Annotated in this window: 58 protein-coding genes (2 of these 58 running past the window's edge); 37 read left to right on the forward strand and 21 right to left on the reverse strand. The window is 69.3% G+C overall.

What is annotated here, in order from left to right; genetic code table 11:
• Positions 1-244, forward strand: the final stretch of a protein-coding gene (locus LR394_RS23895) for a GntR family transcriptional regulator (RefSeq protein WP_231446042.1). Its footprint begins 407 nt before the window's first position; only the last 244 of its 651 coding nucleotides appear in the window; its start codon lies beyond the left edge, outside the window; it ends in the stop codon at positions 242-244.
• Positions 245-250: 6 nt separating this feature from the next.
• Here the strand turns inward: LR394_RS23895 and LR394_RS23900 are convergent, their stop codons facing one another.
• The 5 genes from LR394_RS23900 to LR394_RS23920 form a co-directional block, all read right to left on the reverse strand.
• Positions 251-1,600, reverse strand: coding sequence for a RidA family protein (locus LR394_RS23900; protein WP_231446049.1), 1,350 nt, complete (start codon positions 1,598-1,600; stop codon positions 251-253).
• Between the two features lie 15 nt (positions 1,601-1,615).
• On the reverse strand, positions 1,616-2,404 hold the full coding sequence (locus LR394_RS23905; RefSeq protein WP_231446058.1) for an SDR family NAD(P)-dependent oxidoreductase: 789 nt from the start codon (positions 2,402-2,404) through the stop codon (positions 1,616-1,618).
• A 124-nt stretch (positions 2,405-2,528) separates the two neighbouring features.
• Positions 2,529-2,816 (reverse strand): hypothetical protein, encoded by a 288-nt coding sequence (locus LR394_RS23910; protein WP_231446060.1) that lies wholly within the window; start codon positions 2,814-2,816, stop codon positions 2,529-2,531.
• Positions 2,813-3,889 (reverse strand): class I SAM-dependent methyltransferase, encoded by a 1,077-nt coding sequence (locus tag LR394_RS23915; protein WP_231446066.1) that lies wholly within the window; start codon positions 3,887-3,889, stop codon positions 2,813-2,815. The genes LR394_RS23910 and LR394_RS23915 overlap by 4 nt, the downstream gene beginning before the upstream one ends.
• A gap of 40 nt (positions 3,890-3,929) precedes the next feature.
• Positions 3,930-4,583 (reverse strand): GntR family transcriptional regulator, encoded by a 654-nt coding sequence (locus LR394_RS23920; RefSeq protein ID WP_231446068.1) that lies wholly within the window; start codon positions 4,581-4,583, stop codon positions 3,930-3,932.
• A 272-nt stretch (positions 4,584-4,855) separates the two neighbouring features.
• Here LR394_RS23920 and LR394_RS23925 point away from each other — a divergent pair, with 272 nt between their 5' ends.
• Entirely contained in the window at positions 4,856-6,007 is a 1,152-nt protein-coding gene (locus LR394_RS23925) for an MFS transporter (protein ID WP_231446070.1), read from the forward strand.
• Here LR394_RS23925 and LR394_RS23930 read toward each other — a convergent pair.
• From LR394_RS23930 to LR394_RS23970, 9 genes are read right to left on the reverse strand one after another with little or no spacing between them, the layout of a single operon-like run.
• The gene (locus LR394_RS23930) at positions 5,999-7,402 is read right to left on the reverse strand and encodes an MFS transporter (RefSeq protein WP_231446077.1); all 1,404 of its coding nucleotides are present in this window, start codon (positions 7,400-7,402) and stop codon (positions 5,999-6,001) included. The two genes, LR394_RS23925 and LR394_RS23930, sit on opposite strands and share 9 nt — an antisense overlap.
• A complete protein-coding gene (locus LR394_RS23935; RefSeq protein ID WP_231446086.1) occupies positions 7,393-8,331 on the reverse strand; it encodes a polysaccharide deacetylase family protein in 939 nt (312 codons plus the stop codon). The genes LR394_RS23930 and LR394_RS23935 overlap by 10 nt, the downstream gene beginning before the upstream one ends.
• The gene (locus LR394_RS23940; protein WP_231446088.1) at positions 8,328-9,236 is read right to left on the reverse strand and encodes a polysaccharide deacetylase family protein; all 909 of its coding nucleotides are present in this window, start codon (positions 9,234-9,236) and stop codon (positions 8,328-8,330) included. Before LR394_RS23940 ends, LR394_RS23935 begins: the two co-directional genes overlap by 4 nt.
• Positions 9,233-9,865: a cysteine hydrolase family protein gene (locus LR394_RS23945; protein WP_231446089.1), complete on the reverse strand. Its 633-nt coding sequence runs from the start codon at positions 9,863-9,865 to the stop codon at positions 9,233-9,235. Before LR394_RS23945 ends, LR394_RS23940 begins: the two co-directional genes overlap by 4 nt.
• On the reverse strand, positions 9,865-10,500 hold the full coding sequence (locus tag LR394_RS23950) for an isochorismatase family protein (RefSeq protein ID WP_231446095.1): 636 nt from the start codon (positions 10,498-10,500) through the stop codon (positions 9,865-9,867). Before LR394_RS23950 ends, LR394_RS23945 begins: the two co-directional genes overlap by 1 nt.
• On the reverse strand, positions 10,497-10,793 hold the full coding sequence (locus LR394_RS23955; RefSeq protein WP_231446096.1) for a Dabb family protein: 297 nt from the start codon (positions 10,791-10,793) through the stop codon (positions 10,497-10,499). Before LR394_RS23955 ends, LR394_RS23950 begins: the two co-directional genes overlap by 4 nt.
• 14 nt (positions 10,794-10,807) lie before the next feature.
• Positions 10,808-11,551 carry a maleate cis-trans isomerase family protein gene (locus LR394_RS23960; RefSeq protein ID WP_231446097.1) on the reverse strand — a complete coding sequence of 248 codons (744 nt, stop codon included), beginning with the start codon at positions 11,549-11,551 and terminating at the stop codon, positions 10,808-10,810.
• Positions 11,548-13,602 carry an FAD-dependent oxidoreductase gene (locus LR394_RS23965; RefSeq protein ID WP_231446098.1) on the reverse strand — a complete coding sequence of 685 codons (2,055 nt, stop codon included), beginning with the start codon at positions 13,600-13,602 and terminating at the stop codon, positions 11,548-11,550. Before LR394_RS23965 ends, LR394_RS23960 begins: the two co-directional genes overlap by 4 nt.
• The gene (locus LR394_RS23970) at positions 13,599-15,308 is read right to left on the reverse strand and encodes a carbon-nitrogen hydrolase family protein (protein ID WP_231446099.1); all 1,710 of its coding nucleotides are present in this window, start codon (positions 15,306-15,308) and stop codon (positions 13,599-13,601) included. Before LR394_RS23970 ends, LR394_RS23965 begins: the two co-directional genes overlap by 4 nt.
• Before the next feature lie 197 nt (positions 15,309-15,505).
• On the opposite strand from LR394_RS23970, the gene LR394_RS23975 reads away from it, so the two are divergent.
• From LR394_RS23975 to LR394_RS24040, 14 genes are all read left to right on the forward strand, one after another.
• On the forward strand, positions 15,506-16,306 hold the full coding sequence (locus tag LR394_RS23975; protein WP_231446100.1) for an IclR family transcriptional regulator: 801 nt from the start codon (positions 15,506-15,508) through the stop codon (positions 16,304-16,306).
• A gap of 217 nt (positions 16,307-16,523) precedes the next feature.
• Positions 16,524-17,573, forward strand: a complete 1,050-nt coding sequence (locus LR394_RS23980) for a class I SAM-dependent methyltransferase (RefSeq protein ID WP_231446102.1) — start codon at positions 16,524-16,526, stop codon at positions 17,571-17,573.
• A 14-nt stretch (positions 17,574-17,587) separates the two neighbouring features.
• On the forward strand, positions 17,588-17,875 hold the full coding sequence (locus tag LR394_RS23985) for a hypothetical protein (RefSeq protein ID WP_231446104.1): 288 nt from the start codon (positions 17,588-17,590) through the stop codon (positions 17,873-17,875).
• Positions 17,876-17,918: 43 nt separating this feature from the next.
• On the forward strand, positions 17,919-19,475 hold the full coding sequence (locus LR394_RS23990; protein WP_231446105.1) for an ABC transporter substrate-binding protein: 1,557 nt from the start codon (positions 17,919-17,921) through the stop codon (positions 19,473-19,475).
• A gap of 2 nt (positions 19,476-19,477) precedes the next feature.
• Positions 19,478-20,542, forward strand: coding sequence for a class I SAM-dependent methyltransferase (locus tag LR394_RS43155; protein WP_231446108.1), 1,065 nt, complete (start codon positions 19,478-19,480; stop codon positions 20,540-20,542).
• Entirely contained in the window at positions 20,539-21,561 is a 1,023-nt protein-coding gene (locus LR394_RS24000; RefSeq protein ID WP_231446110.1) for an ABC transporter ATP-binding protein, read from the forward strand. Before LR394_RS43155 ends, LR394_RS24000 begins: the two co-directional genes overlap by 4 nt.
• Positions 21,558-22,565, forward strand: coding sequence for an ABC transporter ATP-binding protein (locus LR394_RS24005; protein ID WP_231446112.1), 1,008 nt, complete (start codon positions 21,558-21,560; stop codon positions 22,563-22,565). Before LR394_RS24000 ends, LR394_RS24005 begins: the two co-directional genes overlap by 4 nt.
• Positions 22,562-22,813, forward strand: coding sequence for a hypothetical protein (locus LR394_RS24010; protein ID WP_231446114.1), 252 nt, complete (start codon positions 22,562-22,564; stop codon positions 22,811-22,813). The genes LR394_RS24005 and LR394_RS24010 overlap by 4 nt, the downstream gene beginning before the upstream one ends.
• Positions 22,810-23,730 carry an ABC transporter permease gene (locus LR394_RS24015; protein WP_231446116.1) on the forward strand — a complete coding sequence of 307 codons (921 nt, stop codon included), beginning with the start codon at positions 22,810-22,812 and terminating at the stop codon, positions 23,728-23,730. Before LR394_RS24010 ends, LR394_RS24015 begins: the two co-directional genes overlap by 4 nt.
• Entirely contained in the window at positions 23,730-24,638 is a 909-nt protein-coding gene (locus tag LR394_RS24020) for an ABC transporter permease (protein WP_231446118.1), read from the forward strand. The genes LR394_RS24015 and LR394_RS24020 overlap by 1 nt, the downstream gene beginning before the upstream one ends.
• On the forward strand, positions 24,635-25,336 hold the full coding sequence (locus tag LR394_RS24025; RefSeq protein WP_231446119.1) for an alpha/beta fold hydrolase: 702 nt from the start codon (positions 24,635-24,637) through the stop codon (positions 25,334-25,336). Before LR394_RS24020 ends, LR394_RS24025 begins: the two co-directional genes overlap by 4 nt.
• Positions 25,327-25,812, forward strand: coding sequence for a (2Fe-2S)-binding protein (locus tag LR394_RS24030; protein WP_407937116.1), 486 nt, complete (start codon positions 25,327-25,329; stop codon positions 25,810-25,812). The genes LR394_RS24025 and LR394_RS24030 overlap by 10 nt, the downstream gene beginning before the upstream one ends.
• Positions 25,812-26,798 carry an FAD binding domain-containing protein gene (locus LR394_RS24035; RefSeq protein WP_231446121.1) on the forward strand — a complete coding sequence of 329 codons (987 nt, stop codon included), beginning with the start codon at positions 25,812-25,814 and terminating at the stop codon, positions 26,796-26,798. The genes LR394_RS24030 and LR394_RS24035 overlap by 1 nt, the downstream gene beginning before the upstream one ends.
• Positions 26,791-28,950 carry a xanthine dehydrogenase family protein molybdopterin-binding subunit gene (locus LR394_RS24040; RefSeq protein ID WP_231446124.1) on the forward strand — a complete coding sequence of 720 codons (2,160 nt, stop codon included), beginning with the start codon at positions 26,791-26,793 and terminating at the stop codon, positions 28,948-28,950. Before LR394_RS24035 ends, LR394_RS24040 begins: the two co-directional genes overlap by 8 nt.
• A 236-nt stretch (positions 28,951-29,186) precedes the next feature.
• Here the strand turns inward: LR394_RS24040 and LR394_RS24045 are convergent, their stop codons facing one another.
• Positions 29,187-30,365 carry an FG-GAP repeat domain-containing protein gene (locus LR394_RS24045; RefSeq protein WP_231446126.1) on the reverse strand — a complete coding sequence of 393 codons (1,179 nt, stop codon included), beginning with the start codon at positions 30,363-30,365 and terminating at the stop codon, positions 29,187-29,189.
• A 143-nt stretch (positions 30,366-30,508) separates the two neighbouring features.
• Here LR394_RS24045 and LR394_RS24050 point away from each other — a divergent pair, with 143 nt between their 5' ends.
• Complete coding sequence (locus LR394_RS24050) at positions 30,509-30,769, forward strand: hypothetical protein (RefSeq protein WP_231446128.1); 261 nt, start codon at positions 30,509-30,511, stop codon at positions 30,767-30,769.
• A gap of 315 nt (positions 30,770-31,084) precedes the next feature.
• Here the strand turns inward: LR394_RS24050 and LR394_RS24055 are convergent, their stop codons facing one another.
• Together LR394_RS24055 and LR394_RS24060 are read right to left on the reverse strand one after the other, a co-directional pair.
• Positions 31,085-31,309: a hypothetical protein gene (locus LR394_RS24055; RefSeq protein WP_231446130.1), complete on the reverse strand. Its 225-nt coding sequence runs from the start codon at positions 31,307-31,309 to the stop codon at positions 31,085-31,087.
• A gap of 84 nt (positions 31,310-31,393) precedes the next feature.
• Entirely contained in the window at positions 31,394-32,248 is an 855-nt protein-coding gene (locus LR394_RS24060) for a DUF6924 domain-containing protein (RefSeq protein WP_231446132.1), read from the reverse strand.
• Positions 32,249-32,350: 102 nt separating this feature from the next.
• Here LR394_RS24060 and LR394_RS24065 point away from each other — a divergent pair, with 102 nt between their 5' ends.
• The 6 genes from LR394_RS24065 to LR394_RS24090 all read left to right on the forward strand — a co-directional run bounded on the left by LR394_RS24065 (position 32,351) and on the right by LR394_RS24090 (position 37,167).
• Positions 32,351-33,205 carry a helix-turn-helix domain-containing protein gene (locus tag LR394_RS24065; RefSeq protein ID WP_407937117.1) on the forward strand — a complete coding sequence of 285 codons (855 nt, stop codon included), beginning with the start codon at positions 32,351-32,353 and terminating at the stop codon, positions 33,203-33,205.
• Positions 33,206-33,272: 67 nt separating this feature from the next.
• A complete protein-coding gene (locus LR394_RS24070; RefSeq protein ID WP_231446135.1) occupies positions 33,273-34,214 on the forward strand; it encodes an NADP-dependent oxidoreductase in 942 nt (313 codons plus the stop codon).
• Between the two features lie 345 nt (positions 34,215-34,559).
• On the forward strand, positions 34,560-34,847 hold the full coding sequence (locus LR394_RS24075) for a hypothetical protein (RefSeq protein ID WP_231446137.1): 288 nt from the start codon (positions 34,560-34,562) through the stop codon (positions 34,845-34,847).
• 270 nt (positions 34,848-35,117) lie between these two features.
• Positions 35,118-35,717: a TetR/AcrR family transcriptional regulator gene (locus LR394_RS24080; protein WP_231446140.1), complete on the forward strand. Its 600-nt coding sequence runs from the start codon at positions 35,118-35,120 to the stop codon at positions 35,715-35,717.
• Between the two features lie 21 nt (positions 35,718-35,738).
• The gene (locus LR394_RS24085) at positions 35,739-36,461 is read left to right on the forward strand and encodes a CPBP family intramembrane glutamic endopeptidase (protein WP_231446142.1); all 723 of its coding nucleotides are present in this window, start codon (positions 35,739-35,741) and stop codon (positions 36,459-36,461) included.
• A 37-nt stretch (positions 36,462-36,498) separates the two neighbouring features.
• On the forward strand, positions 36,499-37,167 hold the full coding sequence (locus LR394_RS24090; protein WP_231446145.1) for a Type 1 glutamine amidotransferase-like domain-containing protein: 669 nt from the start codon (positions 36,499-36,501) through the stop codon (positions 37,165-37,167).
• A gap of 14 nt (positions 37,168-37,181) precedes the next feature.
• On the opposite strand, the gene LR394_RS24095 is transcribed toward LR394_RS24090, so the two are convergent.
• Positions 37,182-37,343 carry a hypothetical protein gene (locus tag LR394_RS24095; RefSeq protein ID WP_231446147.1) on the reverse strand — a complete coding sequence of 54 codons (162 nt, stop codon included), beginning with the start codon at positions 37,341-37,343 and terminating at the stop codon, positions 37,182-37,184.
• A 156-nt stretch (positions 37,344-37,499) separates the two neighbouring features.
• On the opposite strand from LR394_RS24095, the gene LR394_RS24100 reads away from it, so the two are divergent.
• Genes LR394_RS24100 through LR394_RS24125 form a run of 6 tightly spaced genes read left to right on the forward strand, consistent with a single transcriptional unit; the run spans position 37,500 to position 43,166 of the window.
• The gene (locus tag LR394_RS24100; RefSeq protein ID WP_231446150.1) at positions 37,500-38,489 is read left to right on the forward strand and encodes a Bug family tripartite tricarboxylate transporter substrate binding protein; all 990 of its coding nucleotides are present in this window, start codon (positions 37,500-37,502) and stop codon (positions 38,487-38,489) included.
• Positions 38,486-39,001 carry a tripartite tricarboxylate transporter TctB family protein gene (locus LR394_RS24105; RefSeq protein WP_231446153.1) on the forward strand — a complete coding sequence of 172 codons (516 nt, stop codon included), beginning with the start codon at positions 38,486-38,488 and terminating at the stop codon, positions 38,999-39,001. The genes LR394_RS24100 and LR394_RS24105 overlap by 4 nt, the downstream gene beginning before the upstream one ends.
• A gap of 1 nt (position 39,002) precedes the next feature.
• Positions 39,003-40,508: a tripartite tricarboxylate transporter permease gene (locus tag LR394_RS24110; protein ID WP_231446155.1), complete on the forward strand. Its 1,506-nt coding sequence runs from the start codon at positions 39,003-39,005 to the stop codon at positions 40,506-40,508.
• Positions 40,505-41,707 (forward strand): CaiB/BaiF CoA transferase family protein, encoded by a 1,203-nt coding sequence (locus LR394_RS24115; RefSeq protein WP_231446165.1) that lies wholly within the window; start codon positions 40,505-40,507, stop codon positions 41,705-41,707. Before LR394_RS24110 ends, LR394_RS24115 begins: the two co-directional genes overlap by 4 nt.
• On the forward strand, positions 41,704-42,498 hold the full coding sequence (locus tag LR394_RS24120; protein WP_231446167.1) for a citryl-CoA lyase: 795 nt from the start codon (positions 41,704-41,706) through the stop codon (positions 42,496-42,498). The genes LR394_RS24115 and LR394_RS24120 overlap by 4 nt, the downstream gene beginning before the upstream one ends.
• Before the next feature lie 5 nt (positions 42,499-42,503).
• Complete coding sequence (locus LR394_RS24125) at positions 42,504-43,166, forward strand: IclR family transcriptional regulator (RefSeq protein ID WP_231446375.1); 663 nt, start codon at positions 42,504-42,506, stop codon at positions 43,164-43,166.
• Positions 43,167-43,174: 8 nt separating this feature from the next.
• Here the strand turns inward: LR394_RS24125 and LR394_RS24130 are convergent, their stop codons facing one another.
• A complete protein-coding gene (locus tag LR394_RS24130; RefSeq protein WP_231446169.1) occupies positions 43,175-44,407 on the reverse strand; it encodes a multidrug effflux MFS transporter in 1,233 nt (410 codons plus the stop codon).
• 190 nt (positions 44,408-44,597) lie between these two features.
• Between LR394_RS24130 and LR394_RS24135 the strand changes: the two genes are divergently transcribed.
• From LR394_RS24135 to LR394_RS24150, 4 genes are read left to right on the forward strand one after another with little or no spacing between them, the layout of a single operon-like run.
• Positions 44,598-46,055, forward strand: coding sequence for an aldehyde dehydrogenase (locus LR394_RS24135; RefSeq protein WP_231446172.1), 1,458 nt, complete (start codon positions 44,598-44,600; stop codon positions 46,053-46,055).
• Entirely contained in the window at positions 46,052-46,831 is a 780-nt protein-coding gene (locus LR394_RS24140; RefSeq protein ID WP_231446174.1) for a crotonase/enoyl-CoA hydratase family protein, read from the forward strand. The genes LR394_RS24135 and LR394_RS24140 overlap by 4 nt, the downstream gene beginning before the upstream one ends.
• A gap of 32 nt (positions 46,832-46,863) precedes the next feature.
• Complete coding sequence (locus LR394_RS24145) at positions 46,864-47,979, forward strand: thiolase family protein (protein WP_407937118.1); 1,116 nt, start codon at positions 46,864-46,866, stop codon at positions 47,977-47,979.
• Positions 47,976-48,326 (forward strand): Zn-ribbon domain-containing OB-fold protein, encoded by a 351-nt coding sequence (locus tag LR394_RS24150; RefSeq protein ID WP_231446178.1) that lies wholly within the window; start codon positions 47,976-47,978, stop codon positions 48,324-48,326. The genes LR394_RS24145 and LR394_RS24150 overlap by 4 nt, the downstream gene beginning before the upstream one ends.
• Here LR394_RS24150 and LR394_RS24155 read toward each other — a convergent pair.
• Positions 48,319-48,981, reverse strand: coding sequence for a TetR/AcrR family transcriptional regulator (locus LR394_RS24155; RefSeq protein ID WP_231446180.1), 663 nt, complete (start codon positions 48,979-48,981; stop codon positions 48,319-48,321). The two genes, LR394_RS24150 and LR394_RS24155, sit on opposite strands and share 8 nt — an antisense overlap.
• A gap of 8 nt (positions 48,982-48,989) precedes the next feature.
• Positions 48,990-49,904 carry an enoyl-CoA hydratase-related protein gene (locus LR394_RS24160; protein ID WP_231446181.1) on the reverse strand — a complete coding sequence of 305 codons (915 nt, stop codon included), beginning with the start codon at positions 49,902-49,904 and terminating at the stop codon, positions 48,990-48,992.
• A 222-nt stretch (positions 49,905-50,126) separates the two neighbouring features.
• On the opposite strand from LR394_RS24160, the gene LR394_RS24165 reads away from it, so the two are divergent.
• The 4 genes in view from LR394_RS24165 to LR394_RS24180 are tightly spaced (at most 46 nt apart) and all read left to right on the forward strand, a layout consistent with a single transcriptional unit that may run on beyond the window.
• Positions 50,127-51,596, forward strand: a complete 1,470-nt coding sequence (locus LR394_RS24165) for an aldehyde dehydrogenase (protein WP_231446183.1) — start codon at positions 50,127-50,129, stop codon at positions 51,594-51,596.
• Positions 51,597-51,611: 15 nt separating this feature from the next.
• Positions 51,612-53,795, forward strand: a complete 2,184-nt coding sequence (locus LR394_RS24170) for a CaiB/BaiF CoA-transferase family protein (protein WP_231446185.1) — start codon at positions 51,612-51,614, stop codon at positions 53,793-53,795.
• Positions 53,792-55,036 carry a cytochrome P450 gene (locus LR394_RS24175; protein ID WP_231446187.1) on the forward strand — a complete coding sequence of 415 codons (1,245 nt, stop codon included), beginning with the start codon at positions 53,792-53,794 and terminating at the stop codon, positions 55,034-55,036. Before LR394_RS24170 ends, LR394_RS24175 begins: the two co-directional genes overlap by 4 nt.
• A 46-nt stretch (positions 55,037-55,082) precedes the next feature.
• A protein-coding gene (locus tag LR394_RS24180; RefSeq protein ID WP_231446190.1) for an SDR family NAD(P)-dependent oxidoreductase crosses the window boundary here: on the forward strand, positions 55,083-55,887 show its 5' portion. 53 nt of this gene lie beyond the right edge of the window; only the first 805 of its 858 coding nucleotides appear in the window; the start codon lies at positions 55,083-55,085; its stop codon lies off the right edge, out of view.

The following is a 55,887-nucleotide window of genomic DNA, read 5'->3' on the forward strand; positions in this document are numbered from 1 at the left end:
GGCGCTGGCCCTTCCCGCCGGGCGTCCCCGGGTCTACCGGCTGCTGTCGGACCTGCTGAACCTGACGGCGGTGCAGATCCGCGGGGACATCGACAGCTGGGACGGGCGCCGGGCGCAGGCCCTGGCCGAGCACGACCGTCTGCTGCAGGCGGTCCGGGCCGGTCAGGCGCAGACCGCGGCCGCGGTCCTGACCGAGCACACCTCCGCCCCGATCCGGAACCTGGAGGGTGTGCTCGGTCAGTAAGTGGCCCTACATGGCCACGATCAGGTCCACGCTGATGTCGCAGGCCGGGATCTCGTGCGAGCGGGGTGGAGCCTCGAAGAACCCGCTGGCGGGCCTGCCGTTGGTGAACGGGTCGCCCCAGGTCTGCAGGAAGACCGGCAGGTCGACGAAGTCGGTGAGGAAGCCGTCCACCTTGACCGTGTTCTCGATCGAGGTGCCGGCCGCCTCACAGATCGCCGCCACGTTCTCGTGGATGCGCCGGACCTGCTCGGCAATGTGCCGGCGGGCCTGTGGCAGACCGTCGCGCAGGGCGACTGCGCGGGCGGACAGCCCGTTCTCGTCGCGGCCCAGCTGGGTGGACAGGAACAGCAGCGGCCCGGAGCGAACGGCCTGCACAGTGTGGCCGAGGGGCGTCAGAGCCCGGTCGGTGTGGATGATCTCGCGGTCGCCGCCGTGTTCCGGGCGGGCCACGGTCACGAAGATCTCGACGTTGCCGTGCTTGACCCCGCCGATGCCGGAGACCGGGACGATCGCCCGGGCCGGTGGGCTGTCCGGCCACTGCTGGGCCCAGACCTCTTCCACGGCAGGCAGGTTCCGGATGCCCTCGGGAGTCAGGTACAGCACCACCTTGACCACGTCGGACCAGGCCGCCCCGGCCGCCTCCATGGTGATCCGGATCTGGCGCAGCGTCTCCTCGGTCTCGGCGGCGACCTGGTTGCCGTACCAGATGTGCTGCGGAACGCGGGCGTTCGGGTGCAGGCCGGTCTCGAAGTCGGTGGCGATGAAACCGGCGCTGAACACCCACGGCCCGGCCTCGACCCCGACGGAGTAGCCGCCGAGCGGGCTGTGCACGTCATGGGCGTAGGCGCGTTTGGTGATCCCGGCGTCCTCGAGCAGGGAGACCAGCTGGACCTCGATGTCCGAGGCCGGGCTGATCAGCCGGTCCATCGGCATCAGGCAACTGGCCGGGCGGTCGGACAGCAGGAACTCGTTGCGGCCCTGGATGTAGGCGTGGGCCACGCGCCGCCAGTCCTCCCAGAACAGGCCGTACGGGTCCCGCAGCGTGGGGTGGCGCTCGACCTCACCGTGGTAGGTGGGCTGCCACTGGTTGATCGACACTCCGCCCTCGAGGCTGGAACCCGCTGCTTTCAGGGCGGTCTCGAGGCGGCGGTAGGCCTCGCGGACCTGAAGCTTGACCGGGTGGCCGGAGGAGTACGGCAGGCCCGGAGCGGTCGCGGCGGCCGGTACCAGCCCGCCGTTGGTGAAGTCCGCCCCACTCATCGAGGCGGTGAAGGCGAACGGGCCGGCGGTGACCACGGAGCTGCTGGGGTACCAGTCCGGGAAGTCCGCGCCATCGACGTCGAAAACCTTGCGCATGTGAGGGAACTCCTTCTAGAGCGACTGGCCGCCGTCGACGAACAGGGTGGTACCGAGCAGGAGTTCGTTGTGCGGGCTGAGCAGGAACGCCACCGGCAGGGTGAACTCCTCGGGCTCCATGAGGCGACCGCCCGGGATCGTGGCCACGACACCGGCGGCGAAGTCCGGGTTCTCGAACAGGGAACGGTTGACGTCGGTCACCGTCGCGGCGGGAGCCATCGCGTTGACCCGGATACCCTGCGGTGCCCACTCCTTGGCCAGGGTCTCGACCATGTTGCCGATCGCGGCCTTGCTGGCGTTGTAGGCGACCCAGTCGGTGAAACCGCGCTTGGCGAAGCTGGAACTGGTGAAGACCACCGAACCGCCGCGCTGCATGCGTCGGGCCGCGCTGCGGGCGCTGAGGAAGGCCCCGGTCACGTTGGTGTCCAGGACGTTGCGGAAGGCGTCGGCGGGGTGCTCGAGAGCGGGCGCGACGTGCGCGATGCCGGCATTGGCGACGACCGCGTCGATGCCGCCGAACTCGGCCACAGCGGCCTCCATCACGGCCTCGACCTGCTCCTCGTCGGCCACGTCGGCCGACTTGGCCTGCAAGGTCAGGCCCTCGGCGGCGGCGGTCTTGGCCAGCTGCGCCAACGGCTCGGCGCGGCGGCCGACGCCGATGACCTTCATGCCGGTGCGGGCCAGGCCGAGGGCCACGTCGGCGCCGATTCCGCTCGAGGCGCCGGTGACGACCACGGTGCGGCCGGTCAGTCCGAGCGCAGAGCCAAGGGCAGGGAGCTGGTCACGGGGTACCGAAGAGCTCATGGGTGCTTACCTTTCAATGATGGACGCTTGACCTGGCGGCGGCGGACGGCTTGCGGTTCGGGGGTCCGGCGCTCGCGCCGGTGCGACACGACCGCCGTAGAGCGAACCCGTTCCGGGGAGGGCTTCAGCGCTCGACGCTGAGGGGTGCGCCCAGGACCCGCTGGATCAGCCGCTGGCGTTCCCGGTGCAGGCGCTCGTTCAGGTCCGTTCCCGGGGTGTGCTCGTCGACGGATTCCGGCTTCAGCGAACCGGTCTCGGTGAGGACCTGCTCCAGCACCATCACCCGGTCCCGCAGCACCCACAGTTCCTCGGTCAGGCCCACGACCATGCGGGCCAGTTCGTCGGGCGTGGCCTTGCTCAGGTAAGCGGGGGCCGGGTCGTCGGTGGTGGGGTACTTGCTGGTGGCGCTCACGCCGAGACTCCTTCGTTCAGCGGCTTCACGCCACGGGTGACCCAGGGGTAGGAGGTGCCGAACTCGGTGACGTCCTGAAAACCGGCGGCGGCGACCAGCCCGGGGCGGTCGGCCAGCAGAGAGCCTCGCCAGAACGGCTCGGCCCGGTTCTCCGTCTCCCAGTCCAGGACCACGCAGCGGAACAGCGAGGACTGGTTCTTGTAGGGGGCCACGTCGCCGATCAGGACCTCACCGCCGGGCTTGCAGACCCGGAACGCCTCGGCGAGGATCTGCCGGGCCGCCGGCTGCGGCACCTCGTGCAGCAGGATGAACGCGGTGACCAGGTCGAAGCTGTCGTCCTCGAAGGGCAGGTCCTCACAGGCAGCCTGGCGCAGATCCCAGGCGAAGCCGTGACGGGCGGCCACCAGCTTGGCGTGTTCCAGTTCGGTGCGGCCCAGGTCGACACCGGTGATCCGGGCGTCGGGGTAGACGTTCTGCAGGCTGATCGCGTAGCGGCCGGTGCCGATGCCCAGTTCGAGGATGCTGTCGTAGCGATCCCGGAGACCGGCCTCGGCGGTCTGGGTACGGGCATCGGTGAACTTCTCGTTCGGTCGCACCGCGCCCACGCCGCCGGTGGCGAAGATCAGATCGTAGACGTAGTCGTGGATCATGAAGCCCATCCGGTCATGACCCTCCCAGCCTCCGGGGGCGAGGTGGAAGTCCGTCTCGGACCAGTAGGCTGGGACCTTCACCGTGCTGTCGAGGGTGACGGTGCCGCCCTCGGCCGCAGTCGCGTCGTACTCCGCGGTGATCGCCTCGACGCCGTCGTCGTAGGCGAACTGCGCGGCCTCGAACTGCCGTTCGGCGACCAGCCGGGTGTAGAAGCGGTCCCAGCCGTAGGCCGCGGAACCGTTCTCGAGCAGTTTCGTCGCGGTGCGGATCCGCTCGTGCACCTCGCCGGGCAGGTCCTTGCCCTCGACCAGGCCGTCGAAGTCCTTCTCGGCTGCGGCCTGCAGCTCCAGTCCGCTCCACCTGGCTACGTCGGCCAGGAAGTTGAAGTCGGCGCGGCCACGTTGCTTGAGACCCGTTGCCATCAGGCGTCCTCTCTTTTTGTCGTGTCGTCGTTGGTGGCGCTCAGGCGCCGAGCCGGGACTCGAGATTGCGCATGGGCGCCCGGGTATGGCCGTCCAAGATGCGCTGGGCCACGTCGAGTGCGCCCAGCCGGATCGCCGCCAGCAGGTTGTCGTGCTCGGCCAGGGCCTCCTCACGGCGCCCGGCCCAGTGCTCGATGTCCCCGCGAACCTGGACCGCGGTGACGTTGAGCAGGTCGGTGAGCAGTTGCAGGACCCGGGGCCGGCCCGCGGGCTCGGCGAGGGCCAGATGGAAGTCGCGGTTCAGGAGCGCCCAGTGCACCGCGCTGCGGGTGGTACGCATCTCGGACTGCGCGGCCGCCGCCCGATCCAGCGCCTGCGGAGTCATCCTCGCCACCGCGTAACTCAGGTTGTCCCGTTCCAGCAGCAGTTGCAGCTGGTAGAGCTCCAGCTGCTCGGCCGGGCTCAGGGCGCGAACCACGGCTCCCCGATGAGAGTCGATCTGCAGGAGGCCCTCGGCGGCCAGGGTGCGCAGCGCCTCGCGGGTGGGGGTGGTGGAGACCCCCAGCTCCTCGGACAGATCCATCTGCCGCAGCCGGGCCCCGACCGGCAGCTCGCCGCTCAGGATGCGCTCGCGCAGGATCTGCGCGACCCGTGACTGGGTGGTGAGCGATCCGAGAGCCGTTGTGCTGCTCACGATCCCGGACCGGGGGTGGGACGGCGCAGCCGCTGCGGGTGGCTTGTCATACGACCTCCGTCTCGATGGGATAGATGCATAATGCACAATGCACAGACGCGGAACAAGACTCCGCTGCTCCACCTCCCGGAAAGATGTCGAGGTGATTTCCCCACGTGAGCACCGTTTTCCCGCCTCCCGGCGGCCCTGAACTCCCACATCGTGGGAAAACTGGCTCCTGTGAACCGGAAAGCTTTAACCAGAACGAAACAGCCGGCGCGAAGCTGCCCGGTGTGATCCGCGTGATGGCCGTCTCGGCCGGGCTGATCGGCGCCAACGTCCACTACGCCCAACCTCTCATCCCGGTGATCGCGATCTCCGTGGGCGTGGGAACGGACACCACCGGAATGCTGCCCGCCCTCAGCCAGATCGGATTCGCCATCGGACTTCTCGCCGTCCTGCCGCTGGGCGATCTCCTGGAGCGCCGACGGCTGATCACCACCACGGTCTGGCTCGCCGTAGGAGCCTTGGCCCTGATGGCGCTGGCACCGAATGTGCCGCTGCTGATGACCGCCGCGTTCCTGGTCGGCCTGTTCAGCATTGCCCCGCAACTGCTCTCACCCTTCGCTGCTGATCTGGCCCCGCCGGGACGCCAGGGGCAGGCTTCCGGTCTGGTCATCTCCGGGATCCTGTTCGGAGTGCTGTTCAGCAAGCTGGTGGCCGGGGCGGTGGCAGCCACGGCCGGCTGGCGCTGGCTGTACGTAGGCGCAGCCCTCACCCTGATCGTCCTGGGCATCGTTCTGCAGCGCACGCTTCCGCTCAGCCGGCCCGCAGACCCACCCCGCTACTCAGTCCTGATGCGCTCGCTCGGTGAGCTGGTCGTCCATCATCCACGTCTGAGGCTGCACGCCGTTCTCGGCGCGGCGAGTTCGGCCCTGTTCATGATCTTCTGGTCCACGTACGCAGTGCACCTGGCCGAGCGTTTCGGGTACGGACCGTTCCTGGCCGGTCTTTTCGGCCTCGCGGGTATCGCCGGCAGCCTGCTGGCACCGCTGGCCGGCCGGGCCATCGATCGCGGACGGTTCACCCCCGTCCTCTCGGCGGCCATGGCAGCGATCTTCGTTGCGTTCGCCGTGCTGCTCGCGGGCGGAGGGTCGTGGTGGGCCATCGTCGTGGGGGCAGTGCTTTTGGACGCTGGTGTGGGAGTCAGTCACGCGGCCAACCAGGCCGCGGCGTTGCGTTTGGATCCCGCCCGGCGAAGCCGGGTCAACAGCGTCTACATGTTCGGGTACTTCATGGGGGGCGCGCTGGGAACGGCGGTAGCGGGCGGGGTATCGGGGCAGTGGGGATGGTCGGGAGTGTGCTCGCTGGGACTGGTCCTGACCGCCTGCACGAGCATCCTGGTGGCTGCGTCCCGGTATCCACGGGGGAGCGGCTCATCGTGACTGGCGTCGGCGTCTCAGCTGCGCCGGCAGCCCCGCGATCAGCAGCATCAGGCCGATCAGCACCAGGCACAGGCCAATGTTCCGGATCGCCGCGTCCATCGCGGCCGCTGCGGCATCGCGGTCCGTGGGGACCAGATGGGTCAGCAGGACCGCTGAGACAGCCGCGCCGACGTACTGCGAGGTGCGGTACAGGCCACTGGCGCTGCCGCTGGCCTCGGCGGGGGCAGCCGCGTGCAGGGTGAGCTGGTTGCCGAGGTTGTTGAATCCGGTCGGCAGCCCGAGCAGGACGTTGGCCAGAACCAGCAGGGCCAGCGGGCTTTCCACGCCGGTGGTGAATGCCAGCACCAGGCCGGCGACGACCAGAGCGGCGTTGCCCACGACCAGCAGCCGCACCGGGCCCAGGCGCGCGGACAGCCGGGTGGCCAGGAAGGTCGAGACCACGCCGACACCGAAGATCGGCAGCATGAGTAGCCCCGCGGCGTCCGCGTCGAGGTCCCGGCCCACCTGCAGCCACTGCGGAATCCCGTAGAACACCGTGTAGAAGGCGACGAACGTCACCATCCCGCGCAGGCAGGTCAGGAGGATCTGGGGGTGGGCGGCCAGCAGGCCCAGATCGAGAAAAGGCGTGGCGCAGCGGCGTTCGCGCCAGATCAGCAGGACCGCCAGGACCAGGCAGATGGCGATGGACCCAGCGGCCCGGGTGTCGAGCCCCTCGTCGAGGGACAGCAGCACGGTCATCGCCAGCGACAGGGTGAGCACGAACAGCACGGCGCCGGGCACGTCGATGGCCCGCAACGAACGCGTGGCCGCGCGGGGCGGGTCGGCCGGTACACAGCGCCACACCCAGAAGAGGCAGTTCGCCACCAGGGGCAGGTTGATCCAGAAGATGCCCGGCCAGCCGGAAGCGACCACGATGAGGCCGCCCAGTGTGGGAGCCAGGGCGGCGCTCGTCTGACCGCACAGGGCGATCACCCCGATGGCCCCGGACACTCCTGCGCTGTGCCGGTCGGCCTCGCGCCGGATGATCGCCATGGCGGCCGGGAACTGCAGCGAGGTACCCAGGCCGAGCAGTACCCGGTCGGCCACCAGCCAGCCTGCTGAGGGGGCGAACGGGCCGAGCACGGAAGCGATCACGACCAGAGCCAGGCCGGACACGAAGATCCGGCGGGGCCCGAAGAGGTCAGCCAGCCGGCCGCCGGTCGGGGACCCCACGGCCGAGGCGATGTACAGACCACTGATCAGCCACGGGATGGCCGCGGAGCTGCCGTAGTGCTCGGCGATCGGGATCAGCGCGACCGCGATCACCGCCGAGTTCAGCCCCTGCAGCACCGTTCCGCTGCCCAGCGCCCAAGCCAGGGATCTGGGCAGCGCAGGGGCGGCGGTGCTCACGGCCACGAATGCACGCTTTCGGCCACGGTTGCGGGGGTGGCCAGGAGAACCTCGGGGCGGGACGCGAGGCGACGCAGAAAGCGATCGGCGACGTCCGCGAAGCAGGCCTGCCCGAGGACCCAGCCGAACCAGCTCAGACCCAGGTGGCGCCCGCCCACCTCGTCAGCGTCGGCGATCAGCTGGTCGACCGTGGCGTCCAGCACCTTCTCGTAGGCGGGGAACGGCAGGCCTCGGGTGTAGAGGCTGAACATGTCCTCGGTCTCGAGCGGGTGCGAGACTGCGACGAGCCCGGCTGAAGAACCCTCCAGAGCCACGGGGCGCTCGTCCACCGGCCACTCGCCGAACCACCGGTACCCGGCCTCCCGCAGCAACCGGGTGGTGCGCGCGGACTGGCTTCGCTCGGGACCGAACCAGCCGGTGGCAACGCGTCCGGTGGCCTCCTGGACCGCCGCCGTGGAGTCAGCGATGTAGGCCTGTTCGGCTGCTTCGGAGAGCCCGGTGCCGAGAAGGACGTTGGCAGCCGCGCCTCGCACGACGATCTCGTCGGCCTTGGAAGCCGCCAGCGAAGCGAGACCAGGCATCGTGCGTACGCCCTGCGCATCCAGGGCCACGGCAACCGGAACGCCTGCGGCCTGGGCGATGTCGAGCAGCCGCCAGATGCCGGTGGTCAGGCCGAAGTCCCACTGCGAGAGCCGGGCGACCTGGCCGTGGCGGGGCTCGGACGTCTCCCGCCCGACGCCGCCCTGCATGGCCGTCGGCTTCAGCCGGCCGGCCGGGACGTCGTCCAGGTAGGCCGGGGCGTGCAGCAGCAGCGAGACCACGAGCTTCTTGCCCTCGGGCAGCTGCCAGGGCTCACGATCGGGGTCGTAGGTGCGCGGAAGGTCGGGCGCGAAGACCGTTGCGTCCGGGGGATTGACCACGAGCGGAAGGTTCACCGGGTCACCGCCGCAAGCTGCTGGTCGTAGTGGTGCTCCAGGTAGTGGTCGGTGATCTCGCCGGCCGTCGTCAGCCACACGCCGTCCTGCTCCCGAAGCCAGCCGAAGATCTCGCGCAGGTACTCGGTGAACCAGGGCTGGCCGCTGACGAACGGGTGGGTGGCCACACAGGCGACCCGACCCTGCCCGTCCGCACCGGCGTCCCTCAGCAACCGCCCGACCTGGGCCTTGACCATGTCCACGAAGTACTCACCGTCGTAGTGCTTGGCGTGCAGCAGCGGCACGTCGTTGAGCATGTAGCTGTAGGGGACGGAGACCAGCCGGGCGCCGGAAGCCGTTCGCAGGGGCCGGGGTTGCTCGTCGTGGATCCAGTCGGCGTGGTAGGTCATGCCGGCCTCGGACATCAGGTCGCAGGTGTGGTCGGTGCCGGAGACCTTCGGCCCGAGCATGCCCTTGATCGGCGCACCCCAGTAGCGCAGCGCCAGGGCCTGGTTCTGGACGTAGAACTCCCGCTCGGCCTCGAGCGAGTATCCATACAGGGGACGCAGGTTGGAGATCCCGTGGCTCATCACCTCCCAGCCGCGTTCTTTCATCGCGTCGCGGACCTGCGGAATCTCTTCCAGGACGGACAGGCTCAGGCTGACCGTGGAGGGGATCGCGTACTCGTCCACCACCCGCAGCATCCGCCAGAAAGCGGTGCGGTTGCCGCTGTCACGGTGCATGTAGTGCTGGACGTCCGGCGCGGGCACCCGGCCCTGCGGGCTGCCCTGACCCGGTGGGACATAGTCGTAGTGCTCGACGTTCGGGGCGTGCCAGACCGCTACCCGGGCGCCGCCGGGCCAGGTCACCCGGGGGCGCAGCGGCAGTGGCTGGTACACCATCCGCTGGTTGTTGAGGATCGTCATGCCCGCGCGAACCTCTCGAGCATCCACTCCAGCGACACCACGTCGGCAAAGCGGTCCTGCATGTCCCACAGGGAGACCTCGCCGGACAGGGTGCGGAAGTCGTCGCAGCACTCCTCGACGACGCTGATCCGGTAGTTCAGGTACGCGGCATCGGTGACCGTGGCCCGGACGCAGCCGCTGGTGGAGGTGCCGATCATCACGACCTCGTCGACCCCGAGTTCCTGCAGCAGGTCGTGCAGACGGGTGCGGAAGAAGCCGGAGGCGACGGTCTTCTCGACGATGTGATCGCCCGGCTGGGCGGGCACGGCGGTGGAGATCTCGGTCCACGGGTTGCCTCGTTCGCAGCGTTCGGTGAGCGAGGAACGCACGCGCTGGGCCAGCATCCGGTCATCGAGGCTGTCCAGGATCATCACCAGGTAGATCACCGGGACACCGGCTGCCCGGGCGGCCTCCAGCAGCTGCTGGGAGTGCTTGAGGGCGACCGGGGTGCTCGGGCCGACGAACTCGTGCTCGGTGAAGGCGCGCTGGAAGTCCACCACCACCACGGCCGGATGCTCGCCGGGTCCGATCCGGGTCCGGTCGCGCCGCAACTGCCGGATCCGCTCGACCTCGTGGTTCCAGTCGGTCATCAGAGGCCTTTCGCAGAGTGGAGAAGATCGATGGCGGAACGTGTCTCGATCACTTGGCCGATCTTGGCGTCGATGTCGCGCAGGTTGGCCCGGTGGACGTCCTCGTGCCGGTCGCCCACGGCGTCGGCCACCACGAACGGGACGAAGCCGTGCTGCAGGGCGTCGAGGGCGCTGGCGCGCACGCAGCCACTGGTGCTGAGCCCGGCGATGACGAGCGTGTCGATGGCCTGGGCGGTCAGGGTGGCGGCCAGGGACGTGCCGAAGAACGCGCTGGGGTAGTGCTTGGTCACCAGGGTTTCGCCGGCGGTTGGTTCCAGACCTTCGATGAACTCGGCCCACGGGTTGCCGGGGGTGAAGCACTGGCCGGTCGCCGGTACCTTGCGGGCGAAGACGCCTCCGTCGCCGGGGTATTCGTGCAGGACCCGGGTGATGACGACGGGGGTTGCGGTGGTGCGGGCGGCCTGGAGCAGGGTGCCCATGTTGCGAACCGAACTATGGACGTCGGCGTGCAGTGGGGAAGCCGGGTCGACGTAGGCGCGGGCCGGGTCGATGAGCAGGAAAGCTGCGCGTCGGCCGGGGGTCAACTGCCCGGCCAGCCCGGCCGCGGCGAAGTCGGCGGCCAGGTCGTGGTTCACGGTTTCTCGACCTGCGCGAACAGTTTCGACGACAGGACCGGCGCGATCCGGTCCTTGATCACGGCGAGGTGCGCAGGATGCGTCCCGTACGCCTCCCAGGCCGACTTCTCGGCGAAGACCATCCGGAAGGTGATGTCCGCGTTGCCTTCCCGCAGGCCGGCATCCTGCCCGGCGTGCGCCTCCAGCAGGCCGGGGATCTCGCCCGGCAGGGCATTCAAGCCGTCCACGATGGCGGCCCGCTGCTGCGCGGTGGCCTCGGGGGTGAGCTGGAGCATGCCGAAGTGCTCGAACACGGTGGTCCCTTTCCTCAGTGCTCGGCCAGCAGCCGGCCGAAACCCTTGACCTGGTCGTCGATACCCTCGGCGCGCAGGGCGTGCCAGACCGTGGCCGCGTTGATCGCGATCACCGGCTTGCCGAGTTCGGCCTCGAGTTCGGCGGCGGTGGCGACGGCGGCCAGGTTGGTGCCGGCCTGGACCAGGGCGTCGACGTCGGGGGAGTCGACGGCCAGGAAGGCCTCGCGGATCTCCTGCGGCGTGACATCGGCTATGCCCGTGGCACTGTCCACCGACAGCCCCTTGACGATCGTCACCTCGAAGCCCATCTGGGTGAAGAAGGCCCGCACCTGCTCGTCCCCGACCGGCTGGTACGGCGTGATCACGGCGATCCGTTTGGCCCCGAAGGCGTCCAGGGCGGCCTTGCACGCCGCAGCGCCGGTGGAGACCGGCCGGCCGGACTTCTCGTTGACCCAGGACTCGAACTGGGCCGCGCCGTCCGCGCCGCCCCAGAACGTCTCGGCCGACATCCCCATCACGATCCGGTCCGGCTTGCAGGTGACCACGTCCCTGACCGCGGAGCCGATCTGGGTGCGCAAGTCCTCCAGAAACGTCTCCATCTTGCCGTCCGAGCCCAGATCCTCGTCGGCGATGTAGATCCGGCCGGTGTGGAACGAGACCCCCGGCGGGCGCATGTCGTTGTACTCGGCCTCGACGACGGTGTTGGTCGAGGGGAGCACCACGCCGAGCACGGCGCGGGGAGAGGTGACGGTGGTCAAGCGGTCCTCCGGTTTTCCAGTAGGCCGGTGAGGTCGGCCCACGACATCTGCGACTCGGTCGAATGGGGGACGTGGGTGGTGGCGATCGCGGCGTAGGTGTCCCGGATCGCGCCGGAGGCGGCCAGCAGGCCGGAGACCGGGTAGATCACCACCGCGACGCCGCAGTCGCCGAGCAGGTCCAGGTCCGGCGCGGTGATCTCGCCGTGTGCCTCGGACAGGTTGAGCACCAGCCGTTTTCCGGTGGACCGGTTCAGGTGGGTCAGCAGCTTGGGCTCGCTCAGGTGCTGCACCATCAGCAGGTCGGCGCCCGCTTCGGCGTAGGCCTGGGCCCGCTCCAGCGCGGTCTCCAGGCCGTCCACGCCCAGGGCGTCGGTGCGGGCGATCACCAGCATCTGCTGCCGTGCCGCCACCGCCGAGCGGATCTTCTCCACCATGTCCGGCAGCGGGATCAGCGCGGTCTTGCTCTTGGGGTGGACCTGGTCCTCGAGCTGGATGGCGGCGGCCCCGGCCAGCTCGTACTCGCGCACGGTCCGCGCCACCTGCAGCGGCCCGCCGTAGCCGCCGTCGGCGTCGGCAATCACCGGGACCCCGGCCGCTGCGATCCGCCGGATCTGCTCGGTCATTTCCGCGACCCCGGCGAACCCGGAGTCCGGGGAGCCCAGAACGGTGGCCGAAACCCCGGCACCGGAGAGGTATCCGGCGGTGAATCCGGCCTGCTGCAGGAGCCGGGCGGAGACCGCGTCATGGCAGCCCGGTGCGATCAGCGGCTTGGCGGTGAGCAGGTCGGCCAGCTGCCGGCCGGGAGCCTGCGCAGTGGTACGGGCCGCGCGCAGTCCGGTGGCGAGCTGTTCGCGGCTCTCGGCCAGGGAACGGATCATCGAGCTGTTGAGCAGGTAGGCACGCGCCTTCACCGGGTCGGCCGCCATCGCGCCGAGCGCGGCGGTGCGCTGGTGGCGGGCCTCGGTGTCGCTCTCGCGCATGTCGGCGTAGTTCTTCTTGGTGGTGGCCTGCACGTGCGAGATCGTCGCGCTACGCCGGGCGTGGTCGTAGGCGGCGGCGCAGGCGTCCGGGTCGGCGCCGCTCAGCGCGGCCAGGATCACCCGGACCGCGGCCTCGGCGTCGTGGATGCCGGAGTTCATGCCCATCCCGCCGAGCGGGTTGTTGGCGTGCGCGGCATCACCGGCGATCAGCACCCGGCCGGCCGCGAAGGTGGCCGCGACCCGCTGGTGCACGGCGTAGATCGAGGCGTGGTCGAGCGGGTAGGGCTCGGGGCGGGCCGAAAGCTGCTGCAGGCGGGCCTCGATCGTCTCCGGGGCCAGAGCCTGCTCGTCCGTGGTGCCCTCGGCGACCGGCATCAGCACCCGCCAGTGCTTGGGGGTGCGCAGCAGCACGCCCCACTCCTGGGGGTCGGAGACGTAGGAGACCAGGGCCAGGCCGGGAAAGGCCTCGGTCAGGTCGAAAGTGGTTGAGGCGACCAGGAACCGCTCGGGCAGGGTGACACCCTCGAACGCCACGCCCAGGCTCTTGCGCACGGTGGAGGAGGCGCCGTCGGTGGCGATCACCCACTTGGCCCGGTAGGAGGGTTCGCGTCCGTCGCCGGGCAGGTACACCGACACGTTCTCGGATCCGCGCTCGACTCGCTGGACCTCGGCCCCGAAACGCAGGCTCGCGGTGGGCAGCTGCTCCAGGTGAGCGGCGACGATCTCGGTGAGCTTGTTCTGCTCGCACTGCAGCCGGTACGGGAAGGCCGTGTCGTCGGCGAGCAGCCCGAGGTCCAGGTCGGCCAGGACGTTCCCGTGCCGGTCGCGGTACTGGAAGTTGCGGGCGATCAGGCCCTTGGCGTGGAGTTCTGCACCGACGCCGAGCCCGTGCAGGATCTCCAGGGTGGGCGGGTGGAAGGTGGAGGCCCGGGACTCGGCCGAGAGTTCTTTGCCGGCTTCCAGAACCACGACCGGCACGCCGTTGCGGGCCAGGGACAGGGCGGCGACCATGCCGACCGGGCCGGCGCCGACCACGACGACGTCGGTCTCGACCGTGGGGCTGGGGTTCATCGGGGCTGCTCCGGGGAAGAAAGGAAGGACGCGTACAGGTGCGGCTGGCGGGTGGCGAGGGGGTCGAGGTGGAAACCCATCACCTTGGAGTGCGACTCGCGCAGGTCCAGGTCCACCCGCATCTGCTCCTCGAACCCGCTGCGGCAGGTCCAGACGGTGGGGAAGCGCATCAGCGCGATCGGCTGGCCGAAGACGAACTCGTCGGCCTGGACCACCTGGCTGCCGAGTCCGGCCGGGCAGTCCAGCCGGGTGGCCGAGATCAGGTGGGTGCGGTTCTCCTCGGTGCGCTCGACCGCGGCGATGGTGGCGGCCTCGGGCCGGTCCCAGTCGGTGGGGTGGGCGATGATCTCGGCGCCCCGCACGGTGAGGACCCGGGCCACCTCCGGCAGCCAGACCTCGGCTCCGATCATCAGGCCGATCCGCCCGATCGGGGCGTCCAGCACGGTGAGCTCGTCCCCGGCCGTGGCCCACGCGCGTTCGGGGTCGGTCAGGTGGGTCTTGCGGTAGCTGCCGAACACCCCGTCCGGCCCGATCAGCCACGCGGTGGAGAAGTAGCGGCCGGCCTCTTCCTCGACCAGGTTCGCGACCACCCAGAGTTCGCCCCCGGCAACGGCTTCGGTGAGGCGGCCGAGGACGTCGGTGCTGAGCTTGGCGGCTGCCGCGGGGTCGGCGGCCACCTCGCCGCGGGCGAAGCAGAACAGCTCCGGCAGCACACCCAGTTGAATGCCGCGGGTGGCCGCGTAACTGATCTGGCCCAGGGCACGGGTGATCGTCCAGTCCTGGTTGTGGAACCAGGAAACCTGGAGCGGGGCGACGGTCAACGGCTTCTTGGGGACGTCGGTGGCGGGCCCGTACATGGCGGCCACCGGCAGGTCGGTGACGGGAAGGACCAGGTCGCCGTACAGGTCGGGGCGGCGCCAGGCGATCACGTCGGCGCCGAAGGAGGCCCACTTGTCGTCCGCCTCGCTGACCTGGATGTCCGCCCAGACCAGCATCTCGGAGTGCTCGTCGGCGACCGCGACCACCTCCCCGTCGGGGGAGACGACCTGCGAGCCGCCCATCCACGGGTAGGCGTCGGCCGGCCCGCCGACGGTGTTGGCCGAGACGTGCCAGACCCGGTTCTCCATCGCCCGCAGCGGCACGTGGGTGCGCAGTTCGTCCGGGCCCCGGCTGTTGAGCGAGTTGAGCAGGATCTGCGCCCCGGCCAGGCCGAGCAGGCGGGGGACCTCCGGGACGATGCCGTCGGCGCACATCAGCAGGCCGAGCCGGCCCAGCGGGGTCTCGACCACCTCGATCGGCTCGTCGCCCGGGACGAACAGGGTGTACTCGTAGTCCCAGAAGATGTGCTTGCGGTGCACCTTGAGGATCGAGCCGTCCGGGCCGATCAGCACCTGGCCGATGTGCACGTCCGGGGCCTGCTCGCCGCGCAGGTCGACTCCGACGGCGGCGTACAGGCCCAGTTCGGCGCAGGCGGCGCGCAGTCCGGTGACGAACTCGCCCTCCAGCGTCTCGGCGTGCTCCCAGGCACTCTCGCGGGTGGTGAAGTCGCGCACCCGGTTGGAGTTTTCGGGAGTGACCAGGATCTGGGCACCGGCCTCGGCGGCCGCGCGCAGGTAGTGCCCGCACAGCTCGAGATTGGCCCGGACATCGGTGCCGGAGAAGAACTGGGCGGTGGCGACCCGGACCGGGGCGGGCAGGGCGGGCATAAAGGGACCTCCGCAAGGGCCGGGAGAATGATTCGCACGAGGTGAGAATGAGCTGCTCACCATCTGCGAAGAACGTAGGCACCCTCGGCGTGCGGGGTCAAGGTCCGGCGGCGCGGTGTGACCAGAAGTTGATGGCCGGGAAATCTGACGGACGCATTCGCATCATCGGCGAAGCGAGATGTCATTATGTGCGAATGATGGCAGAGAGAACTGTCGCCGACGGTGCGGGCCGTCGCCTCGGCGGGATCGAGAGCGGGCGCAAGCTCGTCAGCGTCCTGATGTCTTTCGACGGTGAGCGCCCGGTCTGGACGGTGGCCGAACTGGCCCACGAGCACGGGCTGACCACCTCGACGGCCTACCGGTACGTCGGGGTGCTGCGAGAGATGGGCCTGCTCGACGCGGCCGGTCCGGCCGGGGCCTACCGCGTCACCGAACGGGTCTCCTCGCTGCAGGGGGCGCTGGACGCCGGGACGGCCGCCCTGCGGGACATCGCGATGCCAGTGATGATCCGGCTGCGCGACGAGATCGACGAGACGGTGCTGATCGCCCGCCGGGGCGGGGAGCATGCCTACTGCATCGACCGGGTGGAGTCGCGGCATCCGGTGCGGCTGCAGTTCCAGCGCGGCGAGGCGATGACACTGCACCTGGGCTCGATGGCCCGGCTGCTGCTCTCACAGATGCCGCCCGCCGATCGCCGGCGCTACCTGGACCGGATCGAGCCCACTCTCACACCCGGCCAGGCCGGGCAGATCACCGAGGAGAAGCTGGCGCAGATCGCCCGCGACGGCTTCGCGGTCAGCAGCGAGGAGATCGACGAGGGGATCTGGGGGACGGCTGCCATGGTGCGGGCTCCCTCGGGTGCGGTTCCGGCGGTGATCGGGACCGCCGGGCCGGTGCACCGGCTGCCGCCCGAGCGCCGGGACGAGGTGATCCGGTGTGTCGTGGCCGCGGCGGAGGAGATCACGGCCGGTCTGCGGCGGCGTCCCGGTAGCGCCTGAGCAGTTCCCAGGATGTGGGAACTCCTTCGCGCGTCCTCCCAGGTCGCTGAAGGAGGCCCGCCTGTGAGGGGCGCATGTGTCGCACTGCGCGACATGTGTTTCCGGCCGATTAATGATTACGGGCCACCCTTGACGGTCCTGCTCGGCTGAATCTAACTTCTCGGCATATGGCTGAAGCGTTTCCATATTGTGGGAATGCCACCGGGAAGGTTGGATGATGGACGTCGCACTGGGCCAGCGCTCACGGGCCGCCCTGCAGTTTCTCGGATCGGCACAGGGCTACGCCGGCGGCACCCTGCAGCCCGCGGCCGCGGCGGTGTACGAGCAGGCCGTCCCCGAGCCGCCGCTGGACCTGGACTCCCGGCGGGCCTCGGTCGAGAGCGTCCTGGCCGACTGCGCCGAGTGGCAGATGGACCGCCTGGTCACGCGCTGGGTGGCCGAGGAGATCTACGTCCGGGCGCTGCCGGCCGTGGAGGAGATCCGCCCGCGCGTCGAGAAGTGGCTCGAGGTCGGCGAGAGCCCGGTGAGCCTGGAACTGAACCCCGACCGCGAGGCCCCGGCGTACTGGGAGGGCGGCTTCCATCTGACCCCCGGCGGCTGGGACGGGCACGACCTGATGGGCACCGCCATCCACGAGCTGGTCTTCGCCTACGTGCTGACGCCTGGCGGCGTCGGCGCGGTGCGTACCGGCCAGAACCTGAACGACCAGCGGGCCAAGGCTGCCCGCGAGGCCTACCGCGACGAGTACCGCAACATCGCCGAACTCGGCAGCAGCACCGGCCGTTTCACCGTCCGCCTGCACCAGGCCTACCCGCAGGCCCGGATCACCGGCGTGGAGCTGGGCGCCAGTGCCCTGCGGCACGGCCGGGCCTACCTCACCGAGCAGGGCGTCCCGGCCCGGCTGGTCCAGGCCGCCGCCGAGGACACCGGCCTGCCGGACGCCTCGTTCGACCTGGTCGCCATGTACACGCTGATCCACGAGGTCCCGGTCACCGCCAGCGCGCAGATCTTCGCCGAGGCCTTCCGCCTGCTGGAACCCGGCGGCGACCTGCTGATCGGCGAGATCGCGCCGACCGACCAGCACTCCGCCTTCCGCGCGGTCGTCCTGGACTGGGAGACCGAGAACCGCGGCGAGCCCTACGCCCGCGAGGCGATGTCGATGGACGCGGTGGCCATGCTGCGCGAGGCCGGCTTCACCGAGATCGAGTCCTACGGCCTCGACGGCGTTCACCCGTGGGTCACCCGCGCCCGCAAACCCCAGGCCTGAGAGGTACTCCGAGGATGACCGAGAAGCGACCCACCTACCTGAGCGGCGACGAGCGCCTGGACGACCTGGCCCGGATGGTCCTCGAGCTGACCTCCGAGGTCTGGGTGCTCAAGGACCGCACGATGGTCCTGGAGCACCTGCTCGCCGCCAAGGGAACGCTCGCCGAGGCCGAGATCGACCAGTTCCAGCCGGCTGCCGAGCTCGCCGCAGTGCTGCGCCGTGAGCGTGAGGCGCTCCTCGCCCGCGTGCTGGGGGCGCTGCTGCCCTCCGACGACCGGGTGAAGTCCGCCCTGAGCCGTTAGCCCCACTACCCCTTCCTTTTTACTCCCTGCCCCAGGAGCTCCCGTGTCCCCCGAGTTCGTTCGTGCTGCCCAGAATCCCTTCTCCCGCAGAAGCTTCCTGCAGTTCAGCAGTCTCGCCGCCGGTGTTGCCGCGCTGGCCGCCTGTGGCGGCCCGGGCGGTGGCGACGCCGCCGAGGGCGGTAGCGGCGCCAAGGCCACTCTGATCAAGATCGGTACCGCGGCCACCGCGGGCTCGATGAACCCGCTCGACGAGCAGTACTCCAGCCTGCAGGTCAACGTGTTCGACTCGCTGGTGCGGGTCTACGCCGGTGACCCCGAGCCGCAGGGCCGGATCGCCGAGTCCTGGGCGGAGACCGGGGAGAACACCTGGACCTTCACGCTGCGCCAGGGCGTGACGTTCCACGACGGGACCCCGGTCACCGCCGAGGACGTGGCGTTCAGCTTCGACACGCTGATGGCCGAGCAGTACGCCAACTCGATCACGCTGATCAGCATCAAGTCGATCAAGGCGGTGGACGACTCGACCGTCGAGGTGGTCTCGGCCGGGCCGGACCCGCTGCTGATGAGCCGGCTCTCCGCGCTGTACGTGGTGCCCAAGGCGCACTGGGAGAAGTCCGGCGGTGGCGAGGGTTTCGCCCAGGACCCGATCGGCTCCGGCCCGTTCAAGGTGGAGTCGTACTCGGCCGACACCGGCGCCCAGCTGGTCGCGTTCGCGGACTTCTGGGACGGTGCCCCGGCCACCGAGAAGATCCACATGACCTACTTCAGCGACGCCTCGGCGCTGGCCCTGGCCCTGCAGTCGGGTGAGGTCGACGTGGCGCACCAGCTCACCACGGCGCAGTACCCGACCCTGGAGGGCGACGACAACCTCGACCTGAGCGCGCAGTTCGGTGGCACCCAGAACATGCTGCAGCTGAAGACCACCAGCGGCCCGTTCGCCGACATCCGGGTGCGCCAGGCCGCGATCGCCGCGATCGACGCCGACGCGCTGGTCCAGGGCCTGACCCACGGCCTGGCCGAGAAGGAGGACGGCCAGCTGCCGCTGAAGGAGGTCAACGGCTACACCGACACGATCACCCGCCCCGCCTACGACCTCGAGAAGGCCAAGGCCCTGCTGGCCGAGGCCGGCGCGACCGGCGCGGAGATCAAGATCACCGGCATGTCGCTGTACCGGCAGCTGCTGGAGGCGATCGGCGAGCAGCTCACCGCCGCCGGGTTCAAGCCGACCATCCAGGCGCTCGAGATCTCCGAGTGGGTGCAGCAGTTCACCGGCGGCTCGGACTCCGACATCTTCTACCGGGGCGTGGCCTACACCGGCGTCTTCGACGTGGACCGGGCCTTCTCGATGGTCTCCTTCGGTGACAAGCCGGCGGTCAAGGACCCGGAGTGGGACAAGCTGTTCGCCGCCACCCGCACCGAGACCGACCCGGCCGCCCGGCTGGAGAAGATCGCCACCGCCAGCCAGTACCTCAACGACCAGGCGTACATCCTGTGGAGCTACGCCAACCCCTCGATCAGCGCGGCTGCCAAAACGGTCTCCGGCACCGACTTCAACCAGGGTCTGGTGCTGCCGATGCAGGGGCTGGTGAAGCAGGCGTGAGCGTGAGCGCGCCCACCCTCGAGCGGGTCGACCTGGACCAGCGCGGTCGCGCCGAGCTGGGTTTCCTGCGCAGCCTGCGGGGCGGTCTGGCCCCGCTGAAGGCGCGCACCCTCGGCCTGCTGGAACGCGAAGGAGCGTTCGAGGCGCCGTTCACCACGATCGAGGACCTGCGCGGCCGCACCGACCCGGTGCTGGCCGGGGACGCCGGAACCCGGTTCGGTGCGGCGGTCCTGCGGTGGGCGCGCGAGCAGACCACACCCCGGGCGGTGGCCGCCTACGAGCGGCGCCGCGACGAGCTGGAACCGCTGGCGGTGCCGGCCGGCCTGGAGCGCTTCCAGGACCGGCTCGGCCCCCGCAAGCCCCCGGCATACTGGACGTACGAGTTCCACACCACCACCGGCGGCTGGGACGGCCACCCGCAGATGGGATTCGTGCACCACGAGCTGGTGTACCGGCACCTGCTGATGGCCGCCTACGGGCCGGGCATCTTCAACCAGCGCCAGAGCGTGGCCGAGGCCGCCCCCCGCGAGAGCTACACCAGCATCTGTGATCTGGGCTGCGGCACCGGTCAGTACACGGTGAAACTGGCCGAGACCTACCCCCAGGCCCGGATCACCGGGGTGGACCTGTCCCGCTCGGAACTGCTGTACGCGCTGCGCCGGGGCGAGGAACGCGGCCTGGCCTGGCAGATGGTCCGGGCCGCCGCCGAGGACACTGGGCTGCCGGGTGGCAGCTTCGACCTGGTGACCTCGTTCATCCTGCTGCACGAGGTCCCGCCCGCGGTCACCCGGCGGATCCTGGCCGAGGCCTACCGGCTGCTGGAACCCGGCGGCGACGTGCACTTCTCCGACGTCACCCCGTACGCCCGGCGCACCCCGCAACAGGCCTGGGCCGACGATTGGGACGCCGAGCAGGGCAACGAGCCGTGGTGGCGCACCGCCGCCACCCTCGATCTGGCCGCCCTGGCCACCGAGGCCGGGTTCGAGGACGTGCAGCAGCGCGGCCTCGGGCCGGGAGAGTACCCGTGGGTGCTCACCGCCCGTAAACCCCTGAAGGAGAACTCATGACGGCGACCGAGATTGACTCGCCGCCGGCCGGGACCGCGTCTGCACCCGCCCTGCGCCTGGAGGACGTCCGGGTCGAACTGTCCGGCAGTTCCGGGCGCGTGCAGATTCTGCGCGGGGTCAGCTTCGAGGTGCCCCGGGGCCAGATCGTCGCGCTCGCCGGGGAGTCCGGCTCCGGCAAGTCCACCGCCATGCTCGCTGCGGTCCGGCTGCTGCCCTGGGGAGCCGGGGTGTCGGGAACGATCGAGTGCCAGGGCGAGGACGTCCGTGCGCTGTCCTCCCGGCAGCTGCGGCAGTTCCGGGCCCGTACCGCTCGGGTGATCTTCCAGGATCCGTGGTCCTCGCTGCACCCGATGCGCTCGGTCGGCAGCCAGCTGGTGGAGTCGGCGCGCAGCGCCGACGGCTCGCTGAGTAAGGCGGCGGCCCGCGAGCTGGCCGTCGAGACCCTGCGCCGGGTCGGGATTCCCGATCCGAAGGCGCGGATGGACGTTTACCCGCACCAGATCTCCGGCGGTCAGCTGCAGCGCGTGATGATCGCGATGGCGCTGGTCGCCCGGCCGGCCGTGCTGCTGTGCGACGAGCCGACCACCGCCCTGGACGTCACCACCCAAGCCCAGATCCTGGACCTGCTGCGCGATCTGAACCGCAGCGAGGGGATCACCGTCCTGATCGCCACCCACGACTTGGACGTGATCGCCGGGATCGCCGACCGGCTGGTGGTGATGTACGCCGGGCGGGTGGTCGAGGACGGCCCGGCCCAGCAGGTGCTGGCCGCGCCGAAGCACCTGTACACCTGGTCGCTGCTGCAGGCGGCGCCCGCTCATCAGCACGAGTCCCGGCTGCGCCCGATCGAGGGCCGTCCGCCGCGCTCGGACGAGAACCTGCCCGGCTGCGCCTTCGCACCGCGCTGCCCGGGCGCCCGGGACGAGTGCACAGGCGAACTGCCGGGCCTGGAACTGGTGGCCGTCGGGCACCGCTCGGCGTGCCTGCCGGTGCAGCAGCAGAAGGAGGCCCAGCAGTGATTCTGCAGACCGAGAACCTCGAACAGTCCTTCCCGGTCTCCGGCGGGCGCCGGGTGCAGGTGCTGAACGGGGTCTCGATCAGCGTCAACGCCGGCGAGACCCTGGGCGTGGTGGGGGAGTCCGGCAGCGGTAAGACCACCCTCGGGCGAGCGGTCATGCGGCTGAGCGAGCCCACTGGCGGGCGGGTGTTCTTCGAGGGCCGCGACGTCACCCACGCCAACTCCGCGCACCTGCGCCGGATCCTGCGCCGGCGCGCCGCGATGGTCTTCCAGAACCCCTCCACCTCGCTGAACCCGTTCCTGAAGCTGGTCGACGCGCTGACCGAGCCGCTGGCCGTGCACCGGATCGGCAGCCGGTCCGAACGCCGGCAGCAGGCCTACGACATGCTCGAGCGGGTCGGCCTGGACCGCGCCCAGGCCGAGCGCTACCCCCAGGAGCTCTCCGGTGGTCAGCGTCAGCGGGTCGGTGTGGCCCGGGCCCTGATGCTGAACCCGGCCCTGGTGGTGGCCGACGAGCCGACCGCCTCGCTGGACGTCTCGGTCCAGGCCCAGGTGGTCAACCTGTTCCAGGACCTGCAGCGCGACCTCGGCCTGGCCTACCTGTTCATCAGCCACGACCTGGCCCTGGTCTCGCACCTGAGCCACCGGATCGCGGTGATGTACCTCGGCCGGGTGGTCGAGATCGGCCCGGCCGCCGAGGTGTTCGACCGTCCCAAGCACCCGTACACCGTCGTGCTCAGCTCGATGCGCCGCCCGGCGGGCGAGCAGCTCACCCCCGGCGGGGACCCGCCGTCGCTGCTGTCCCCGCCCACCGGCTGTGCCTTCCACCCGCGCTGCCCGATCGCCCGGCCGGTCTGTTCCACCACCGCTCCGGAGCTGACCGCCCTCGCCGAGACCAAGGGCCACGAGGTGGCCTGCCACTTCCCCGGCGACCTGGAGCTGAGCGGCGGCCTGGAGACCGCGGTCGCCCCGCCACCCCCGATCCCGCTGGAGGCGGTCCGGTGAAAACCCCTGAAGACATCGACGGAATGATGCGGATGATGCTCGAGCTGGCTTCCGAGGTCTGGGTGCTGCGCGACCGGTTCAGCGTCCTGGAGGCGCTCCTGGCCGAGCGGGGCACCCTGAGCGCCGCGGACCTGGACGCCTACCAGCCCGGCGCGGACCTGGCCCAGCACCTGGACGGCGAGCGTGCCGCCTTCGTGCGGCGCCTGCTGGACGCCGGGGCCGGCCGCGTGGAACTGGGGACGACGTGATCGGCTTCCTGGCCCGGCGTCTGGGCCTGCTGCTCCTGGTCGTCTTCGGGGTCACGACCGTGCTGTTCGTGCTCACCCGGCTCTCCGGCGACCCGGCGGCGATCATGTCCCCGCCGGACGCCGGACCGGAGGTGCTGGCGGCCACCCGGGAACGGCTGGGCCTGAACGACCCGCTGTGGCTGCAGTACGTCAACACCCTGGTGAGCACGTTCACCTTCGACTTCGGCCAGTCCTTCGCGATGGACACCTCGGTCAGCTCGGTGCTGTGGTCGCGGCTGGGCACCAGCCTCTACATCATCATCCCGGCCCTGGTGATCGGGCCGCTGGTGTCCATGGCGATCGGCGTCTACGCCGCCCTGCGCCCCACCCGGCGCAGCGGCCGTGCGGTGATGGGGGCCGCCTTCCTGACCGACGGCGTGCCCTACTTCCTGCTCGCCTTCATCCTGATCCTGGTCTTCGCCATCCAGCTCGGCTGGCTGCCGGCCACCGGTAACGCCAGCTACGCGGCCCTGGTCATCCCGGTGGCGGTGCTGACCTTGCAGGCGGTCTCGGCCACCTCCCGGCTGGTGCGGGGGCAGATGCTCGACGCTCTGGGCCAGGGGCCGGTGCAGACCGCCCGATCTCTGGGCCTGTCCCCGGCGGTGGTGCTGTTCCGGCACGCCCTGCCGCTCGCTCTGCCGCCGCTGCTGGCCTGGCTCGGCATCCAGTTCTCGTTCCTGTTCAGCTCCCTGCTGGTGCTCGAGCCGATCATGAACTACGGCGGGATCGGCAACCTCCTGGTGCGCAGCGTGAACCAGCGCGACTTCCCGGTGGTGCAGGCCTGCGTCGTGGTGTTCGCCGTGCTGATCACCACCGTCAACATCGCCCTCGACGTCGCTGTCCGAGGCCTTGACCCGCGTCTTCGGAAGGCATCCTGATGAGCAGCAGCGCACCCGCGGCACCGGTGGCCCGGCGCTCGAGGGCCCGGCAGGTGGCCGCATCGACCTGGGCGTCGGCGACCGGCCGGACCGGTCTGGTGATGCTGGCGATCACCCTGCTGGTGGCGGTGTTCGGGCCGCTGCTCGTCAGCACCAGCCCGACCGCCCAGAACCTGATGGCCACCAACCAGCCGCCGTCCTGGCTGGGTGGCTCCGGCGGCCTGATGGGTACCGACGCCCTGGGCCGCGACGTGTTCAGCCGGGCCGTGCACGGCCTGCGCCTGAGCCTGCTGTTCGGCCTCGGCGTGGCCACCGCCAGCGCGGTCCTGGGCCTGGCCTTGGGTCTGCTGGCCGGCTACGAACAGCGCTTCGCCGGCCCGGTCCTGCTGCGCCTGGCCGACATCCAGTTCGCCCTGCCGTTCGTCGTGGTCGGCCTGGCGCTGACCGCGGTGATGGGCCCCGGCATCCTGAAACTGTCCATCGTGCTCGCGATCTGGGGCTGGACGGTCTACGCCCGTACGATCGTCACCTCGGTCGCCCAGGTCTGCCGGATGGACTACATCACCGCCGCCCGCACCCACGGGATGGGCGCCACCCGGCTGCTGCTGCGGCACGTCACGCCGAACGTCCTCGGGCCGGTGGTGGTGCTGTGGACCACCTCGGCCGGGGTGATGATCCTGGTCGAGAGCTCACTGAGCCTGCTCGGCCTGGGGACCCAGCCGCCCTCGTTCTCGCTCGGCACGATGCTCGGCGACGCCACCACCCAGCTGCGCCTGGCCTGGTGGGCCGTCGTGGCCCCCGGCTCGGTCCTGCTGTGGATCGTGCTGGCCTTCAACCTGACCGGCGACGGGCTGCGCGACGCGCTGAGCTCGTCCGGCCGGATCGAACACGACCCGGAGCTGGTATGAAACTCGCTGTCAAGGAATGGGGCTCAGGGCCTCGGCGGGCGCTGCTGATTCACGGTGCGACCTCCACCAAGGAAACAATGACGCCGCTGGCCGAGGAACTGGTGCAGCGCGGCTACCGGGTGATCGCCCCCGACCTGCGCGGGCACGGCGAGAGCCCGCGCGGTGAGCACTACGCCCTGCAGGCCCTGGCCGACGACGTGGTCGAGACCGTCGGCGAACCGGTGGAACTGGCGGTCGGGCACTCGCTGGGCGGCAAGGTGCTGCCCTGGGCGGTGAAGGACCTGAAGGCGCGCCGGGCGCTGTACCTGGACCCGGCCTGGACCGCCCGCGAGGTGGACCCGTACGCCGAGGCACTGACCAAGGCGGACGGCTCGCCGATGAACCTGGACGACATGCAGGCGCTCTACCCCTGGATGACGCCCGAGGACATGCAGGAGAAGCTGGACCGCTACCTGGCGATGGACTGGAAGCTGTTCCACGACCCGCTGCTGCAACTGCGCCGCACCACCATGCCCGCGATCCCGGCCGTCACCCGTTCCCTGGTCGTGCTGGCCGATCCGAGCGTCCTGGTGCCGCCGGTCATGGTGCAGGCGCTGGAGGTCGGAGGATACGAGGTGCGTACCCAAAAGGGCGGCGACCACGGGCTGTTCCAGTCCGACATGCCCGCATTCCTGGCCACGGTCGAGGGCTGGCTCTGACGGTGCAGATCAAGGTGACCGTCAACGCTGAACCGACCCTGATGGACGTCGACCCGCGCGAGAGCCTGCTCGACGTCCTGCGGGAAAGACTGCAGCTGACCGGCACCAAGAAGGGCTGCGACCACGGCCACTGCGGCGCCTGCACGGTACATCTGGACGGGCGCCGGGTGCTGTCCTGCCTGACCCCGGCCGTCCAGGCGGACGACACCACGGTCGCCACGATCGAGGGGATCGAGGGGATCGAGGGACCGGACGGCGAACTGCACCCCCTGCAGGAAGCTTTCGTCAGGAACGACGCCCTGCAGTGCGGCTACTGCACTCCCGGGCAGATCATGTCCGCTCTGGCCTGCGTGGCCGAGGGGAATGCCGGCAGCGACGAGGACATCCGCGAGTTCATGAGCGGAAACCTTTGCCGCTGCGGGGCCTACGTCGGCATTGTCGCGGCCATCCGGTCCTACGCGGCCGGGCAGCCCTGATGTACCCCTTCGAGTACCGGCGGGCGAGCACCCTTGAGCAGGCGCTGCGGATGTCCGCCGACCTGGCTCCGGCGGCGTTCCTGGCCGGCGGTACCACGCTCTACGACCTGATGAAGCTCGGCGTCGAGCGACCGGTCACGGTGATCGACGTCAACCGCATCCCGGAACTGTCCCACCTACGCCTCAGCCGCTCCGCACTCGTCATCGGCTCCGGTGTACGGATGTCCGACCTCGCCGATGCCCGCGAGGTCCGTGAAAGCTTCCCGATCATCCGGGAGGCCCTCCTCGCGGGAGCGACCGCGCAGATCCGGAACATGGCCTCGATCGGCGGCAACCTGCTGCAGCGCACCCGGTGCACCTACTTTCGCGGCACCCACCCCTGCAACAAGCGGGTGCCGGGTAGCGGATGCTCGGCCCGCGAAGGCATCGACGAAGGACAAGCCGTTCTGGGCGGCAGCGAGCACTGCACCGCCGTCTACCCGGGAGACCTGGCCACCGCCCTCCTCGCCCTGGACGCCGCCGTCGACGTCCTGGGGCCGGACGGCGCTCGCAGTCTTGCCCTCGCCGACCTGCACCGAGCACCCGGAGACAGGCCGGAGCAGGACCACACCCTGCGGCCGGGTGAACTGATCACCGCAGTCAGGGTTCCGGCGACGCGGATGCGCCAGGCGTACACGAAGCTGCGCCCGCGCGAGAGCTACTCCTTCGCCTGGGCGTCGGCGGCCGTGACGCTCTCGCTGCACCCCGACACCGCCACGATTGAGCAGAGCCGGGTTGTCCTTGGTGGTCTGGCCACCCGACCGTGGCGGGTCCGCGCCGTCGAGGATTGGCTCCACGGACGTCCTCTGGTCGAAGCAGTTGCCCTTGAAGCCGGGCGCCTTGCCCTGCGGGACGCCGAAGCGGGCCGCCACAAAGCCTTCCGGATCGATCTGGGAACCCGAGCCGTGGCCGACGCCCTGCTGCGGGCCGGAGAACAACATGAGTGACGTCCTTCGCGTGGACGCCCGCGAAAAGGTCACCGGAAAAGCCCGTTACGGAGCCGACCGGACGCCCGAAGGGCTCCTACACGCCGCTTTCGCGACCGCAACCATCGCCCGCGGCCGGATCGTCGAGGTCGACACCGCCGAGTCCGAGGCGCTCGCCGGAGTCGTCTCGGTGACGACCCGCTTCGGCGAGGACGAACTGGGCCCACCCTCGTTCGTCATGGGTGGCGGCTACGGCACCCAGAGCCTGCAGCCGCTGCGCGGAGACCGCATCGCCCACCGCGGCCAGCCCATCGCCCTGGTCCTGGCCGAGAACCCGGTCGTGGCAAACCATGCCGCCGAGCTGATCACCGCAACGTACGAGCCGGAGGCGCACGCCAGCCATCTCGATGCCGACCAGGCCGAGACCCTGCTCCAGCGCGAGGCCATCCCGATCCCGTTCGCCGACGACCTGACCTTCGGCGACGCCGAAACAGACATGGCCGCAGCACAGACGGTCGTCGATGCCACCTACGAGCATCCGGCCCAGAACGCAACCCCACTGGAACTGCTCTCCGCGGTCGTGCAGTGGCATGAAGATCGCCTCCTCATTCACGAAGGCACCCAGAACGCCGGAGCTCTACGCAACGGCCTGGCCCGGCAACTGAACCTGGACCCGCAGCAGATCGAGGTGCGATCGCGCTACCTGGGCGGCGCGTTCGGACAACGAAACGCCCAGCACCCCTATCTCGCCCCGCTGGTGCTGGCCGCACGACGCGCCGGACGGCCGGTGAAGCTGGTCCTGACCCGGCAGCAAACGTTCCACCAGGCCAGCTTCCGCCCACAGACCCGACACCGGATCACTCTCGGAGCCGACGCCACCGGCCGGATGACAGCTGCAGTCCACGAGATCGACCAGCAGACCTCGCGGCACGATCTCTTCCCCGGTGGCTACGCCAAGGTGACCTCCCGGCTCTACGGCATCCCCTCGTACCGCAGCCGACAACGACTGGTCCGCAACGACATCCAGACCCCGGGATACGTGCGGGCACCCTTCGAGCAGCCAGGAGTCTGGGCGTTCGAGTCAGCAGTGGACGAACTCGCAGCAAGAGTCGGGGCCGACCCGGTCGCTTTCCGGCTGGCCAACGACACCTCCCACGACCCGGTCAGCGGTCTGCCGTTCTCCTCCCGCCACCTGGGAGAGTGCCTGCGCCGAGGTGCACAGGCCTTCGGCTGGGAGCAACGCCCCCTGGCGCCGGGCGACTGGACCGACGACGAAGGCAACCGGATCGGCTGGGGAGTCGCGGTAGGCGCCTATCCGGCCAACGTCACCCCGGCCCGAGCCCGGGTCAGAGTCGAACCCGACGGGACCGTCCTGGTCGAGACCGACGGCCACGAAATGGGACAAGGCCTCACCTCCGCCGTGACCAGCCTGGTCACCCGCGAACTCGGCATCCCCGCAGAACAGGTCCGGGTGCGCCTGGGCGACACACGGGTCGGCGCCCAACCGCTGACCGCCGGCTCGTGGGGAACAGCCTCCACGCTGCCGGCCGTACAGGCTGCACTGGAGCAGTTGAAGGCAGGTGAAAGCGGTGCTGAGGCCGGCAACGGCCTTCCCACCGCGCTCGCCGATCGGGCTGCCAACGGTCTGGTGGCTGCGGCCGGCCCGGTCTACGGCGAGTTCGCGGCCTTCAGCTTCATCGCTCACTTCGTCGAGGTGCGCCTCGAGCGGGTCACCGGGCGGATCCGGGTGCCGCGGGTGCTGAGCGTTGCCGACTGCGGGCGGGTGGCCAACCGGGTGACGGCGGCCAGCCAGGTCCGTGGCGGTGTGGTCTGGGGCCTTGGGGCAGCCCTGCGGGAACACCTGGTGACCGACCCGCGGCTGGGCGGATTCCTGAACGCCTCGCTCGAGGAGTACCCGATCAGCGTGAACGCTGACATTTGCGCCATCGACGTGGATTTCGTGGACCGGCCCGATCCGCTGCTGAACTCCAGCGGAGTCAAAGGCCTGGGCGAGGTGGCCATGGTGGGAGTCGCACCGGCCGTCACCAACGCCATCTGGCACGCGACGGGGCAGCGGCTGCGCAAACTCCCGATCACCATAGCCGATCTTCCCGCAGGCGGTCGTCGTCCGCCTTCAGGCCCGAGTACCGGCGGGTCGCGCCCTACTGGCTGAAACATGCTCCAGCCATTCGGCGACTAACGGGCTTCTGGTCTGGCACCGAAGCTTCCGGGCGCTGGACCCAGAGACCCGGTAGGGACACTCCGTTGCGGCAGGAAGACGTTCGCGACCATAGTCAGGTCGACGGCCAGCAGATGGCGAAGGCCGGGAAACCCGTGCCGCGCGGAGCGCATCTCCCGGTAGCTGAGTCGGGCCCGCCTCCACGCGACGGACCCGGCCAGCCAACCGGATCAGCAGTTGGATATGGCGAGCGGGATGGTGGTGGCGCTCTGCGCGCCGCTGATCGCAAGGTCGCTGCGGTAGTCACCGTCGAAGTCGCCGGCCACGACCTGGTAACCAGCTTCCCTCGCCCAGACCGGGAAGCCCGACACCCAGGAATTCGTGACGCCGAATGTGCCGTTGCCGTTCGAGAATGCCACCGGGATCGTCACCGCGCTCTGGGCGCCTGTCATCGACAGGTCACTACGGCCGTCGCCGTTGAAGTCACCGGCTACTACCTGGAAACCGGCTTCCCGGGCCCAGATCGGAAAGTTCGGCACGGTGTAGTTGGTGACGCCGAATGTGCCGTTGCCGTTCGAGAATGCCACCGGGACGGTCGTCGCGTTCTGGGCGCCGGTCATCGCCAGATCGCTACGCCCGTCATTGTTGAAGTCGCCGGCCACCACCTGATAGCCGGCTGTCTTCGCCCAGATCGGGAAATTGGCTACCCAGGAATTGGTGACGCCGAATGTGCCGTTCCCGTTCGAGAACGCTACCGGGATCGTCGTTGCGCTCTGGGCGCCGGTCATTGAGAGGTCACTGCGACCGTCGCCGTTGAAGTCACCGGCCACCACCTGGAAACCGGCCTCTCGGGCCCAGATCGGAAAGTTCGGCACGGTGTAGTTGGTGACGCCGAATGTGCCGTTGCCGTTCGAGAATGCCACCGGGATGGTCGTCGCGTTCTGGGCACCGGTCATCGCCAGATCACTGCGACCGTCACCGTTGAAGTCACCGGCCACCACCTGATAGCCGGCTGTCCTCGCCCAGATCGGGAAATTGGGCACGTAGTAGTTGGTGACCGTGAACGTGCCGTTCCCGTTGGAGAACGCCACCGGGATGGTTGTGGCACTCTGGGCACCGGTCATCGCCAGATCGCCGCGGCCGTCTCCGTTGAAATCCCCTGACACAATTTGATATCCGGCTTCTCTCGCCCACACCGGAAAGCCCGATACCCAGTTGTTCGTCACGCTGAAGGTTCCGCAGGCGGCCGCCGCCTTGGCCATCGATGGGCCTGCTGGCAACATCGTCAGACCGACAACGCTGGCCACGGCCAGCAATGCGGTCGAAAGGGACCTCTTCACTTTTCCCTCCACCATCGTCTGTTTCAACGGTCGAGGGATGACATCACCACGGGAGAAGAGGAAGATCACTCTGACCCAGGCGGTAATCAAGACAACGAATGGGCCGGGCCTCCTCCATTCGCATCAGCTCCACTTACGGTAGTCACCTACGGCTACCTCGCCCGAGGCGGATCCCCGCAGCCAGGCCAGCCAGGACGAGTCCGATCACGACCGTGCTGAAACTGAGCAACTGCCGACCGCCGGGGACCAGGGGGAGCGAGAACCGCGAGCCGCTGGTCAAGACCGCATCGGAGAGCGGCACGTACGCGAACCAGCCGAAGTTCTCTCGGGGGGCCGTCGCCACGACTCAAGGCGTCGCCCAGCAGACGGTACAAGGCCAGGTGCTCTCCGGCTTCCAGTGCGACGGCGCGGTCGCCCTCAGGAGCGGAGATGGTTGCGGTGAGGCCGTCGTCGTTCAATCCGGAGCCATCTGAGCCGGGGCGTCGCCCGGCGATCGACTGTGGTTCCTGCGGGTCGAGACCTTCCGAGACGAACACACCCTGAAAGCCGACCGCCCGGAACCCGGGGTCGGAGTGCGGGGGGAGATGGCGCTCATCCACATCCGGGTCCGGACGCCAGAGGTGTGGCGCATGGTCATGAAGGAGTCGTCGTCGTTGAAGGCGCCGGGGGTGCCGAGTTCGGCGTGGCTGCCGGACTGAATGGTCACTGTCATCGTGAGGACAGCGACCATTCAGAGGTCAGGGTGCGACGGCGTCGACGGAGAGACCAGTGAGGCGTTCGGATTCGGCTCACCGGCGGGTGGCGACCTGCTCGTCGCGTCCTCGTGCGGAAACTTTTGCTGGCGCAGGCGCTCCGAGCAGGTTGAACCGGGGGCCGTAGTAGCCGCTCTGCTTCGCCTCCGAGATGGTGGCCGGGTTCAGCATCGGGTCGGCGCTGCCCCGGCTGAGTGGCTCGGGGTGATCTTCCAGGCGACCGGACGGGTCCTGGTTCGCGCCCGTCCACTGAGCGGCCATCGTCGGGGCAGCCTGATCAGATCGGCCGAGCGACGTCCTCGATCGGCGCGCGGAGGCACTGAGTCGTTGGAGAGTTGGCTGCCACTATTCCCAGGGCTCTGCGCCCAGGTCGTCCCAGAGCATCTCTTCCCAACCGCTCAGGCCCATGGCATAGCCCGGATACCCGGCCACGGCGCTGCGCACGTGCACCCGTCCGCTGAAGTCGTAGTCGCTGTGGCGGAACACGTCGGGGTCGAGACCGTCGGGAACGTCATCGAGGTTCACGCCCAGCAGACAACCGTCCGGGTCGTGCATGGCTTCGGCGTTCGCGATGAACACGGCCCGAGGTGCCATCTCCTCGTCGTCCCATTCCTTCGGCAGGGCTGACACCACGGTCAGCCAGGAAGCGTTTGCCCAGACCGGGTCGTCGATGACGAAGGCGGCGGAGTTCTCGTCATTCTCAGCGATCTCGCTGAGGATGCGGGCCCAGGCCTCGGGGTCGCTGAAGTCGGTGCGCACCACGAGGCCACTGAACATGCGGTACCCCGACAGATCGAGCGTGCGGTCGGGGCCGGCGCTGACTGATCCGGACTCCCATACCCGGGCTCCGGAGTCGTCCAGCAGAGCGATATGGCCCTCATCGTCCAGCACGAGCATCTGACCGCGACGATGGGTGTACCAGAGGTCCGTGCCGTTACAGTTCCGCACGGCCAGCACGCCGTCCTCCTGGAGCCCGAACCAGCCGTAGTCCTCGTCGAGCAAGGGTTCTCCCGGATCGGGCTCGCCCTGGAAGACGCTGTCGGCGGCCCAGATCTCCTCGCCGTCAGCGACGCTCCGCACCACCACATCACCGTCGTACTGGTGTTCCAGCGTGTAGGTCCCGTTCGGGCTGGTCACCGACCGGGCCTGGAACTGTTCACCGGGACGCAGGACGACGATGTGTTCGGCGGCGGAAACCATCAGATCACTCTCATTCGCTCGGGCGCGACCTTCGGGGACGTACGAGACTATCCACACCTGGTGGGGGCGGTGTCTTCAGCTGCAACAGGGCACAATCGGGCTGTGGAGCTTCACCGGTTCGGCAGTGCGGTAAGACAGTTGCGCGAGAGTACCGATCCTGCGGATCTCGGCCTTCCGGTCGGGAAGCGGCGGACGCGGGGCCTGCGCCGGGAAGAGCTCGGTGAGCTGGCCGGCATGTCTGCGGACTATGTGCGACGGCTGGAGCAGGGGCGGAGTCATCCGTCGGCCGGAGTGGTGGATGCCATCGCCAAGGCACTGCACGTCGGCCGGTCTGATTACGAACGATTGTGCGCTTTGGCGGGCTATGCGGCCCTCGAGGGCCAAGTGCCCAAAGAACTCGGGCCGGGGGCTGTCCGGTTGCTGGAGCGGTTCTCGGACACACCGATGTTCGTCTCCGATGCGGCCATGAATCTGATCGCCGTCAACAGCGCCTTCATGGCTCTGCGGCACTGGGACCTGACGGGAGACCCGTGGGACTGGAACGTCGCCTGGCGATCCTTCTGCGACCCACTGATCGGCTTCAAGCAGTCTGCCGCTGATGCCACCGATCATGAAGCAGTCCTCGTCGCCCAGCTGAGGAGTGCAGTGCTGCGCTACCCGGCCGATAGTGACCTCACTGCTCTGATCGACGAAATGCGGACCCGAAGCCGCATGTTCGATGATCTCTGGCGTAATCCACGTCCGGTGGCGGCGTACGAGAGCAGCGCCGCGTTCGTCCACCCGGACGGAGGATCCGTCACCCTCATGGGCAGCCTGATCGCCATCCCCGGAGATGACCTGGCGGCTCTGATGCTCACTCCGGCCCCGGGTTCGGCCGATGCGTCGCGTCTGGCGGAGCTGGTCGCTGAGGAAGGGGACCCGGCGATCATCAGGGTGGGCCAATCCGGCCCAGGATAGTCGCGCTGCATCCTGCGAACTTGGTTGGCGTCACCACAGCGGCGCAACCAAGAAGCAGGTGCGAGTCATGAAGGCAGTACGTTTCCACGAGTTCGGTGGTCCTGAGGCTCTGGTCCACGAGGACATCGAGCAGCCCACCCCCGCCGCCGGTCAGGTCCGGATCCGGGTTGCGGCGACGTCGTTCAACGGAGTGGACGGCAACATCCGGGCGGGCTTCATGCAGGGCCCGATCCCGGTCGCCCTACCGCACACTCCTGGCCTGGACGTAGCCGGCACCGTCGATGCCCTGGGCAAGGGAGTGGACGACTTCGCAGTCGGTGACCGGGTGATCGGCTTCCTTCCGATGACGGGTGACGGCGCTGCTGCGGAGTACGTGATCGCAGCTGCCGACATCCTCACCGGAGCCCCGAAGAGCATCCCTCTGGCCGATGCGGCAGCACTGCCGGTGGTGGGTCTGACCGCCTGGCAGGCGCTGTTCGATCACGGGCAGCTCCGGGCGGGGCAGCGGGTCCTGATCAACGGTGCCGGGGGAGCGGTCGGTGACTACGCCGTGCAGTTGGCCAAGGAGGTCAAGGCGCACGTGATCGCTGTGGCCGGGCCTCGCCACCAGGCCCGGGTGAAGGCGGCTGGTGCCGACGAGGTCTTGGACCACACGAGCTCCGATGTGGTGGCGGCGCTGAGCGAGCCGGTCGACCTTGTCGTCAACCTGGCTCCAGTCACCCCTGAAATCCTGGCAGGCCTGGTCACAGTGATCCGTGACGGTGGCGCTCTGGTGAACACCACCGTCTGGATGGCTGCTCCCTCCGACAAGGAGCGTGCCGTGCAGGGAATCAACCTTTTCGTGCGCAGCGACGCCGATCAGCTGGCCGACCTCGCGGCCCGAGTGAACACCGGCGAACTTCACGTCGAAGTCGCTCAGCGCGTGCAGCTCGCCGACTTGGCAGATGTCCACCAGCAGGCTGCTGCGGGGGAGCTCCCTGGCAAGACGGTCATCGTCGTCTCCGCCTGATTCGAACGCGAAGGGAAAATCGCGGGTCTTTGTCTCTGGACCCCGAAATCGCGCAGGCGCCGGCCCCGATGGCCGGTGCGATGACAGAGACGGTCCTGCTGGCGCTGGACGGCATCCGGTCCCGCTCGTAACCGATCGCCCGGTTCCCGGCAGCGCTACGGCGCAACACCGCGCGAGTTCCGTTCGCACAAGGAGCCTGGCTCAGGGTTCACCCTGATGCGGTCCCCCCGGCCGATCTGGTTGGCTTGTAGCCGTCTCAGCGAAAGGAGTCTGCTCATGCTGCCCATGCCGCCGGTCTTGCGACGGCCCCACCCCGGGGCGTCGCGGAGCCGAAAGGTGACCGCCATGAGCAGAACCGACAAGCACCGGCCGTATTGGGTACGGCTGGCCGACACCCCGATGCTGACCAGCATTCCGCACCACGACCACCGTTTCGGGCCGTGCAGCCTGCCGGCCCAGATCACGCCGGAGAGCGTGAAACACCTCGGCTGCTACTGGACTTACGGGCCCGGGCTGTACGGCGTTCGTCTGGACAACGGCGGCGCGGAATGGCAGCGCTGGCGTACCGAGGCCAACCATCGGGATCGTCGGGAAGCCCGGCGAGCTCTGCGGCGTCGCCGAAACGAGTACTGAGTCAGAAGACGCTGTCGTTTCTGTCCGAGACGGCTGGGCGAGCGGGTCGCGGACCACGGTCCCGGCCCGCACTTTGCCGCGACTAATGCCTCGGCGCCGTCCGAGCCGGGTCTTTCGTAGCGGTGGTCATCCAGTCGGAGTCGATCCCGAAGAAACCGCGTTCTCCGGCACCGGCGCCGTGCTGGCGTAGGACCCGCGAACGTGCCCCGCACGGATCCAAATTTTCGACCGCGCGTTCTAAAAAGCGTCCTTTTGTTCTACAGTGGAATCATGCGGTCCGACGAAGAGCTGTCCTTCATCGAACGGGCGAGACGACGTCAGTTCGTCGAATGTGCTCTGGACTCGCTGCACGAGAAGGGGTTTGCCGGGACGTCCCTGGCTGCGGTGGCCGAGCGGGCCGGAGTCGCCAAGAGCGTCGTCGTCTATCACTTCGGCTCGAAACAAGCCCTGCTCGAAGCGGTCGTCGACTCGGTGTACGCAGGGGCCGCACCGGCCGTCCTGGCTGCCGTCGAGGGTGCTGGCGGTCCCCGCGAGCGCCTGCTCGCCTATGTCCGGGCCTGCGTACTGTTCGCCGCCGACAACGGCCGGGCGCTGGCTGCGGTGGGCGAGGTCTTCCGGAACCTGCGCACCGCAGACGGCGGTCTGCGTTACACCGCGGCCGACAGCGACGCGCTGATCTCCTACGTCGAAGGCCTGCTCGAGGACGGGCAGGACGCCGGCGAGCTGGGCGACTTCCACGCCCGAACGGTCGCGGTGATGATCCGCGCCTCGATCGATGCCCTGCCGGGCCTGTTCAGCGCCGATCCCGACCTGCAAGGAGCCGACGTCGCCGATCGGATGGGTGACGCGGTGGCCCGCATGACCAGCTGACTCCCTTTCTGGAGGCCGGACGTGGACACCCAGAACCTGGCCAATCTTCTGCTGTTGCCCTGCATCGCCGTCTTCGGTGTGATCGCGATCCGTTCCCGAGGTCTCGCCGCGGTGGGCCTACGACCTCGCCCGCGCACGTTCGTCCTTGGTTTCCTGATCGGAACCGTCGCCATTTCGGTGGTGTTCGTTCTTCTCCGGGCTACGGCAACGATCGAGGTCGAAAGCGTCGGCGGCGACACGGGCATGATTGTCGCTCTCCTGATCTACCTCGTGCTGCTGGCCCTGATCGAGGAAGCAGTTTTCCGGGGCCTGCTGATGAACGGCATCGGCGTGGCTGTCCGCTCGGACTGGCTCGCCGTCGGGATCACCGCCGTCCTGGTCGGCGTGCCGTACTTCTTCGCCGAGGGCGCAGGCGCGCTGGGCATTCTCAGCGGGGTACTGAGCGGCGTGATGTACGGCGCCGCGTTCCTGGCCACGCAGAACATCTGGCTCGGCGCCGGCCTGCGTGCTGCCTGGAACTTCGTGCAGGGCCCGCTACTGGGTTTCCCGGTCAGCGCCACCATGCTGGTCGACGACCCGCTGATCCACCAAATGGCCACCGGTGCGCGCTGGTTGACCGGCGGCGTCTACGGACCTGAGGCCAGTGTCCCCGGTCTGGTGATCCGTCTGGTCGTGATCGCCTACCTGATCCGTCAGGTGAAGACTTCAAGAAGCCTTGCTGGACGCGACGGACAGGCTGCCTGACTGGCGCCTCGCTCGCCGAGCGTGGTTGGCTCGGGCGGTGAATCTTCTGTTGACGTCGAGTGGTCTGCGCAACGAGTCGTTGCAGGATGCGTTGCGGGACATGGTGGGTCAGCCGTTCGGGTCGGCGAACGTGGTGTACCTGCTGACCGCGTCGGTCGCCCAGCCCGGTGACCACGGTTGGGTCGTGGCGGACCTGAACCGGGTGCACGGCCTAGGCTGGCGGGAGTTCGACATCCTGGAGCTGAACGGCCTGCCCCAGCAGATGGTGCTCGAGCGGTTGCGCCGCGCCGACGTGATCTACGTGCAGGGCGGCAACCAGTACCACCTGGCCCGCAGCATCACCGCCAACCACCTGGCCGCAGACCTCCTCAAGATCCTGGAAGACCGTGTCTACGTCGGGGTCAGCGCCGGTTCGATGATCTTCAGCCGGCACCTCAACGAACGCTCCGCCGACGTCATCGGGGATCGCGCGGACCTGGAGGTGCTCGGCGCGACTATCCTGGAACCGCCCTTGGGACTGTTCGACTGGTACTTGAAGCCGCACCTCGACTCGCCGGACTTCCCGGAGCGGGACGACACCTGGGCCGACGATATCTGTGGGCGAGCAGATTTCCCGATCTACTTCATCGACGACGAGACGGCGGTCCGCATCGTCGACGACCGGGTGGACGTGGTCTCGGAAGGCCGGTGGCGCTTCGAGTGCTGACGAACGCTCGGTCGTCAGGCTAGCTGCACCTGTGTCGGGCCCAGACGCTGGCGTTCCTCGGCCAGGTGATGGGCGCTGGCCCAGGCTTCGGTCCGGGCTCGTTCCCTGGCCTGCGCGTCACGGTCACCGTCATCCAGTTCGGCGCGGATGTCGTCCCAGCCATGGAATTCCGTCACGAATCTGTTCTCCGTTTCCCGTCGAGGACTCGCGCGTCCTCGTAGGCCGCCTCGGCAATCTATCGAACATCTGTACTTGACCACCTGGCGGACCGTGCGGTCCACTGGGCGGCACAGTTCATCGTTCACATCGTCGTGACGAAGGAGGCGTGGCTTGTGGATCCGCGCAGGAAACGCTGGCTCAGCACAGCCGCCGCAGTGGCACTCGTCCCCCTGGTGCTCACCGCCGGATATGACGCGCACCGCGCGGGAACCCTCTCCGGCGCCCGGACCGGCCTGACCATCATCGTTCCGGCGGCGCCGGGCGGTGGCTGGGACACCGTGGCCCGAGAACTGCAGGTGGCGTTGCGGGAGAACGACATCGTCAGCAACCCGCAGGTGGCCAACGTGCCGGGTGCGGCGGGCACGATCGGCCTCTCGCAGCTGCTGGGGATGGACGGCCAGGAAGACGTCGTGATGATCACCGGCACGGTGATGATCGGCGGGATCGCGGTGAACGGCTCCCCGCAGGACCTGACCGCGACCACCCCGGTGGCCCGGGTCGCGGACGACTACGAGGTGATCGTGGTTCCGGCGGACTCGCCCTATGAAACCCTCGACGACCTGCTGGCGGACTGGAAGGCGCAACCGCGCTCGGTGGCGATCGGCGGCGGCTCGCTGGGCGGCACCGACCAGCTCCTGGCCGTGCTGCTGGCCAAGCAGGTGGGGATCGAGCCGAGCGGGGTCAACTACATCCCGTACGCAGGTGGGGGCGAGGCGGTGGCGTCGCTGCTGTCCGGGGCGAGCGACGTCGGGATCTCGGGCTGGAACGAGTTCGCCGACCAGGTCGAGGCCGGGAAGCTGCGCGCGCTGGCGCTTTCCGCGCCCGAACCCAAGCCGGAGATCGGCGTCCCCACGCTGATGGAACAGGGCATCGACCTGCACCTGCCGAACTGGCGCGGGGTGGTCGCACCGGCCGGCCTCAGCACCGAGGAGGCGCAGGAACTCCAGGACATCGTCGACGAGGCGATCGCCACCCCGGAATGGGCGGACGCGCTGCGGCGTAACGCCTGGGCGGACTCCGAACTGCTGGGCGAGGAGTACGGGCAGTTCATCGCCGAGGAGACCGCGCGCATCGACAGCATCGTCAAGGAGGCCGGGCTGTGAGCACCCAACCAGAGGAACGTACCGAGCCCGAGGCGGCCGAGAACCCACCGGCCACCGGATCGTTCGCGATCGCCGCCGTCGTCCTGGGGGTGGCCGTCTACCTCACCCAGGGCCTGCTCACCATGGAGGTCCCGAGCACGGCGGACTTTCCCGGACCCCGGTTCTTCCCCACCGTGGTCGCCGTCCTCGCCTACATCCTGGTCGTGGCCCTGATCGTCCAGGGCGTGCGCAACCGGGCCCTTCCCGCCCAGCCGACCCGAACGTCCCCTGGTACCGACTGGGCCGCGGTGGCCGGAATCGTCGCCACGCTGATCGTCTTCACGCTCCTGCTGCGCCCATTGGGCTGGATCCTGGCCGGAATGCTGCTGTTCTACGGGGTGGCCTATTTCCTGGGCTCCCGGCGGCTGGTCTTCGACCTCGGGCTGGCGCTGGGCGTCTCCTCGATCGTCCAGTTGGTGTTCTCGGCGGGCCTCGGCCTCAACCTGCCCGCGGGCGTTCTGGGGATGATCTGACATGGAATCACTCGGACATCTGGCCGACGGATTCGGCACCGCTCTCACCCCGATCAACATCCTGTGGGTCTTCCTGGGTGCCCTGATGGGCACCGCGGTCGGCGTGCTGCCCGGCCTGGGCTCGGCGATGGCCGTGGCCCTCCTGCTGCCGGTCACTTTCACGCTCGACCCGACCGCCGCGTTCATCATGTTCGCCGGCGTCTACTACGGCGGGCTCTTCGGCGACTCGATCACCGGCATCCTGCTGAACACCCCAGGCAACTCAACGGCTATCGCCGGAACCTTCGAGGGCCACAAGATGGCTCTCAACGGCAGAGCACCGCAGGCCCTGGCCACCTCGGCGATCGGTGCCTTCACCGGCGGCCTGCTCGCCACCACCCTGGTCGCTCTGTTCTCACCGTTCCTGGCCGAGGCGGCAACCTCTTTCGGCCCGGCGGAGTTCTTCGCCCTGACCGTCGTCGCGTTCATCGCCACCGCGGCGATCGTGGCCGACTCGGTGATCAAGGGCATGACCGCGCTGGGGATCGGCCTGGGCATCGCCATGGTCGGCATCGACACCCAGAGCGGGGCCCTGCGGTTCACCGCGGGCGTGCCCGAACTGTTCGACGGCATCAGCGTTCTGGTGGTCACCGTCGGCCTGCTCGCCCTGGGCGAAGTGCTGTACATCGCGTCCAGGCGCCGCCATTCGGACAACACCTCGCTGATCAACGGAACCGGACGCCCGTTCCTGTCCCGCGCCGAGTTCCGCGAAGCGCTCCCGGCCTGGCTGCGGGGCACGGCGATCGGCGTTCCCTTCGGCGCGATCCCGGTCGGCGGCGCGGAGATCCCGACCTTCCTGTCCTACGGCGTCGAGCGGAACCTGGACAGCAAGCAGCCGGAGCCGCAGTTCGGCAAGCAGGGCGCGATCCGGGGTGTCGCCGGGCCGGAGTCGGCCGGAAACGCCACGGCCGGAACCGCTATGGGCGCACTGCTGACCCTGGGCCTGCCGACCTCGGCGACGGCGGCCATCATGCTCGCGGCCTTCCAGCAGTACGGCCTGCAGCCGGGGCCGCTGCTCTTCGACCGCGCCGGGGACCTGGTCTGGGCGCTGATCGCCAGCCTGTTCATCGGCCTGGTCGTCCTGCTGATCCTGAACCTGCCGTTCGCCCCGCTGTGGGCCCAGCTGCTGCGGGTGCCCAAGCCCTACCTGTACGCCGGGATCACCACCTTCGCCGTCCTGGGCACCTACGCCGCCGCCTCGTCCCTCATCGACCTCGCCCTGCTGGTCGCGATCGGCCTGCTCGGCTTCCTGATGCGCCGGCACGACATCCCGCTCGCGCCGGTGCTGATCGCGGTCATCCTCGGCCCGCTGGCCGAGACCGAGATGCGCCGCACCCTGGCGATCAGCGAGGGCAGCTACGCGGCGTTCTTCGACGGCCCGATCGTCCTGATCATCTACGGCGTGATGCTGGTCGGGATCGCCGTGGCCGTGTTCACCAGGATCCGCAACCGGGGAGCCGCTGCATGAGTCGTCCGCTCGAACAGATCCGCGTCCTCGATCTGACCAACGTGCTGGCCGGCCCGTTCGCGGCCTATCAGATGGCGCTGCTCGGCGCCGACGTGATCAAGGTGGAGATGCGCGGCACCGGAGACCTGGCCCGGCAGCTCGGGGCCGACACTGAACTCAACGAGGAACGGCTGGGTGCCTCGTTCCTGGCCCAGAACTCCGGAAAGCGCTCGGTCACCGTCGATCTGAAGAACCCGGCCGGAAAGGAGGCCTTCACCGCCCTGATCCGGGAGTCGGACGTCCTTCTGGAGAACTTCCGGCCCGGGGTGATGGCCCGCCTCGGCTTCGGCTGGGACGAGCTGCACGCGCTGAACCCGCGGCTGGTGTACTGCGCCATATCGGGTTTCGGCCAGAGCGGGCCGCTGCGCGATCGTCCGGCCTACGACCAGATCATCCAGGGGCTGTCCGGGATGATGGCGGTGACCGGCTCGCAGGACTCCGGGCCGTTGCGGGCCGGGTATCCGGTCGCGGACACCCTGGGCGGGATGGCCGCGGCCTTCGGCACCTGCGCGGCCCTGGTGCGCCGCCAGAGCACCGGTGAGGGCTCTCAGGTGGACGTCTCGATGCTGGAAACCGCGGTCACGGCGATGGGCTGGGTGACCTCGAACTACCTGGTGGCCGGCCAGACGCCGGTCGCGATGGGGAACGAGAACTTCACCGCAGCCCCGTCCGGGACCTTCCGCACCGGCGACGGCGACCTCAACGTCTCGGCGAACAAACAGGAGCAGTTCGAGACGCTGGCCCGCCTGGTCGGCCGCGAGGATCTGCTTCAGGACGAGCGTTTCGCCCGGCGCGAGGCCCGCAAGGCTCATCGTGCTGAACTGCGCGACGAACTCGAAAAGGCTTTCGCCGCCAAGCCCGCGGCCGACTGGGAGGCCGAGCTGGCCGCCGTGGGAGTTCCCGCCGGACGGGTGCTCGGGGTGGCCGATGTTCTGGACCACCCACAGATCCGGGACCGTCAACTCGTCCACCATCTGCCTTTTCCGGGGCACCCCGAACGCGACCTGCGGGTTCTGGGCAACGGGATCCGGGTGGACGAAACCGCCAGCACACCGGCCCTTCCACCGCCGCGGCTCGGGGAGCACACCGATTCCGTCCTGAGCGAGATCGGCGTCGAGCCGGCGACCATCGAGCGCTGGCGCAATGAGGGAGGAATATGACAACCGCCGAGGACTGCACCCGCTGGTGGGAAACGTCAGTCAGCCGGATCGCACCCGGCGAGATCGACCTGCGCGGCTATCCGGTCCAGGAACTGATCGGCCGGCTGTCGTTCCCCGACATGATCTGGCTCATGGTCCGGGGCGAGCTTCCGGGGCCGGGGCAGGCGCGCCTGCTCGAGGCGGCGTTGGTGGCCGCCGTCGATCATGGCCCGCAGGCCCCCTCGATCGCCAGCGCCCGGATGGCCGCCACCTGCGGTCTGGGACTCAACAGCGCAATGGCCAACGGCGTCAACACTCTTGGTGATGTCCACGGTGGCGCGGGCCAGCAGTGCGTTCAAGTGCTTGAGGACGTCGTTGCGGACGGACGTTCGGAGGCGGCGGCCGAGCTGGTGGCTCGGTACCGCCAAGAACGCCGGCACGTCCCCGGCTTCGGGCACCGATTCCACCCGCGCGACCCGCGGCGTGACCCGCTGCTGAACCTGGTGGCCGAGGCCCGGGACGCCGGCCAGGTGAAGGGGCTCCATCTCGAGGCGGCACTGGCCTTGGAGGCCGCGCTGTCGGTAGGCCGCGAGCGCCCCGTGCCGATGAACATCGACGGGGCGACCGCGGTGGTCTACGCGGAGCTCGGGATCGAGCCGGAACTGGCCCGCGGCATGTTCGTCCTCAGCCGTTCGGTGGGTATCCTCGCCCACGCCTGGGAGGAGAAGCAGTCCGGCCGCCGGATCAAGGGCCCGCTTCCCCCGCCGTTGCTCGCCGACTACACCGGTCCGAGGCGCAGTATGTTGCCGTGAGCTTGATGAACCCCGATTCGGGCGTGCGTAGTGTCAGCCGCGCCGTCGATCTGCTGGAGGCGTTCGACCTCGGTCATCCCGCCCGCACGTTGCGGGAGCTGATCGAGGTGACCGGGTTGCCCAAGAGCACCGTGCTGCGCCTGGTCGGCACCTGGGAGAACCGGGGATACCTCCTGCTGCTCAGTGACGGCCGCTACGCCCTGGGCCCGGGCCTGCTGCGCTGGGTCCGCGCGGCCGACGCGCTGTGGGAGGTCAGCGCGGCGGCACGCTCGGCGATGAAGGCACTGGTCGACCGTTACGGCGAGACGGTCAACATCTACGTGCGCCAGGGCGAGCACCGCGTCTCGATCGCCCAGCACGAGGGCACCGCCACGGTCCGGAGCGTCGTCGTGGTCGGCTCGCCGATGCCCCTGGAGTTGGGCGCCTCGGGCCGGGTGCTGCGCACGGGGGTAGATCTGGCGGTCAGTCACGGAGAGCGGGAGGTCGGGGCCTCGTCGGTGTCGGCGGCGATCCGGGCCGCGGACGGACGAGTGCTGGCCGCCTTGGCCATGTCCGGCCCGACCTCGCGGTTCGTCGAGGAGACGGTGACCCGGTACACGGTTGCGGTGCGGGCGGCGGCTGCGCAGATCGCCGAGCAGGGCCTCGGAAGCGTCGAGGCCCTGCTCTGAGTTGACGATTAGGCGGTTGAGGAAGAGCGGGCTACGACGAGCAGCCCGAACACGGACACCAGCATGCCGATGGTCATCATCAGCGCCATTGGCACCGCGGTGTGCTCACCGCCCAGCCCGGCGATCGGCGCTGCGACACCGGCGGTTCCCCACTGCAGCAGCCCCAGGACGGCCGATCCGGTGCCCGGGTGATCCGGCACCGCGTCGGCGGCCAAGGCACCGGCGTTGCCCCAGAACAGGCCGAGTGCGCACATGAACGCGAAGAAGCAGACCATCGACAGGACGAGCGGAGTCTCGAACCACAGCGCCCCGGCCAGCATGGCCACACCGGCGGCCAGTGCGATCAGCTGGCCGAGGAGAATCACGCGGCGGGTGTCGGCCCGTCCCGCCAGGCGCGCGGCGAGCAGGGCGGTGACCGTCATCCCGGCCGCGTTGGCGGCGAAGTCGATCGAATAGCCCAGTGGGGAAAGACCGTTGATCGTGCGCAGAACGAACGACGAGGTGGCCACGTAGGCGAACAGGCCCACCATCGCGGCCGCGGCCACCAGGACATAGCCGAGGTAGTCCCGATTGCTCAGCACCTGACCGGCGTCCCGGGCGAACGCCTGAAGCCCGCCGGCGTGCCGGCGTTCAGGGGGCAGGGACTCCGGCACCAGGAAGTAGGTGGCCACGATCATCAGCACCACCAGCAGGCCGATCACCCAGAACGGCGCCCGCCAGGTGGAGAACTGCAGGATGATCCCGCCCAGCAGGGGCGCGGCGATCGGGGCGATGCCGCCGACGCCCTGCACGATGTTCAGGGCCCGCACCAGCTGGGTGCCACTGGCCAGGTCGACGATCACCGACCGCCCGATCACCATGGCCCAGCCTCCGGCGAAGCCCTGCAGGAACCGGGCCACCGCCATGAAAGTGATGTTCGGCGCCAGCGCGCAGGCGATGCTGGCCATCAGCATGACGATGGTGGCGGCCAGCAGCGGTTTGCGCCGGCCGCGCTGGTCCGAGACCGGGCCACCGACCAGCTGCCCCAGCGCCATCCCGACGAAGAACGTGGTCAGGGTGAGCTGCACGGCCGTGGCGCTGGTGGCGAGATCCCGGGCGACGTCGGGGAACGCCGGGATGTACATGTCCGTGGCCAGCGGGGCGATCGCGGTCACGAAAATGACCGTGGCGATCAGGGCGGCCGAGATCGGTTGCCCCGGTGCGGCGCCCAAGGGGGCCGCGGCCACCGTTCTCGGTTTCACGAGCCCTCGCAAACGGACGTGCATGGTGAGTCCTTCTGGCTGATCAAGAAGTGGAGCGGTGAGCCCATGCAACCCCGCCCGCCGACCGGCTGACAGGGGGCGCTGGTAGGGGGTACCGGCGTGACCCCCTTGACCGACTAAATCTAAAGACATAAGTTTTTCTTGGCGACGGCGCACACCGGGAGGCTCGATGTCCTTGTCAGGCGAAGTCACCCTGCGCAGTTCCTTCTTCGTGGGCGGCGACTGGAGACCACCGGTCGTGCCCCGGCCCGGCCGCCTGATCCAGGAGGCGGCCACCGGCAAGGTGCTGGCCGAGACCCCGATGGCGTCCGAGGCCGACGTGGACGCAGCCGTTCGAGCGGCCCGCCACGCACTGGAAGGGGCCTGGGGGAAGACGACCGGCGCTGAGCGCTCGCAGGTGATGCGCAGGCTGGCGGATGAGCTCAAGGCCCGCGCGCCCCAGACTGCGGCGCTGGTCACGCGGGAGAACGGAACGCCGATCACCACCTCGCTCCCGGCCAACGGCTACGCGCCGGGGGTGATACTGAAGGTCTACGCGAAGCTGGCCGAGAGCTTGGACCAGCCGGACGAACGGCAGGGGCGTCTGGCCACCATCAACGTCCGTCGCGAACCGGTCGGCGTGGTCGCGGCCATCACCCCGTGGAACTACCCGCAGTCCCTCGCCGCCATGAAGATCGCCCCAGCTCTCGCCGCCGGTTGCACCGTCGTACTCAAGCCCTCACCGGAGACGGCCCTTGACTCCTACGTATGGGCGGACGCCGCCGAGGCAGCCGGATTACCGCCAGGGGTGCTGAACATCGTCCCAGGAGAAAGGGACGCGGGCGCCCACCTGGTGGCCCATCCGGACGTCGACAAAGTGGCGTTCACCGGATCCACCGCGGCCGGCCGGGCGATCGGTGAGGTCTGCGGACGACTGCTGCGCCCGGTCACCCTTGAGCTGGGCGGCAAGTCGGCCGCGATCGTCACCGAGGACGCCGACCTCGATGCCTTCCTGAAGGCACTGCCCGAGCACAGCCTGGCCAACAACGGCCAGACCTGTCACGCCAGCACCCGCATCCTGGTTGCCCGCTCGCGGTACACCGAATTCGTCGATGCGATCACCGAAACCGTTGCCTCGCTGCGCATCGGCGATCCTCTCGAACTGGGGACGCAGGTGGGCCCGTTGGTCAGTGCGGCGCAACGCGAGCGGGTGCTTGGGTACATCGAGGACGGTCGGCGCACCGGAGCGCGCCTGACCACAGGCGGCGGTGTTCCCCCAAGGCCAGGCTGGTTCGTGGAGCCTACGGTGTTCGCGGACGTGGACAACGCCGGCCGGATCGCCCGCGAGGAGATCTTCGGGCCGGTGCTGTGCGTGCTGCCCTACGACGACGAGGACCAGGCCGTGCAGATCGCCAATGACTCGGAATACGGCCTGGGCGGCACGATCTGGAGCACCGACGAAGACCGGGCTCGTCAGTTGGCGGCCCGGATCCGCACCGGCAGCATCGGGATCAATCACTACGCCCTGGATCCGCTGGCGCCGTTCGGGGGTGTGAAGGCGAGTGGGCTGGGCCGGGAGCTGGGCCCGGAAGGCCTGCAGCCGTACTTCGCCCTGAAATCCGTGTACACGAAACCGGAGGCCCGATGAGCGCAGTCCTGTACGAGAAGCGCGGCCACATCGGGCTGGTGACGCTCAACCGGCCGCAGGCGATGAACGCCGTGAACACACCGCTGTCGCAGGCCGCCGGGGCCGCGCTGGAGCAGGCACAGGTCGATCCGCAGGTGCGCGTGGTGGTGCTGACCGGTGCTGGCCGGGCCTTCTGCGCCGGTGCTGATCTCAAGGAGCTGGCGCAGGGCAACCGGGTGGACGACCGGGAGCATCCGGAATGGGGCTTCGCCGGGATCGCACAGCACTGGATCGGTAAGCCGACGATCGCCGCCGTGAACGGGTACGCCATGGGCGGCGGCACCGAGATCATGCTGGCCTGCGACCTCGCCGTGATCGACGAGACCGCTTCGCTGGGCCTGCCGGAAGTCAAGCGTGGGCTGTTTGCAGCGGCCGGGGGAGTGATCCGGCTGCAGCGTCAGATCCCGCCGAAGATCGCCGCCGAGATCGCCCTCACCGGTGAACCCGTCAGCGCTGCCCGGGCTTACGAGCTGGGCCTGGTGAACCGGGTCGCCGCAGCCGGCACGGCGCTGGTCGTAGCGCTGGAGCTGGCCGAGAAGACAGCCCGCAACGCCCCGCTGTCGGTGCAGGAGAGCAAGCGGGTGCTGCACCAGACCTGGTCGGCCGGCTCGGACTGGGAGGCCGAGGTCTGGGCGATCAACGCCGCGGCCGTGAAAACGGTGTTCAGCAGCCGTGACGCCCGCGAAGGGCCGCAGGCGTTCGCCGAGAAGCGGGAGCCCCGGTGGGAAGGCCGCTGAGCACGGCGATCGTCGGTCTGGGCCTGACCGAGATGGGCAAGGTCTACGGGCGCTCGGCCAGTTCCCTCGCCGCCGAGGCCGTTCGCAAGGCCACGGACGATGCGGGCCTGCGGTTGAGCGATCTCGACGGGCTGCTGGTGAGCTCCGGGGTGACCCAGAGCCTGAACGTCGGCCTGGCCCAGACCCTGGCCCTGCCTGATCTGAACGTGCTCAGCCAGGTCAGCGCCTTCGGTGCGACCGCCGGGGTGATGGTGGCCCAGGCCGTGCAGATGATCGAGGCCGGAGCCGCCACCACCATCGCCTGCGTCTTCGCGGACACACCCCTGAAACCGGCCCGGAAGGCAGGCGAGGCCTGGGCCGGCAGACCCCGTGAACTCAAGGGTATGGCCGGTTGGTCCGCCTTCTCCGGCGCAGTGAATCCCACCGTCCTGTACGCCGTCTGCGCTCGCCGGCACATGGAACGCTACGGCACCACCAGCGCGCAGCTGGCCGAGATCGCCGTGGCTCAGCGAGCCTGGGCCGCGCTCAATCCGCTGGCCCAGATGCGTGATCCGATCACGGTAGATGACCACCAGGCCTCCCGCTGGATCGCCGACCCGCTGCACCTGCTCGACTGCTGCCTGGTCAGCAACGGCGCGGTCGCCGTCATCGTCAGCTCGGCCGAGAAGTCCGAGAGGCCGGTGCATGTCTGGGGCTACGGGCAGGCGCATCAGCCCCGCCGCATGCACGCCGGATCCGACTGGGGACTCCTCACCCCGGCCGGCCGATCGGGAGCGCAGGCGATGAGCATGGCCGGGATCAGTGTGGACGACGTGGACGTGGCCGAACTGTACGACTGCTACACCTACACCGTGCTGGTCTCACTGGAGGACTACGGCTTCTGCGCCAAGGGTGAAGGCGGCCCGTTCGTAGCCGACGGCCGGCTCGGGCCCGGCGGAAAGCTGGCCGTGAACACCGGTGGCGGGCAGCTGTCCGGGTACTACATGTGGGGCTTCACCCCGTTGTCCGAGGCCGTGATCCAGGCCCGCGGTGAAGGTGGCGAACGCCAGGCCCCCAGCAACGACGTCATCCTGGTCAGCGGCAACGGCGGCATCCTGGAACACCACTCGACCCTGGTCCTGAGCCCTCACCCGGGAGCCCTCCGATGACCGTGGTGCGCCGTGACCCCGCCAGCGCAGCCTTCTACGACGCCGCCGCCCAGCACCAGCTCCTGATGCGCCGCGGCCCCTCCGGCACCGTCCTGCCACCTGAGGCCCGCACCGACCCGATCAACGGCAGCCCCGACCTCGAACCGTTCATCGTCTCCGGCACCGGCACCCTGATCAGCTGGGCGATCGTCCCCGGCCAGGCCACCACCGCGCTGGTGGAGCTGACCGAAGGCCCCTGGCTCTTCGTCCGTCTCCAGGCCGATCCCGCCGTCCTGAAGGCCGGCCTAACGGTCGAGGTGTGCTTCGAAGATGCCGGGGAGAGCGTTCCGGTGTTCCGGCTCAGCTGAGGAAAGCGGCCGGAGGCATCGGCGCGGGGGCGTCGGCCGGCACGTAGGGCGCGGCCCCGCGCAGGAAGCTGCGAATGGTCTCGGCGAACAGTTCTTCCGAGCTCAGCTGGTTCGCCTTCACCGCTGCGCTCAGCGTCGGCTCGGTCTCCGGCCCGGCGTTGGCGAAGGGCTGGTTGCTGCCGTCCGGGTCACGCACCGCCTCGGTGATCGCCGCGGCCAGGGTCAGCCGGTCCACCCCGTCCAGGATCAGCACCTGCTGGTCGGCCGGCACCCCCAGCTCGGCCAGCATCTGGGCGCTGGCGTCGTAGGTGCGCACCAGCACCTCGCGCGGCATGAACTGCAGCAGGATCGGCGCGGCGTTGCGGTGGTTCAGCACACTGGCCCGGAAGCTCAGGCTGACCTGCACGAACCACTCGATCCAGGTGGGCGCCTGCTCCAGGCGGGGCAGCCGGGCCTGCAGCACGATCGCCCGGGCGATGCCCCGCATGATCTCGGCCTTGTCGGCGAAGTGGTGGTACAGCGAGGGAGCCCGGACGTTCAGCTCGCGGCTGAGCCGGGGCAGGCTGAACGCCTCGAGACCTTCCTCGTCGATGATGCGCAGCGAGGTCTCGATCACCGCGTCGTACTGGATCAGGGGCTTGGCCGGGCGAGGCATGGGAAGGATTATCCGCCGTTGCGGCTCGGACCCGGCCAAGGGGGCAACGTGGCGGGGTGATCGGTGCTGACCCGCCCGGTGAACCGGGCCGGTCGCTTCTCCAGGAACGACGTCACGCCCTCGGCCGCGTCGGCTCCCCGGCCGAGTTCGTTGATCAGCTGTGAGTCCAGGGCGTGGGCGTCCCAGGGCGAAGCCGCTCCGAGCATTGACCACAGCAGCTGCCGGGCCGCCCCGACCGCGACCGCCGAGGTGTTGTCCACGATCTCGGCAGCCCATCGGTACGCCGCGGGCAGCAGTTCGTCCTTGGCGACCACCCGGGAGACCAATCCGCCCTCGCGCGCCTCGGTTGCCCCGAAAACCCGGCCGGTGGCCACCCACTCCATCGCCTGGGAGATGCCCACCACCCGCGGCAGGAACCAGGCCGAGGCTGCTTCCGGGACCAGCCCGCGCTGGGTGAACACGAAGCCGAACCGGGCTGCTTCACTGGCGATCCGGACGTCCATCGGCAGCGTCATGGTGGCGCCGACCCCGACCGCCGGGCCGTTGATCGCCCCGATCACCGGTTTGCGGCACGAAGCAATAGCGAGCGAGACGGCACCACCAGGATCGCGGGGTACCTCGCCGATGCGCCCGAAACCGTTCAGACCTGATTGAGGACGTGTCTGCGCACTATCCGCGTCAGCCTCCAGTGAGTTGCGGGTGGCGTCGAAAGTCTCGGCTCCGAGCGCCAGGTCGGCTCCCGCGCAGAAGGCTCGCCCGCGCCCGGTGACTACCACGACCCGTACCTCGTCGTCCGCGTCGGCCCTGGCGAACGCCTCGATCAGCTCGTGGCCCATGGCCAGGGTGAAGGCGTTCAGCCGGGCCGGCCGGTCGAGCACGATCGTGGCCACGTTGTCCTGCACCGCGTACGCGATCTCCGCCATCGGATAAACCTACTTTAATTAGGTAAGGGCGGCCAGAGGTGCGCCGCAGATGACCGGATCGGTCACCGGCAGATGCCTGAAGTGACCGTGGACACATTCAACCTAAAGCATTTAGGCTCGCTGGTAGTTGCGGTGACGAGGAGGTTTCCGCCAACTGGCGCCCCTTTCCTCGTCGCTGGTTCGAGGCCCGCGAGGCCGGGCCGCGCCGTCAAGGAGGACGCCATGAGCAGCAGCGCGACCGAGCGCACCCGGTTCCTGATCGACGGTGAGTGGCGCCGCCCGCTGACCCCCGCCCCGCCGATCCCGGTGATCTCACCCTCGCTCGGACAGCAGATCGGCGTTGTCCCCGACGCCGGCGCAGAAGACGTCGACCAGGCCGTGCGCGCCGCCCGACGTTCCCTCGACGAGGGTACCTGGCGTCGGCTAAGTGCGGCTGAACGAGCCGACGTGCTGGAGAACGCGTTCAAACTGCTCGAACCCCGGCTGGACGAGATCGCACATCTGGTCACCTCGGAGATGGGTCTGCCCACATCGATCGCCGGTCAGCAGATCCCCGGTGCGCTCGCGGTGGGCCGCTACTTCCTCGATGTTGCCCGCCGGTCAACGGTTTCCGAGGTGCGCCAGACCGTCTACGGCCCGGCTGCCGTGGTGAAGGAGCCGGTCGGGGTGGTGGCCTCGATCGCCCCGTGGAACGGGCCGTTCAACATGGCGATCGCCAAGATCGTCCCGCCTCTGGTGGCCGGCTGCAGCGTCGTCTACAAGCCTGCGCCCGAAACTCCGCTCGACGCCTACTACATCGCCGAGGCGCTCGATGAGGCCGGGGTGCCTGCTGGCGTCTTCAATTACCTCACTGGCGCTCGGGCTACCGGACAGGCGCTGGTGGCCCATCCGGGCGTCGACAAGGTCAGTTTCACCGGCTCGACTGCGGTCGGCCGCGAGATCGGCCGGGAATGCGGCGGCAGCTTCAAACGCGTGCAGTTGGAGCTCGGCGGCAAGTCGGCGGCGATCGTGCTGGACGACGCCGATATCGCGACCACGATGGCCGGTCTGGCGGTCGGGACCTTCTTCAACACCGGGCAGGTGTGCGCCGCCTTCAGCCGGATCCTGGTGCCGGATCGCCGGTATGACGAGGTGATCGCCGCCTTGGTGGCCACCGCCGAGTCGTTCGTGGTCGGGGATCCTTTCGAGCCGAGGACGACCATGGGGCCGCTGGTCTCCAAGCGGCAGCAGGAGCGGGTGCTCGGGTACATCGAGACTGGAAAGGCCGAAGGTGCTCGGGTGGCGACGGGCGGGGGTGTCCCGCCGGGTCTGGAGCACGGGGCCTACGTTCAGCCGACCGTGTTCACCGATACGGACAACAGCATGCGCATCGCCCGGGAGGAGATTTTCGGCCCGGTTGCTTCGGTGCTGCGCTACCGCACGCTCGACGAAGCGGTCCGGATCGCCAATGACTCCGATTACGGTCTGCATGGTGGTGTTTTCACCGGTGACCCGGAGCGGGCGGCCGAGGTGGCCCGGAAGGTGCGGACCGGAACGTTCAGCGTCAACTCCTTCACGTACAACCACCAGGCTCCCTTCGGCGGGGTCAAGCAGTCGGGGGTCGGGCGGGACACCGGGCCGGAGGCGGTGGAGGCGTACTACGAGCTGAAGACCGTCAACCTGGCCGACGGCATGGCACCGCTGTTCGCCTGAAGGGCCGGAGGGGCTATGTCTGCATCGTCTACATCGCTGCCGCTGGAACGTCTGCGGGTGCTTGACCTGACCGAGGGTGCGGCCGAGTCGTGCGGTCAGTTGCTGGCCGACCTGGGGGCCGATGTCCTGCGCGTCGAGCCGCCGGGCGGCTCCGCCGGTCGGGCCGAGCCGATCGGCTGGGCCTTGCGCAACAACGGAAAATGTTCCCTGGATATCGATCTGAGCTCCTCGAAGGGCCGGCGAAGGCTGAACGAACTCCTGGCCGAGGCCGATCTGCTGCTGCGGTCAGAAGGCGGGATCCCGCAGACCGATGCTCATCCCCACCTGGTCGTCGTCACGATCACCGACTTCGGCCTGACCGGGCCGCGCCGGGACTGGCAGGCCACCGAGGCGACCCTGGCCGCGGCCGGGGGAGTGCTGTGCCGATCCGGCCTGCCGGGCCGAGCACCGTTGTTGCCGCCGGAAGGGCTGGTGGCGCAGACGGTCGGGGTGCACGCAGCCTGGGCGGCCCTCGTTGCCTTCGTGAAGCGGTTGCGCACCGGCCGGGGCGAGCAGGTGGACGTCTCGGCGCTGGAGGCCGTGGTGCACGGCTTCGACCCGGGATTCGGCACGCAGGGCAGCGCGGCGGCCGGCCGGGCGCAGACGTTTCCCCGCGATCGTCCGGACGCGGCGAACTTCTACCCGGTGTTCGCCTGCGCCGACGGCCACGTCCGGATCTGTCTGCTGGCCCGGCGGCAGTGGCGGGCCATGTTCGCCTGGCTGGGCGAGCCGGAGGAGTTCGCGGACGAGCGCTACGACACCATCCCGGCCCGGTTCGCGGCCTCGGACCGGCTGAACCCTTTGATCGCCAAGCTTTTCGCCGGCCGGACGCGGGCCGAGCTGGTGCAGGAGGGCGTGGGGCGGGGGATTCCGATGGCCGGGGTGCTGAGCGTGGCTGAAGTGCTGCAGGCCGAACACTTTCGGGAGACCGGGGCGCTGGCCGTCCTTGACCTGGAAGACGGCACCAAGGTCATGGCTCCGGCCGGGTCGCTGCGGGTGAACGGCCGTCGGGCCGCCTCCCCACCACCCTCCGAGTCGGCGATAACAGGCTTTCGCCAGCCACGACGTCCATTTGTCCTGCACCTACCGCCCCAGACCGAAAGTGAACCCCCGCTGGTCGGTCTGCGGGTGCTGGATCTGGGGGTGATCGTGTTCGGCGCCGAGCTGACCCGCTTGTTCGCCGACCAGGGCGCCGACGTCATCAAGGTCGAGAACCCGGCGTTCCCGGACGGTCTGCGCCAGACCCGTAAGGGCGGCGGCATGAATCCGTCGTTCGCCTGGGGTGGGCGCAACAAGCGGGGCTTGAGTCTGGATCTGCGCGCGAACGGCGAGCAGTTCCGGCAGTTGGTGGCTCGGGCAGATCTGGTCACGGCCAACTTCAAGCCGGGAACTCTTGATTCGCTGGGCCTTTCCTACGACCGACTGAGCAAGGTCAACCCCCGGATCGTGGTGTCCGAGAGCAGTGCCTTCGGCAGGACCGGTCCCTGGCGAGAGCATCTGGGCTACGGGCCGTTGGTGCGAGCGGCTTGTGGCGTGACGAGTCTGTGGCGCGACCCGGATGATCCGGACAGTTTCTGCGACGGCTCCACGGTCTACCCCGATCACATCGCCGGGCACCTGGCCGCGGTGGGCAGCCTGGCTGCGCTCATCGGGCGGGACGAGCACGGCTACGAAATCGGCCTGGCCCAGGTCGATGTGGCCCTGGCGGCGCTGGGTCCCACCCTGGCCGGAGTCGAGTCGGACAGCAGCGTGTTTCCCTGTGCGGGGCAGGATGAATGGTGTGTGATCTCGGTGCGGGGATATGCGGACCGGGCGGCCCTGCAGGTGGTGACCGGGGCGTCCGATCGTAGCGAGCTGACGGAGTGGACCCGGGTGCGCACGCCCGCCGAAGTCACGCAACTGCTGCAGAAGGCCGGTGTGCCGGCGGCCGGTATGGCGCGTCTGCCGGAACTGCTCGAGGACGAGCAGTTGGTGGCCCGGGATTCCTTTCACGAACTGGAGCATCCGCAGTTGCGGGCGCCGGTGCCGACCGGGGCCCGGATCGCCCGGTTCTCCAGCATTCCTGATCCACCGTTGCGGCCCGCTCCGATGCCGGGCGAGCACACCGACCTGATCACCGCCGAACTGCTGGGAAGCCGTCTCAAGGAGGAGAGCGCATGACCACAACGCGAGCAGACGTCCGGGACGATCTGGTCGTCGACTTCGACATCTACGACCCGGCACTGACCATGCCGGTCGACCGCATGCAGGAACGCACCGCGCAGCTGGCCGAGGCCGGTCCGGTGGTCTGGTCGTCCAGCTACGGCGGGCACTGGGTGGTCACCGGGTACGAAGAGGTGCATCAGGTGCTGCGGGATCCGGGCACGTTCTCCAGCTACCCCAACAATCTGGTCGACGCCGGGCAGGGCAAGTTCCTGCCGATCGAGCTGGACCCGCCGGTGCACACCTCCTACCGGCACGTTCTGCAGCCGCTGTTCAACCCGTCCCGGATGCGGGCGCTGGAGCCGCGCATCCGTGCGCTGGTGGTGGAGCTGATCGAGGGGTTCCAGGCCGATGGCCGGGTCGAGTTCATCGAGCGGTTCGCCCACCCGCTGCCCACCCAGGTGTTCCTGGCCCTGATGGGCTGGCCGGTCGAGGACGCCCCGCTGTTCACCGAGGCCACCGAGATCGCCCTGAACGGCCGGCCGGGCGACACCCCGGAGCAGGCCGTGCAGTCGCGGACCGAAGCCGCCCAGTCGATGTTCGGGTACTTCATGCAGGTGATCGCCCGGCGCCGGCAGCAGGCCGGCGAGACCGACGACGTCACCACCGCGATCATGCACACCCGGATCACCGACGAGGAAGGGGTCGAAAGAGACCTCACCGACGAGGAACTGGCCCGGATGTTCTTCCTGTTGCTGATCGCCGGACTGCACACCGTGCAGGGGTCGCTGGCCTGGATGATGCTGCACCTGTCCGAGGCGGACGAGCAGCGCGAGCGGATCCTGGCCGACCCCGAGGCGATCCCGGACGCGGTCGAGGAGATCCTGCGCTACGAGGCCGCGGTCTCGATGGGCCGGCGGGCCACCCAGGACGCCGAGCTGGGCGGAGTGACGGTCCGCGAGGGTGACCAGTTGCTGCTGATGCTGTGCGCGGCCAACCGGGACGAGTCCCAGTTCACCTGCCCGGCCGACCTGAAGGTGGACCGCACCCCGAACCGGCACCTGTCCTTCGGGTCCGGCCCGCACCGCTGCATCGGTTCCCACCTGGCCCGGATCGAGCTGCGGATCGCGATGGAGGAACTGCACCGGCGGATCCCCGATTACCGCCTCGACCCGGCCGACCCGGCGGTGGTCCTGCCCAGCCAGGTGCGCGGCTTCGCCCGGCTGCCGCTGCTTTTCACTCCGGTCGCGAACGATTGACCACTTCAATCTAACGGCTTAAGGTTTATGTCGAGGAGGACATTCCATGGCCAGACTCCAGGACAAGGTCGCGATCATCACCGGCGCCGGTTCCGGCCTCGGGCGCACCGCCGCCCAGCTGTTCGCGGCCGAGGGCGCCCGGGTCGTCGTGATGGACATCGACGGTGAACGGGCCGACGCATCGGTGAAACTCGTCGCCGAGCAGGGTGGTAGCGCGGTGGCGGTGCAGGCCGACACCACGATCGAGGACGACGTGGCTCGCACCGTGGCCACCGCGTTGCAGGAGTTCGGCAAGCTCGACATCATGTGGGCCAACGCCGGCATCGTCTCGCGCGGTGGGGTGCCCAGCGTGGCCGGCGGCGAGCAGGTGGCCTTCGAGGACTTCACCCTGGACGACTGGTACCGGGTGGTCAACGCCAATCTCACCGGCCCGTTCCTGTGCGCCAAACACGCGACCAAACCCTTGCGGGACAACGGAGGTGGCGCCATCCTCGTCACCAGTTCGGCCGCCTCGATGGCCGCCTACCACTCCATCCCCTCCTACTCGGCCACCAAGGCCGGGGTGAACGGCATGGTCCGGGGCCTGGCCCTGGATCTGGGGCGCTGGGGCATCCGGGTCAACGCGATCGCCCCTACGCACGGGATGTCCCCGAACTTCCTGATGGAGGCGGGCGCACCGGTGGTCGGGCGCTCGTACGAGGAAGTGGCCGGGCCCTGGGACAAGAGCGTCACCCCGATCCCGCTCAAGCTCGACCGGCCGCCCTCACTGCTGGACAACGCCAGGACCGCGCTGTTCCTGGTCTCGGACGACGCGGCCTACACCTCGGGCCAGGTCATCTCCTCGGCCGACG

This window comes from Kineosporia babensis (genome assembly GCF_021129305.1).
Taxonomy (GTDB): Bacteria; Actinomycetota; Actinomycetes; order Actinomycetales; family Kineosporiaceae; genus Kineosporia; species Kineosporia babensis.

Coding starts and splice junctions, on each gene's coding strand:
- LR394_RS24025 (WP_231446119.1), top strand. CDS start 24,635: ATGAAACTCGCTGTCAAGGAATGGGGCTCAGGGCCTCGGCGGGCGCTG.
- LR394_RS23940 (WP_231446088.1), bottom strand. CDS start 9,236: ATGACGATCCTCAACAACCAGCGGATGGTGTACCAGCCACTGCCGCTG.
- LR394_RS24070 (WP_231446135.1), top strand. CDS start 33,273: ATGAAGGCAGTACGTTTCCACGAGTTCGGTGGTCCTGAGGCTCTGGTC.
- LR394_RS24165 (WP_231446183.1), top strand. CDS start 50,127: ATGAGCAGCAGCGCGACCGAGCGCACCCGGTTCCTGATCGACGGTGAG.
- LR394_RS24075 (WP_231446137.1), top strand. CDS start 34,560: ATGAGCAGAACCGACAAGCACCGGCCGTATTGGGTACGGCTGGCCGAC.
- LR394_RS24150 (WP_231446178.1), top strand. CDS start 47,976: ATGACCGTGGTGCGCCGTGACCCCGCCAGCGCAGCCTTCTACGACGCC.
- LR394_RS24140 (WP_231446174.1), top strand. CDS start 46,052: ATGAGCGCAGTCCTGTACGAGAAGCGCGGCCACATCGGGCTGGTGACG.
- LR394_RS24110 (WP_231446155.1), top strand. CDS start 39,003: ATGGAATCACTCGGACATCTGGCCGACGGATTCGGCACCGCTCTCACC.
- LR394_RS24000 (WP_231446110.1), top strand. CDS start 20,539: ATGACGGCGACCGAGATTGACTCGCCGCCGGCCGGGACCGCGTCTGCA.
- LR394_RS24060 (WP_231446132.1), bottom strand. CDS start 32,248: ATGGTTTCCGCCGCCGAACACATCGTCGTCCTGCGTCCCGGTGAACAG.
- LR394_RS23905 (WP_231446058.1), bottom strand. CDS start 2,404: ATGAGCTCTTCGGTACCCCGTGACCAGCTCCCTGCCCTTGGCTCTGCG.
- LR394_RS24135 (WP_231446172.1), top strand. CDS start 44,598: ATGTCCTTGTCAGGCGAAGTCACCCTGCGCAGTTCCTTCTTCGTGGGC.
- LR394_RS24160 (WP_231446181.1), bottom strand. CDS start 49,904: ATGGCGGAGATCGCGTACGCGGTGCAGGACAACGTGGCCACGATCGTG.
- LR394_RS23900 (WP_231446049.1), bottom strand. CDS start 1,600: ATGCGCAAGGTTTTCGACGTCGATGGCGCGGACTTCCCGGACTGGTAC.
- LR394_RS24145 (WP_407937118.1), top strand. CDS start 46,864: ATGGGCAAGGTCTACGGGCGCTCGGCCAGTTCCCTCGCCGCCGAGGCC.
- LR394_RS24125 (WP_231446375.1), top strand. CDS start 42,504: ATGAACCCCGATTCGGGCGTGCGTAGTGTCAGCCGCGCCGTCGATCTG.
- LR394_RS24155 (WP_231446180.1), bottom strand. CDS start 48,981: ATGCCTCGCCCGGCCAAGCCCCTGATCCAGTACGACGCGGTGATCGAG.
- LR394_RS23970 (WP_231446099.1), bottom strand. CDS start 15,308: ATGCCCGCCCTGCCCGCCCCGGTCCGGGTCGCCACCGCCCAGTTCTTC.
- LR394_RS24055 (WP_231446130.1), bottom strand. CDS start 31,309: ATGGCCGCTCAGTGGACGGGCGCGAACCAGGACCCGTCCGGTCGCCTG.
- LR394_RS24115 (WP_231446165.1), top strand. CDS start 40,505: ATGAGTCGTCCGCTCGAACAGATCCGCGTCCTCGATCTGACCAACGTG.
- LR394_RS23945 (WP_231446089.1), bottom strand. CDS start 9,865: ATGACCGACTGGAACCACGAGGTCGAGCGGATCCGGCAGTTGCGGCGC.
- LR394_RS23985 (WP_231446104.1), top strand. CDS start 17,588: ATGACCGAGAAGCGACCCACCTACCTGAGCGGCGACGAGCGCCTGGAC.
- LR394_RS23965 (WP_231446098.1), bottom strand. CDS start 13,602: ATGAACCCCAGCCCCACGGTCGAGACCGACGTCGTCGTGGTCGGCGCC.
- LR394_RS24040 (WP_231446124.1), top strand. CDS start 26,791: ATGAGTGACGTCCTTCGCGTGGACGCCCGCGAAAAGGTCACCGGAAAA.
- LR394_RS23915 (WP_231446066.1), bottom strand. CDS start 3,889: ATGGCAACGGGTCTCAAGCAACGTGGCCGCGCCGACTTCAACTTCCTG.
- LR394_RS23975 (WP_231446100.1), top strand. CDS start 15,506: ATGGCAGAGAGAACTGTCGCCGACGGTGCGGGCCGTCGCCTCGGCGGG.
- LR394_RS23980 (WP_231446102.1), top strand. CDS start 16,524: ATGGACGTCGCACTGGGCCAGCGCTCACGGGCCGCCCTGCAGTTTCTC.
- LR394_RS24175 (WP_231446187.1), top strand. CDS start 53,792: ATGACCACAACGCGAGCAGACGTCCGGGACGATCTGGTCGTCGACTTC.
- LR394_RS24120 (WP_231446167.1), top strand. CDS start 41,704: ATGACAACCGCCGAGGACTGCACCCGCTGGTGGGAAACGTCAGTCAGC.
- LR394_RS24170 (WP_231446185.1), top strand. CDS start 51,612: ATGTCTGCATCGTCTACATCGCTGCCGCTGGAACGTCTGCGGGTGCTT.
- LR394_RS24020 (WP_231446118.1), top strand. CDS start 23,730: ATGAGCAGCAGCGCACCCGCGGCACCGGTGGCCCGGCGCTCGAGGGCC.
- LR394_RS24080 (WP_231446140.1), top strand. CDS start 35,118: ATGCGGTCCGACGAAGAGCTGTCCTTCATCGAACGGGCGAGACGACGT.
- LR394_RS24035 (WP_231446121.1), top strand. CDS start 25,812: ATGTACCCCTTCGAGTACCGGCGGGCGAGCACCCTTGAGCAGGCGCTG.